56 protein-coding genes, 1 tRNA gene and 3 pseudogenes are annotated in these 57,384 nt (G+C 51.8%); 28 read left to right on the top strand and 32 right to left on the bottom strand.

The features are described from left to right. Positions 1-595 precede the first annotated feature (595 nt). Both BMY01_RS15095 and BMY01_RS15090 read left to right on the top strand, forming a co-directional pair. The gene (locus BMY01_RS15095) at positions 596-1,357 is read left to right on the top strand and encodes a Kazal-type serine protease inhibitor domain protein (protein WP_074748950.1); all 762 of its coding nucleotides are present in this window, start codon (positions 596-598) and stop codon (positions 1,355-1,357) included. Between the two features lie 106 nt (positions 1,358-1,463). Beyond that, positions 1,464-1,697 carry a hypothetical protein gene (locus BMY01_RS15090; RefSeq protein WP_139176944.1) on the top strand — a complete coding sequence of 78 codons (234 nt, stop codon included), beginning with the start codon at positions 1,464-1,466 and terminating at the stop codon, positions 1,695-1,697. Positions 1,698-1,751: 54 nt separating this feature from the next. Here BMY01_RS15090 and BMY01_RS15085 read toward each other — a convergent pair whose 3' ends face one another. The 3 genes from BMY01_RS15085 to BMY01_RS17895 form a co-directional block, all read right to left on the bottom strand. Further along, on the bottom strand, positions 1,752-2,036 hold the full coding sequence (locus BMY01_RS15085; protein WP_074748948.1) for an HU family DNA-binding protein: 285 nt from the start codon (positions 2,034-2,036) through the stop codon (positions 1,752-1,754). A 56-nt stretch (positions 2,037-2,092) separates the two neighbouring features. Then, positions 2,093-2,788 carry a hypothetical protein gene (locus BMY01_RS15080; protein WP_139176943.1) on the bottom strand — a complete coding sequence of 232 codons (696 nt, stop codon included), beginning with the start codon at positions 2,786-2,788 and terminating at the stop codon, positions 2,093-2,095. Between the two features lie 642 nt (positions 2,789-3,430). Beyond that, complete coding sequence (locus BMY01_RS17895; RefSeq protein ID WP_175463287.1) at positions 3,431-3,682, bottom strand: hypothetical protein; 252 nt, start codon at positions 3,680-3,682, stop codon at positions 3,431-3,433. Between the two features lie 562 nt (positions 3,683-4,244). Between BMY01_RS17895 and BMY01_RS15070 the strand changes: the two genes are divergently transcribed. From BMY01_RS15070 to BMY01_RS15050, 5 genes are all read left to right on the top strand, one after another. Continuing rightward, on the top strand, positions 4,245-5,156 hold the full coding sequence (locus tag BMY01_RS15070) for an ion transporter (protein WP_074748945.1): 912 nt from the start codon (positions 4,245-4,247) through the stop codon (positions 5,154-5,156). Between the two features lie 283 nt (positions 5,157-5,439). Then, positions 5,440-5,513, top strand: a tRNA-Gly gene (locus tag BMY01_RS15065). 13 nt (positions 5,514-5,526) lie between these two features. Next, the gene (locus tag BMY01_RS15060; protein WP_074748944.1) at positions 5,527-7,047 is read left to right on the top strand and encodes an AsmA family protein; all 1,521 of its coding nucleotides are present in this window, start codon (positions 5,527-5,529) and stop codon (positions 7,045-7,047) included. Then, a complete protein-coding gene (gene mutY / locus BMY01_RS15055; RefSeq protein WP_074748943.1) occupies positions 7,047-8,198 on the top strand; it encodes an A/G-specific adenine glycosylase in 1,152 nt (383 codons plus the stop codon). The genes BMY01_RS15060 and mutY overlap by 1 nt, the downstream gene beginning before the upstream one ends. A gap of 23 nt (positions 8,199-8,221) precedes the next feature. Next, positions 8,222-8,875, top strand: a complete 654-nt coding sequence (locus BMY01_RS15050; protein WP_074748942.1) for a 5-formyltetrahydrofolate cyclo-ligase — start codon at positions 8,222-8,224, stop codon at positions 8,873-8,875. Between the two features lie 31 nt (positions 8,876-8,906). On the opposite strand, the gene BMY01_RS15045 is transcribed toward BMY01_RS15050, so the two are convergent. The 12 genes from BMY01_RS15045 to BMY01_RS14990 all read right to left on the bottom strand — a co-directional run bounded on the left by BMY01_RS15045 (position 8,907) and on the right by BMY01_RS14990 (position 19,719). After that, entirely contained in the window at positions 8,907-9,482 is a 576-nt protein-coding gene (locus BMY01_RS15045; RefSeq protein WP_254772778.1) for a flavin prenyltransferase UbiX, read from the bottom strand. Positions 9,483-9,626: 144 nt separating this feature from the next. After that, positions 9,627-10,466 carry an RNase adapter RapZ gene (gene rapZ / locus BMY01_RS15040; RefSeq protein WP_074748940.1) on the bottom strand — a complete coding sequence of 280 codons (840 nt, stop codon included), beginning with the start codon at positions 10,464-10,466 and terminating at the stop codon, positions 9,627-9,629. 87 nt (positions 10,467-10,553) lie between these two features. After that, complete coding sequence (gene hprK, locus BMY01_RS15035) at positions 10,554-11,498, bottom strand: HPr(Ser) kinase/phosphatase (protein ID WP_074748958.1); 945 nt, start codon at positions 11,496-11,498, stop codon at positions 10,554-10,556. 174 nt (positions 11,499-11,672) lie between these two features. Next, a complete protein-coding gene (hpf, locus tag BMY01_RS15030) occupies positions 11,673-11,975 on the bottom strand; it encodes a ribosome hibernation-promoting factor, HPF/YfiA family (RefSeq protein ID WP_074748939.1) in 303 nt (100 codons plus the stop codon). Between the two features lie 27 nt (positions 11,976-12,002). Then, positions 12,003-13,469, bottom strand: a complete 1,467-nt coding sequence (locus BMY01_RS15025) for an RNA polymerase factor sigma-54 (protein ID WP_074748938.1) — start codon at positions 13,467-13,469, stop codon at positions 12,003-12,005. A 50-nt stretch (positions 13,470-13,519) separates the two neighbouring features. Then, positions 13,520-14,326 (bottom strand): LPS export ABC transporter ATP-binding protein, encoded by an 807-nt coding sequence (lptB, locus tag BMY01_RS15020; RefSeq protein ID WP_254772776.1) that lies wholly within the window; start codon positions 14,324-14,326, stop codon positions 13,520-13,522. A gap of 12 nt (positions 14,327-14,338) precedes the next feature. Next, a complete protein-coding gene (lptA, locus tag BMY01_RS15015) occupies positions 14,339-14,875 on the bottom strand; it encodes a lipopolysaccharide transport periplasmic protein LptA (RefSeq protein ID WP_074748937.1) in 537 nt (178 codons plus the stop codon). 19 nt (positions 14,876-14,894) lie between these two features. After that, positions 14,895-15,467, bottom strand: coding sequence for an LPS export ABC transporter periplasmic protein LptC (gene lptC / locus BMY01_RS15010; protein ID WP_074748936.1), 573 nt, complete (start codon positions 15,465-15,467; stop codon positions 14,895-14,897). Further along, positions 15,464-15,988 (bottom strand): KdsC family phosphatase, encoded by a 525-nt coding sequence (locus BMY01_RS15005; protein WP_074748935.1) that lies wholly within the window; start codon positions 15,986-15,988, stop codon positions 15,464-15,466. The genes lptC and BMY01_RS15005 overlap by 4 nt, the downstream gene beginning before the upstream one ends. A 226-nt stretch (positions 15,989-16,214) precedes the next feature. After that, complete coding sequence (gene ispH, locus BMY01_RS15000; RefSeq protein ID WP_074748956.1) at positions 16,215-17,159, bottom strand: 4-hydroxy-3-methylbut-2-enyl diphosphate reductase; 945 nt, start codon at positions 17,157-17,159, stop codon at positions 16,215-16,217. Between the two features lie 285 nt (positions 17,160-17,444). Then, on the bottom strand, positions 17,445-18,443 hold the full coding sequence (locus BMY01_RS14995) for a cobalamin-binding protein (protein WP_254772775.1): 999 nt from the start codon (positions 18,441-18,443) through the stop codon (positions 17,445-17,447). A gap of 121 nt (positions 18,444-18,564) precedes the next feature. Beyond that, positions 18,565-19,719 (bottom strand): 3-deoxy-7-phosphoheptulonate synthase, encoded by a 1,155-nt coding sequence (locus BMY01_RS14990; protein ID WP_074748934.1) that lies wholly within the window; start codon positions 19,717-19,719, stop codon positions 18,565-18,567. Positions 19,720-20,038: 319 nt separating this feature from the next. On the opposite strand from BMY01_RS14990, the gene miaA reads away from it, so the two are divergent. The 7 genes from miaA to BMY01_RS14955 all read left to right on the top strand — a co-directional run bounded on the left by miaA (position 20,039) and on the right by BMY01_RS14955 (position 30,219). Next, positions 20,039-20,962: a tRNA (adenosine(37)-N6)-dimethylallyltransferase MiaA gene (gene miaA / locus BMY01_RS14985; RefSeq protein ID WP_217638685.1), complete on the top strand. Its 924-nt coding sequence runs from the start codon at positions 20,039-20,041 to the stop codon at positions 20,960-20,962. Positions 20,963-21,021: 59 nt separating this feature from the next. Next, positions 21,022-21,378, top strand: a complete 357-nt coding sequence (locus tag BMY01_RS14980) for a BON domain-containing protein (RefSeq protein WP_074748932.1) — start codon at positions 21,022-21,024, stop codon at positions 21,376-21,378. A gap of 65 nt (positions 21,379-21,443) precedes the next feature. Further along, positions 21,444-23,804: an acyl-CoA dehydrogenase gene (locus tag BMY01_RS14975; protein ID WP_074748931.1), complete on the top strand. Its 2,361-nt coding sequence runs from the start codon at positions 21,444-21,446 to the stop codon at positions 23,802-23,804. Continuing rightward, positions 23,801-25,792 (top strand): AMP-dependent synthetase/ligase, encoded by a 1,992-nt coding sequence (locus BMY01_RS14970; RefSeq protein WP_217638684.1) that lies wholly within the window; start codon positions 23,801-23,803, stop codon positions 25,790-25,792. The genes BMY01_RS14975 and BMY01_RS14970 overlap by 4 nt, the downstream gene beginning before the upstream one ends. A gap of 63 nt (positions 25,793-25,855) precedes the next feature. Further along, on the top strand, positions 25,856-26,275 hold the full coding sequence (locus BMY01_RS14965) for an acyl-CoA thioesterase (protein WP_074748930.1): 420 nt from the start codon (positions 25,856-25,858) through the stop codon (positions 26,273-26,275). 27 nt (positions 26,276-26,302) lie between these two features. After that, positions 26,303-28,855 carry a 3-hydroxyacyl-CoA dehydrogenase/enoyl-CoA hydratase family protein gene (locus BMY01_RS14960; protein ID WP_074748929.1) on the top strand — a complete coding sequence of 851 codons (2,553 nt, stop codon included), beginning with the start codon at positions 26,303-26,305 and terminating at the stop codon, positions 28,853-28,855. Between the two features lie 161 nt (positions 28,856-29,016). Continuing rightward, positions 29,017-30,219: an acetyl-CoA C-acyltransferase gene (locus BMY01_RS14955; RefSeq protein WP_074748928.1), complete on the top strand. Its 1,203-nt coding sequence runs from the start codon at positions 29,017-29,019 to the stop codon at positions 30,217-30,219. Positions 30,220-30,309: 90 nt separating this feature from the next. Here BMY01_RS14955 and BMY01_RS14950 read toward each other — a convergent pair whose 3' ends face one another. Then, positions 30,310-30,498 (bottom strand): DUF3460 family protein, encoded by a 189-nt coding sequence (locus BMY01_RS14950; RefSeq protein WP_074748927.1) that lies wholly within the window; start codon positions 30,496-30,498, stop codon positions 30,310-30,312. 999 nt (positions 30,499-31,497) lie between these two features. Between BMY01_RS14950 and BMY01_RS14940 the strand changes: the two genes are divergently transcribed. Continuing rightward, positions 31,498-31,752, top strand: coding sequence for a type II toxin-antitoxin system Phd/YefM family antitoxin (locus tag BMY01_RS14940; protein WP_074748925.1), 255 nt, complete (start codon positions 31,498-31,500; stop codon positions 31,750-31,752). Then, positions 31,749-32,162 carry a type II toxin-antitoxin system VapC family toxin gene (locus tag BMY01_RS14935; RefSeq protein ID WP_074748924.1) on the top strand — a complete coding sequence of 138 codons (414 nt, stop codon included), beginning with the start codon at positions 31,749-31,751 and terminating at the stop codon, positions 32,160-32,162. Before BMY01_RS14940 ends, BMY01_RS14935 begins: the two co-directional genes overlap by 4 nt. Positions 32,163-32,534: 372 nt before the next feature. Here BMY01_RS14935 and BMY01_RS14930 read toward each other — a convergent pair whose 3' ends face one another. The 9 genes and pseudogenes from BMY01_RS14930 to BMY01_RS14890 form a co-directional block, all read right to left on the bottom strand. Next, positions 32,535-33,116, bottom strand: coding sequence for a hypothetical protein (locus BMY01_RS14930; RefSeq protein WP_074748923.1), 582 nt, complete (start codon positions 33,114-33,116; stop codon positions 32,535-32,537). A gap of 2 nt (positions 33,117-33,118) precedes the next feature. Then, on the bottom strand, positions 33,119-33,583 hold the full coding sequence (gene traD, locus BMY01_RS14925; protein WP_074748922.1) for a conjugal transfer protein TraD: 465 nt from the start codon (positions 33,581-33,583) through the stop codon (positions 33,119-33,121). 267 nt (positions 33,584-33,850) lie between these two features. Next, complete coding sequence (locus tag BMY01_RS14920; protein ID WP_074748921.1) at positions 33,851-34,351, bottom strand: SRPBCC family protein; 501 nt, start codon at positions 34,349-34,351, stop codon at positions 33,851-33,853. 201 nt (positions 34,352-34,552) lie between these two features. Further along, entirely contained in the window at positions 34,553-35,791 is a 1,239-nt protein-coding gene (locus BMY01_RS14915) for a GAF domain-containing sensor histidine kinase (RefSeq protein WP_074748920.1), read from the bottom strand. A gap of 468 nt (positions 35,792-36,259) precedes the next feature. Further along, a pseudogene (locus BMY01_RS14910) lies at positions 36,260-36,467 on the bottom strand (cold-shock protein). A 170-nt stretch (positions 36,468-36,637) separates the two neighbouring features. Next, positions 36,638-37,297 carry a PAQR family membrane homeostasis protein TrhA gene (gene trhA / locus BMY01_RS14905; RefSeq protein WP_074748919.1) on the bottom strand — a complete coding sequence of 220 codons (660 nt, stop codon included), beginning with the start codon at positions 37,295-37,297 and terminating at the stop codon, positions 36,638-36,640. Between the two features lie 654 nt (positions 37,298-37,951). Beyond that, positions 37,952-39,118, bottom strand: a complete 1,167-nt coding sequence (locus BMY01_RS14900) for a saccharopine dehydrogenase family protein (RefSeq protein ID WP_074748918.1) — start codon at positions 39,116-39,118, stop codon at positions 37,952-37,954. 235 nt (positions 39,119-39,353) lie between these two features. After that, positions 39,354-39,830, bottom strand: a complete 477-nt coding sequence (locus tag BMY01_RS14895; protein ID WP_074748917.1) for an Hsp20/alpha crystallin family protein — start codon at positions 39,828-39,830, stop codon at positions 39,354-39,356. Positions 39,831-40,009: 179 nt separating this feature from the next. Next, positions 40,010-40,588, bottom strand: coding sequence for an HdeD family acid-resistance protein (locus tag BMY01_RS14890; protein ID WP_074748916.1), 579 nt, complete (start codon positions 40,586-40,588; stop codon positions 40,010-40,012). 507 nt (positions 40,589-41,095) lie between these two features. Here BMY01_RS14890 and BMY01_RS14885 point away from each other — a divergent pair. The 5 genes from BMY01_RS14885 to BMY01_RS14865 all read left to right on the top strand — a co-directional run bounded on the left by BMY01_RS14885 (position 41,096) and on the right by BMY01_RS14865 (position 44,947). Beyond that, positions 41,096-41,611 (top strand): DUF1269 domain-containing protein, encoded by a 516-nt coding sequence (locus BMY01_RS14885; RefSeq protein ID WP_074748915.1) that lies wholly within the window; start codon positions 41,096-41,098, stop codon positions 41,609-41,611. A gap of 175 nt (positions 41,612-41,786) precedes the next feature. Further along, the gene (locus BMY01_RS14880; RefSeq protein ID WP_074748914.1) at positions 41,787-42,299 is read left to right on the top strand and encodes an Hsp20/alpha crystallin family protein; all 513 of its coding nucleotides are present in this window, start codon (positions 41,787-41,789) and stop codon (positions 42,297-42,299) included. A gap of 166 nt (positions 42,300-42,465) precedes the next feature. After that, positions 42,466-42,939, top strand: coding sequence for a YbhB/YbcL family Raf kinase inhibitor-like protein (locus tag BMY01_RS14875; RefSeq protein WP_074748913.1), 474 nt, complete (start codon positions 42,466-42,468; stop codon positions 42,937-42,939). A gap of 408 nt (positions 42,940-43,347) precedes the next feature. Continuing rightward, complete coding sequence (locus BMY01_RS14870; RefSeq protein WP_074748912.1) at positions 43,348-43,761, top strand: response regulator; 414 nt, start codon at positions 43,348-43,350, stop codon at positions 43,759-43,761. Positions 43,762-43,801: 40 nt separating this feature from the next. Beyond that, entirely contained in the window at positions 43,802-44,947 is a 1,146-nt protein-coding gene (locus BMY01_RS14865; protein ID WP_074748911.1) for a sensor histidine kinase, read from the top strand. A gap of 235 nt (positions 44,948-45,182) precedes the next feature. Here BMY01_RS14865 and BMY01_RS14855 read toward each other — a convergent pair whose 3' ends face one another. Next, positions 45,183-45,281: a S26 family signal peptidase gene (locus tag BMY01_RS14855; protein ID WP_074748953.1), complete on the bottom strand. Its 99-nt coding sequence runs from the start codon at positions 45,279-45,281 to the stop codon at positions 45,183-45,185. A 308-nt stretch (positions 45,282-45,589) separates the two neighbouring features. Between BMY01_RS14855 and BMY01_RS14850 the strand changes: the two genes are divergently transcribed. Together BMY01_RS14850 and BMY01_RS14845 are read left to right on the top strand one after the other, a co-directional pair. Further along, positions 45,590-45,829, top strand: a complete 240-nt coding sequence (locus BMY01_RS14850; protein ID WP_074748909.1) for a ribbon-helix-helix domain-containing protein — start codon at positions 45,590-45,592, stop codon at positions 45,827-45,829. Next, positions 45,829-46,242 (top strand): putative toxin-antitoxin system toxin component, PIN family, encoded by a 414-nt coding sequence (locus BMY01_RS14845; RefSeq protein WP_074748908.1) that lies wholly within the window; start codon positions 45,829-45,831, stop codon positions 46,240-46,242. Before BMY01_RS14850 ends, BMY01_RS14845 begins: the two co-directional genes overlap by 1 nt. 581 nt (positions 46,243-46,823) lie before the next feature. Here BMY01_RS14845 and traF read toward each other — a convergent pair. From traF to BMY01_RS14820, 5 genes and pseudogenes are all read right to left on the bottom strand, one after another. Further along, a complete protein-coding gene (gene traF, locus BMY01_RS14840; RefSeq protein ID WP_254772773.1) occupies positions 46,824-47,354 on the bottom strand; it encodes a conjugative transfer signal peptidase TraF in 531 nt (176 codons plus the stop codon). A 19-nt stretch (positions 47,355-47,373) separates the two neighbouring features. Next, entirely contained in the window at positions 47,374-47,889 is a 516-nt protein-coding gene (locus tag BMY01_RS14835; RefSeq protein WP_439331411.1) for a type IV secretory system conjugative DNA transfer family protein, read from the bottom strand. 379 nt (positions 47,890-48,268) lie between these two features. Continuing rightward, positions 48,269-50,188, bottom strand: coding sequence for a S9 family peptidase (locus tag BMY01_RS14830; RefSeq protein ID WP_074748907.1), 1,920 nt, complete (start codon positions 50,186-50,188; stop codon positions 48,269-48,271). A gap of 726 nt (positions 50,189-50,914) precedes the next feature. Then, positions 50,915-51,161 (bottom strand): annotated as a pseudogene (locus BMY01_RS14825) (transposase); the annotation flags it as partial. Positions 51,162-51,208: 47 nt separating this feature from the next. Next, entirely contained in the window at positions 51,209-51,940 is a 732-nt protein-coding gene (locus BMY01_RS14820) for a hypothetical protein (RefSeq protein ID WP_139176941.1), read from the bottom strand. 595 nt (positions 51,941-52,535) lie between these two features. Between BMY01_RS14820 and BMY01_RS14815 the strand changes: the two genes are divergently transcribed. The 5 genes and pseudogenes from BMY01_RS14815 to BMY01_RS14795 all read left to right on the top strand — a co-directional run bounded on the left by BMY01_RS14815 (position 52,536) and on the right by BMY01_RS14795 (position 56,991). Then, positions 52,536-53,051, top strand: coding sequence for a hypothetical protein (locus BMY01_RS14815; protein ID WP_074748905.1), 516 nt, complete (start codon positions 52,536-52,538; stop codon positions 53,049-53,051). A 463-nt stretch (positions 53,052-53,514) separates the two neighbouring features. Then, positions 53,515-54,492, top strand: a complete 978-nt coding sequence (locus tag BMY01_RS14810) for a cupin-like domain-containing protein (RefSeq protein ID WP_074748904.1) — start codon at positions 53,515-53,517, stop codon at positions 54,490-54,492. A 50-nt stretch (positions 54,493-54,542) separates the two neighbouring features. Continuing rightward, on the top strand, positions 54,543-54,983 hold the full coding sequence (locus BMY01_RS14805) for a cupin domain-containing protein (protein WP_074748903.1): 441 nt from the start codon (positions 54,543-54,545) through the stop codon (positions 54,981-54,983). A 1,015-nt stretch (positions 54,984-55,998) separates the two neighbouring features. Then, positions 55,999-56,330: pseudogene (locus BMY01_RS14800) on the top strand (integrase catalytic domain-containing protein); the annotation flags it as partial. Positions 56,331-56,538: 208 nt separating this feature from the next. Continuing rightward, a complete protein-coding gene (locus BMY01_RS14795; RefSeq protein ID WP_074748901.1) occupies positions 56,539-56,991 on the top strand; it encodes an Hsp20/alpha crystallin family protein in 453 nt (150 codons plus the stop codon). Between the two features lie 123 nt (positions 56,992-57,114). On the opposite strand, the gene BMY01_RS18150 is transcribed toward BMY01_RS14795, so the two are convergent. Further along, positions 57,115-57,384, bottom strand: a 270-nt coding sequence (locus BMY01_RS18150) for a DUF3072 domain-containing protein (protein WP_217638683.1), incomplete at its 5' end; no start/stop codon positions are given.

Here is a 57,384-nt window from a genome sequence, read left to right as displayed (position 1 = left end):
GGATCTGCAATAAAGAGACGACGATATAAAACCGACGGGACATTGCCCTGCTTGACTCAGGCAGTAATAACCTCCCGCCTTGGCATACAAGAACACCAACCTTCTGTTGTGGAACAGAAGCACTCAAGCCACGCAGTCTGGAAGTGAAAATCGGCAACCGAAATTTCCGGTCTACGCGCAGACATCCGGATTTCGCCCCTTAGCTGTGCTAACTGCACTCCATCTGTGATTTGCTCCACAGCTCCAAATACACGGCAGTATCTGCCTGACCCATATAAAGCAACCTCCGCAGTAAATCCGGGCATGCTCATGTCGACCGCCTCCATGATGTGGATGGGAATTTTCGGGGATATGATAACTGAATGACTACATCGATCCGTGCGTTGGCGAACTAAGGCGATGCTTTCCAGGGGCAGAAGGCTAATCGCTTGACTATGAAGGAAACGCTGCTATGACTAAATTGAGCGGTTTGCTCCTGTTTGCCCCGAGTGCGATCAACGAATCTCTATGAAGTCATCTAACTCTCTCTATGACGAAAACATTTCATGGATCGCCGCGATGATTGTATCAAGCCCAACAAAAAGGAGGCTTTATCATGACACAGTTGCGGATGATCAGCGTCTTGACCGTGTTGATGGGATTAGGTGGTTTGTTTATGAGCCCCCTGTCCCAGGCAGAGCAGGTTAAACATGCAAAGACGATCAAGACTGAATATCAGTATTCGGCGAAAGTAGTGTGCTCGCTGCTGCGCCCGCACCAGGACGGGACGCTGGCACAAGGGACTTATCGTACAGCTGTCAACATCCATAACCCGACTGGCAAAAGAATCAGTGTTGCCGCCAAGGTTGCGCTGGCGAGACAGTTTGGCTCGGAATCGGGAGGGTTCGATGTGGCGCCATTCAAGGAGGTTGAGCTTCAGCCTGACGGAGCGGTGGGAATAAATTTCTTTGACATCGCGGGCTATTTTTGTCCAATCGATGGCGTATGCGTTGATTTTGCGTTCCTGGAGGGCTTCCTGGTTGTGAAAAGCCCAGTGCCTCTGGACGTCGTCGGAGTTTATACCGCTCGTCATACAGATGGAGATGTCGAATCGATTGATGTTGAAGCGATAGAAGCGCGCCAGGTCCGCGAAACGGTCAAAATTGGTACCGCAGAGCCGACCAGGGCGGGGGGAGGCAAACGGGTCGAATATCCCCGCAAGGGAAGCTCTGCTTACGGGGGAAAAGAACCCAGGCAAATGTGCGGCGGTATTGCCGAATTTCCCTGCCCTGAAGGCAAGAAGTGTGTGGATGATCCGTCGGACGATTGTGACCCGGCAAGGGGCGGGGCTGACTGCAGCGGCATTTGCGTGAAGTAAATGCCTGAAATGGCACTCTGTGACTTGCTATTGTTTAGCCGACTGTACATCTGTTGATAATGCCGGGAATGCTCCCGCGTTCCTGGCCATGGATCGAGCAAACATCATGAACTGGGATAACGAGAACTGGCGTTCACTCTGGACGCTTGAAATGATTTCCCGAGTCGCCGTGCATCAATCCGGTATCACGGCTAGAGTAGCGCCCTCACCAGATGACCCAAGGAAAGACGGTATCTTGCTTGAAAATATGGGTAATGTGGATTGGTCACGCTGGGATCTGGACGAACTTGTCGACGAAGTAATGGCGCTCTGGTTGGAAGGAAATTTTGAGCGCGTTTGAATGCGATAGGTTTTTCGCGCGCGTGAAATATCCTATCAGCTGCTTTGTCGGTTTTTATTTACCGCTGCCGCTCACAGCGGCCTTTAGCGTTGCCCCCGGCTTGAATGCGGCAACCTTCGATGCGGCTATCTTCAATTCTTCCCCGGTTTTGGGATTACGCCCTGTACGCTCGCCCCGGTCGCGCACTTCAAAAGTGCCAAAACCAGGGAGTGTTATAGGCTCTCCTTTTTGTAGCGTTTCCGAGATTGTCTCAAGCAGGGCCCGGACGCAGCGTTCGGCCTCGGCCTTGCTCGACCCGGTTTTTGCGGCGACTGCCTGGATGAGTTCATTTTTGTTCATGGTTTGATTCTCCGTTTTTTTATGTTGTTACGCTTATGTGCGAAGCGAAGAAGAGGTTAGTCTCTATCGAAAGCTCTCATGGTTCTTAAGGGTGTTTTCTTTATTTCATTGGAGCGTTTGGTCCAGTCGCTGACGGTTTTCCTGGCCGTGTCAGAATCAATAACGTTCTCCAGGGATATCTCAGGAAAACTATAAAGATTCTTCGCGGTTTCTATCGAAAATAGCCAGCTTGCCTGGTTGTCGAACCCAAGACAGCCCTGAATTGTTACTGCCCTTATCTTTGCAGTTTCTGCGAGAGACCTGATGATGGGCCGAATGATGATGGGAAAGATGTCCAGGCAAGCTGATAACCTGTCATAACTGAATCTCTTGTTATTGTCAGAGTAAATCAGGTGGAATCCACATTTTAGCTCTGCATCGTTGCCGGAGGTAATAGCAAGGTGAATGCCGCGAATGCCTTTTCCGTAACGAACGCGAAGGGGGTCCTTTATGAAATCCTCGGCGAGCCTTTTTAAAAATCGCCTTATCCATTCATATAAGTCTTCAGTTATCAGTTCGGCAGGTTTTCCCTCAACTTCGGCAATGCCACTCGCGCACCCAACCTTTACTATTCCGAGCAATGAAGCAAATTGTTGTGGATCAAGAACAATCCGGATAACTTCATGAGCACTGTCGGCTTGTGTTTCTGAAGAATCTCGCTCCAGTTTAATTGCGACTCCAGCAATGGGGAAGTCCTGCCTGGATTTCTCCAATAAACGTTCAAGCGACGTATTGTCGTAATAGATATTAGCCGAAGCCATGATGGGATGGGATAAACAGAAAGTCTATCGCGATTCCCATCATGTAGGCGCAGAGAAGCCAATAAAAAAACGATATGGGAGTCCAATGCGAGGGGAACAAGAGGGTGCAAGCTCTCCTGTTGTATCACTCGCTTTCGAATTGAGAGGGAATGTCGCGGGCACTACGCAATACGCGCCTTAGAGCAATGCAATCCGTAACCAGTTCGTAAAACAGTATGTAACGCCGATAGGAAAGCTACGAAGTCAGGCATGAGTTCATCACGGGCACGTCCCATCATGGGTTGGGCTGCAAGCAGTTGACCCTGCTGGTCCGTTTGTCACCGTACGGACTTTTCATAGTAACAGGATCATGATTTCGCTTGCTTTTTGCTTATCCAATTTAAAGGAGGCTCCGCGATGACCCATACTACCGATCCCAAAATGCAATCATGCATCGATACTTGTAATCGATGCCATCAAACGTGCCTGCACGAAGCGATGACCCATTGTCTGGAGTCGGGCGGCAAACACGTTTCCCCAGACCATATGCGGCTTATGTGGAACTGTGCCGAGATCTGTCAGACCTCGGCCAATTTCATGCTGAGCAACTCCACTTTAAGCAGCCAGCTCTGCGGAGTCTGCGCCGAAGCCTGCGAAGCCTGTGCCAGGAGTTGCGAACAGGTAGGTGACATGGAAGAGTGTGCCAGAGTCTGCCGCGAGTGTGCCGAGAGCTGCCGCCAGATGGCTGGCTCCTACGCTAACCAAGGCACTGGGGCGCAGGAGCGTGTTCCCGCAGATGATTTGTAGCAAGCCCGCTTTCTTCTTTCCTCGGAGGATGCCCCTCTTTAGCGCAAGACTCTGCATCATCTGCTGCGACTACTCATGACGTAAGGATCGCCAGTGCTGATCCGCTGGCGATGTCCCTGTACATTAATCCTGATGTACGGAAAGAGGAGCGCATCCTGATTCCGTTTTATCCCACAGATGCCAAATCCCCGAACCAACGGTCGTGTAGGAGATAGATGCATAATAAAAATAATCAAAAATGTCACCGGTTGTGATACCGGCGATTCGACCAAACCCCATCTCATGCTCCACAAACAGGTAGGCAACGGTAAAAACCGACACCTCCAGAAATGTGCGATTAATAGTCCCATCACTACCCGCAATACGGCAATGCGTTTATGGACATACTGCCAATGTGAGGCCAAGAAAACGTAGTGCTTCATAATGGAGCATTACACAGATCGCCATGATCATTCCGGATATGCCCCAAAATCACGAGGTGGTCAGCATGTTCATTTATGGGTCACTCGTATGCCTAAATTTTTTATTGTTCATGAAGGGGGCATTGGACAAAGAGAAATTGAAGTGGCAGATGCTAGGACCAGTAACAGCTTGAATACCTTTTACTCTTTAAGACTTATTTATGAAAAAACAGGAACAGGAAAACGTTGTGCCACGGCCGATCTCAAGAAGCGACGTTGCCACGTATTTCGGGAAACCGGAGTCCGGCTTTCGTGACCGTCTCTTCGTAATTATCTTCGAAGCCGAGACTCGCGCTGGGCGATGGTTCGATTTTTCGCTCATTGCTGCCATCTTGTTAAGTGTGGTCGTGGTGATGCTCGATAGCGTTTCCGAGATTAACTACCGATATGGTGGAATCCTGAATGCTCTGGAGTGGTTTTTCACTGTTGCGTTTACGATCGAATACATAGCTCGACTGTGGTGCGTAAAACATCCCCTGCGATATGCCAGGAGTTTTTTTGGGATAGTGGATCTTCTTGCAATCCTTCCAACATATGCTGCCTTTTTCATACCGGAACTGCATGCGTTAGTCGATCTTCGCCTACTGCGATTGCTGCGAATGTTTCGCCTTCTGAAGCTTACCGCGTACGTGGAGGAGTATTCGGTGCTGGGCAGCGCAATCATAGCGAGCAGGCGCAAAATCCTGATTTTCCTGTCTGTGGTAGCGATCGTGGTGATTTTGAATGGCACCCTGCTGTATGTAATAGAAGGAGGTCCGAATTCTCCGTTTAGCAGTATTCCGACATCGGTCTATTTCGCTATTACAGCGGTCACAACCGTTGGGTTTGGCGATATTACCCCTCAAACTGATCTGGGACGCGCCATTACGTCAATCACCATGCTGGTCGGGTGGAGTATCCTTGCTGTCCCAACTGGAATTATCACTTCGGAAATGACTGCTCAACGGTTCGCGATGAAACGCCCGCCAAATACTCGGACCTGCCCTGAGTGCCTAACAACAGGACTGGAAGAGAACGCAAGATTTTGCCAGAATTGTGGAGCGAAACTTCCCATATTTGAACGGGATCAATAGAGGTTAGCGTGCTAGCGATTGTAGTCAGAGGGGTTCAGCATCATGATGAAGCGGTTTAACTGTCTTACATAGTGTGCTTTCCGTACCCCGAACTTCGCCCGGATAAACGGCGTGATGGGCGATTGGGGCTGTATGTGAAGAGGACGCAAAAGACTAACGAGGCTGCCAAGGCAGCCAACGACCAGGAAAAGTCAGTGCGTACCCGAATGAAGAACCTGGTTTCGAATAAGGAAACGGCCACTGCCATTTATGGCTTAGTTTCCGTATAATCCGCAGCTATGCGGCGGGTGTAGCTCAATGGCAGAGCAGAAGCTTCCCAAGCTTACGACGAGGGTTCGATTCCCTTCACCCGCTCCATTTCTCCCCGCCTATGAACCGCTACCCCCACTGTACCAGATGGGCTTTCTTCCTGTTTGCCGGCTTAACGATTCTGCTGCTGGGCAGCATCATTTATATTGTTGTCATTTTTGATCCCAATGCATACAAGCCAGAGATCATCCGGCTCGTGAAAGAGAAAAAGGAGCGGCTACTGAGGCTCGATGGTCCCATTGCGCTTGCGTTCTTTCCCAGTCCTGGCTTGAAACTCACCGGACTTTCCCTTAGTGAACATAACAGTGACGAAGAATTCGCGACCATAGAGAAGGCTCACGTTTCTCTTGAAATCCTGCCATTGCTTCGAAAGGAACTGGTGCTGGACGAAATCAATATCACAGGGCTGAAAGCCAATCTGATCCGTTTTTCCGATGGCAGCACGAACATCGATGATCTGATCAGGAGCGAGGAGCAACGGGAACGCTTCCGATTCGATATAGGGCGGGTACATATGGAAAAAACCCTGCTCGCCTTCCGCGATGAAGGCAGCGATACGCATTTGGTATTCAGAAACGTTGGATTGGAAGCTGACCGGGCGGACCAACGAGCGGATTCCGGAGATGATGCAATTCGCAGCAAAGTGGAATTGGCATTTAACATAGCTCATCCTGAGCGTGCTGAAGTTGATATAACAACCCGTGTACGTTTTCACCTGACTTTGAACGCAGAAAGGCAGTATTTAGCACTCAATGGGATGAAACTCGCTGCCGAGGCGCAGCTTCCGGGTACAGCCCGATTGCTCATCCAGTCGAGCGGAAATTTTTCTGCCAGCTTTTTGGAAGAAGGAGGGGAATTTGGTGCCGAGGAATTCATCTTCGATGCTGGAATAAGAAACGTTGACAGCAGTTTTAATATTGGAGTGAATGCCATTCATCTAGGCTTGAAGGGACAGAAAGTGACCGCGGATAAAGTTTTGGGAGTGGCACAAATTAACAGGTCCCATAGTCTGACCCGCGGAAAGTTTTCTCTTTCGTCGATACAGGGCACCCTGGCGGAGTTCCGGAGTGAGGGGTTCTCGGCCGATCTGGAATCAGAAAGCGAAGGCCGAGTTATAAAGGCCCATTTTTCCTCGCCACTTGGCGGCAATATCCAGGCGCTTTGGCTGAGGCTGCCAGAACTGAAAGCAGAAATCGAGGCGAATAGTGCAAGTCTCCCCGCGAATGGCATTCAAGGAAGCTTCTTCGGCAGCGCCTCCCTTGACGGCTTGGCCGGCAATGCGTGGACAAAGCTGAACGGAACCTTGGCAGACAGTAATATCACGGCGATATTTTCGGCAAGCGGCTTCATTCCGCCGCACCTCGCTTTTGAAGCGGATATCGATGAACTGAATCTGGACCGTTTTTCGGCGCGACAGCAAGATGGGCAGCAGCGACAAAAAGCCAGCCACCCGGAGCGCTCATTCGAATTAAACGTGCTGGATGATCTGGAGGGCTTGAACGTGGAAGGGTCGATTCGGGTAGGCGTATTGAAGGCGGGCGACTTCACGGCATCGAAGGTCAGAGTGGACATACGACCTTGATGAGCGCGGGAGGAGATATTTCGGATTCTATTGCGAATTCTTTCGCCACCAGACTCATCCGCTGGCAGCGCGAGCATGGCCGCCACCATCTGCCTTGGCAGAACACGCGTGACGCCTATCCCATCTGGCTCTCTGAAATCATGCTGCAGCAAACGCAGGTGGGAACAGTTATTCCCTATTACCGGCGATTTCTGCAATGCTTCCCCGACATACAAAGTCTTGCCTCCGCATCGCTGGATGAGGTAATGGTACAGTGGAGCGGATTGGGCTACTACTCACGTGCGAGGAACCTGCATAAAGCGGCGCAGCGGATTGTGGGAGAGCATGGCGGAATTTTTCCCGAGGAGGTTGACATCATTCGTCAGCTTCCGGGAATCGGCCGCTCCACCGCTGCGGCAATTGCGGTATTTGCATTCGGAAAGCGAGCCGCGATCCTCGACGGCAATGTGAAACGCATTCTTTCGCGTTGCTTCGGAATCGAGGGTTACCCGGGCGAAAAGCAGGTGGAAGCGCAGTTGTGGCAAAAAGCGGAAGCATTGCTGCCAAAGAGAGATGAGAGCCCGATCGAACGCGATATTGAGGCCTATACCCAGGCGCTGATGGACCTGGGTGCAACTATCTGCACCCGCGCCCGCCCCAGGTGTGTCTCATGCCCGCTTCGCTTGGAGTGTATTGCGTTCAGGGATAACCGAGCCGGTAGCCTGCCCACCCCTCGGCCGAGGAAGATATTGCCGGAAAGGGAAGTGGTGCTGCTGCTGATGGTGGTACAGGGCAAGATTCTGTTGGAAAAACGGCCGAGCGCGGGGATCTGGGGTACGCTGTGGAGCTTGCCAGAGGTGGGGATGAATGAGAATGTGATTGAATACTGCCTGCGGTTCGGGATAAATGTGCGCCCAATCTCACAGATGGAAGCGCTCACTCACACCTTTACCCACTTCAGATTGCGGATTTATCCGCTCATCCTGCAGGTCATTTCCCCCCCGCCGGACGACTTGGCACCAGAGGCCTTATCGCAGCCCGGGAATCCCTGTGTATGGATGAGGGCGGAGGATACGCTGAAAGCTGCCATTCCCTCCCCCGTGAGGAAAGTACTTCTACAATATGCATCTCAAACAGAGCCGCTTGAAATTCTGGCTATGGCAGATAACTGACCGAGTATATATTCGAAAGAGTGATGAATAACTGGAAGGACTGGAGAAGGCACCAGCGCGCGGAACTGATGGCGGCCAGGGAATGCATAGGCGAAGCCGACCATCGTCGCTGGAGCGCTGCCATTACCGAGCTGCTGAAACAAGGCTTTCTCGCGCTACGGACAAGTACTGTCGGGTTTTGCTGGCCTCATCGAGGCGAATATGATCCCCGTCCGCTCATGTTTTTTTTCCAGACCCGGGGCGCCACGCTTGCGCTCCCCGAGGTAGTGAATAAACATGAGCCACTTCGTTTCCGCAAGTGGTGGCAGGAAGCGCCCATGAAAATAGGCGCTTATGATATTCCGGTACCTGACAATACCGATCTGGTAACAGTGGATGCTTTGATCATTCCCATGATCGGCTTCGACAAACTTGGCTTTCGCTTGGGGTACGGCAGCGGTTATTTCGATCGTACGCTAGCCGTCATGAAGCCGCGTCCGCTCGCTATCGGTGTTGCGTTCGAAATTCTCCGCCTGGAAAATTTGCATCCCCACGCACACGATATTCCCATGGATTTCGTTGTCACCGAGGCGGGAATTTATCATGCAACCCACAGGGGATTGAAATCCGTTTCTGCTGGCCAATGCGCCGATATTCTCACCGCAAGGACAGGAGAAATCAAGGAGACCCAAGGATAGTTCAGCGGCACGAGAACGCGCCAAGCCGAATTCAATCCGCAGTACCTTCTTCTCCCCAGCGCGGCATGAGCGTATGGGCGACTCCCACATGATCGAGGATACGCGCCACTACAAAATCCACCATGTCGTGAATGTCCCGGGGGTGATGATAGAAGCCGGGATTGGGCGGAAGGATTATTGCGCCGCTACGCGCAAGCTTCAGCATATTTTCGAGGTGAATGGCGGAAAATGGGGTCTCCCGGGGTACGAGGATGAGCTTCCGGTTTTCCTTCAGCATTACGTCCGCTGAACGTTCAATCAGCTTTTGACTCATTCCTGCGGCAATTGCAGCAAGCGTACCCATGGTGCAGGGGCAAACCACCATTGCGTCAGCCGGGTTGGAGCCGGAGGCAACCGGAGCCAACCAATCCTCCCGTCCGAACACGCGTAACTGGTCCTGTTCAGTACTGAAACGCCGACGCAACAGCTCCTCGGCTTCCCTGGCGCGAGAAGGCAATACCAGTTGCATTTCCTGGTGAGCCACGATCTGCGCTGCCTGGGAATACATCAGGTAGACGCGAGTGCCGGCTGCGAGCAACAGTTCCAGCAAACGCATGCCATAGGGCATGCCGGACGCGCCGGTAAAAGCAAGCGTGACAGTTTTCGATGTACTGGCGCGGGAATTCAATGTCTGGAAATGGATAAGTAATCGGCGACCGGGGAGGTCCTGTTCGCCGACAGGGCTGCAATGTCGCAGGGGGCGAATAGCGTTTTATGCATTCAATTCCCGATGCCGTACCAGAACCTGATTGTTTTCCGTAAAATAACGCGCCAACCGCTCCACGAAATAAACGGAACGGTGCCGCCCTCCTGTGCAGCCGATCGCTACCGTGAGGTAATTGCGGTTATCGCGGATGAAACAGGGCAACCAGTCATCGACGAATCGGCGAATATCCTCGAACATGCGATTCACGCTGCTGTTTGCATCCATGTATTCGATCACGGCGCCATCCTTTCCCGTCAAAGGTCGCAGAAGGGCCTCATAGTGGGGATTGGGAAGGCAGCGAACATCGAACACCATATCGGAGTCCAGCGGGATGCCGTGCTTGAAGCCAAAAGATTGGAACAGCAACGTCAGGCGCCCGGGTTCCAGCCCGATGAAATCTCTTATCCAGGCTCGCAGCGAGCTCGCGCTCAAGTCACTGGTATCGATGCGGTTCGCCAGATCATGAATTTCACGCAGCATCTCGCGTTCCATCTCTATGCATTCCGGCAGGGTGGATTGATTGTCACTGAGTGGATGACGGCGGCGAGTTTCGGAAAAACGCTTCAACAGCGTATCCGTCTTGGTGTCGAGAAACAACAGGTGGATATCCATTTTCTGCCGCCTCAAGTCGGCCAACCGCTGTGGTAGGAGATGCAAGGTTTCGCGGCTTCTGGCGTCAATGCTGACGGCGACGCGCTCGTGACCGGATTGCTTCAAATAAACCGTCACCTCCAGCAGCAGGTTGGCCGGAAGGTTGTCAACGCAATAGTAGCCGTTATCTTCCAGAACGGTAAGCGCAATGCTCTTGCCGGAGCCTGACAGGCCGCTGATGACGATCAACTGCATAGATTCAAATCGTACCGGATGAGAATATCCGTGAGCGGAAAGGCAGGGAAGGACGAGAAGGTTTTAACTCTGTTTTCGCCCACGTGTTTATGTTTGCCCGTTCTCGAGTTCCTGTTGATGGCGCGCGAAAAATTCCTGACCGCTGTCTATGCCGCGCAACTGCAAAACATAGTTCCGTACCGCCGCTTCTACCAGAACAGCGAGGTTTCGGCCGGCGGCAACTGGAATGATGACTTTCCGGATGTTGACATCCAGGATATTCTCAGTGACATCATTGATTGGCAGCCGTTCCATTGCGTTGAGATCGGTGCTGCTGGGTTTCTGCAAGTGAACGATGAGTTTCATGTTTTTTTTGCGCCGTACCGCCGTTTCGCCAAAAATCGTTCGAATGTTCAGCATTCCCAGTCCCCGTACTTCGAGAAAATCGCGCAGCATGGGTGGGCAGCGCCCTTCGAGCATTTCCGGCGCAATACGATAGAGCTCCACCACATCATCCGCCACCAATCCATGTCCGCGACTCACCAGTTCCAGCGCCAATTCGCTCTTGCCGACACTGCTCTCGCCGGTAATCATTACGCCGAGGCCAAGAACGTCGAGCAATACACCATGCCTGCTGCAGGAAGGAGCAAGGACTCGCCCGAGATAGGGACGTAATATCCAGAGAATCTCGAGACTGGAGTAGGGTGTACAGAAGAGAGGGGTACGGGTGGAATCCGCCAGGGACCTTATGGAATCGGGAACACATGTGCCCGCCGTAACAATGATGCATAGCATGTCGCTTTCGGCAAGCCTGCGCATATGTTGTTCGAGGGAAGCAGGATCGAGCGCGTTGAGATATTCGGCCTCGGTTTCGCTCAGTACCTGAATCCAGTTGGGATGGATGAAATTGAGGTGTCCGATCATCCCCTGCGTCGAACGCGCGATCGCTTCATTATCGAGACTCCTGTCGCCTCCATCCCGTCCCGCTTCCCAGGTGAGATCCAGTTTCTGGCGTTTTTCCTCGAAAAGCTGTCTGGCGTCGATTCCGACCATCTGGTTGAGTACCTCCCGATTATCAGGATTGGGAAAAATCATGAGCTTCTTCCCGGGAGTTCCGGAACAAGTTCACGGTTTCGGAGCGAAAAGCGGTGTTGAGTCCGTTGATGCAGAACTCTTTATCGTTGCTACACCTGATCGTTGATTCAGATTGCCCTGATCCGCAATTCCTTAAACGGCATCCGTGCGTTGGCTTTCATTTTTCTCCTTGCGGCGGACCAATTGACGATCGAGTTTATCAACGAGATTATCTATGGAAGCATACATATCGGTGCTGCCTGCCTCGACAAAAATATCATTGCCAGGCACCCGGGCCAGCGCCTCCGCCTTGTGCTCCAGTTTTTCCACGGAAAGGGTCACTGTGATATCCACAATCTGGTCGAAACGTTGAGTGATCCGGCTCAATTTGGAAACAACATAATCGCGCAATGGAGGGGTGATTTCGACTTGCCGACCTGTGACATGGGTGTTCATTTGTGGCTCCTATGAAATGAACTGGGGTTAAAACGATTTCCGAAGATTGACGGAAGGAATTTGCAAGGACTCCCGATATTTTGCCACGGTACGGCGAGCAACCATGATACCCTGCTGCCCCAGGACCTCCGAGATCTGATTATCGCTGAGCGGCTTCCTCGAGTTTTCTGCGCTGATCATTTGCTTGATCAACGCGCGAATGGCGGTGGCGGAGCAGGCACCGCCACTATCCGTTGATACGTGGCTGCCAAAAAAATACTTCAATTCGAAAATACCGCGCGGCGTACGCATGAATTTCTGCGTGGTAACCCGCGAAATGGTGGATTCATGCAGATTCAACACATCGGCGATTTCCCGCAATACCATCGGACGCATCGCAACTGCTCCATGCTCGAAAAACTGCTGCTGGCGTTCCACAATGGCTGCCGAGGCCTTGAGGATGGTGTTGAAACGCTGTTGTACGTTCTTTACCAGCCATTTTGCTTCGTGCAATTGGCTGATCAGCCGACGGGTAGAGTCATCATTGCATCCTTTCAGGATCTCGGCATAGAGCCGGTTGATCCTGAGACGCGGCATTGCTTCCGGGTTAAGGCTGGCTACCCAGGAACCGCCGACTTTGGTCACAATGACGTCAGGTACGATGTAGCAGGCAACTGCGGAGCTGAAGGCCGTGGCCGGTCTCGGATTCAACCGCGTTATCATCTGCTGGACGGAACGAAGACAGTCGTCGTTGCAGTGCAGCACCCGCTTGATGGCGCTGAAGTCTCGGGATGCCAGACTTTCAAGATGATTGTTCACTAGCGCCAATGCCTGCTGCAGGTAGGGCGTATCGGGGGGCAGCGCCTGCAGTTGCATGACGAGGCATTCTCTCAAGTTGCGCGCACCGATGCCGGGGGGATCCAGGTGCTGCAAATGTTCGAGGGCAATGTGCAGGTCGTCGATATCTATTGATAGCTCGGCGGGCAACAGATCGACCAATTCTTCCAGGTCCTGGACGAGATAGCCATCATCATCCAGGCTGTCGATCAGTAATCCGGTGATCTTTCTATCGCGTTGGGAGATCTGGCTCAGGCTGAGCTGCGAGTTGAGGTGGTCGCGCAGATTCGGAGGTTCCACCGCTTGCTGCGGAATATCACGTTCGTCCTCATCGTCCCGGTTGTGTCGAAAAACGCTGTCATCCGGAAGCCACTCCCGCTCGTCGAGCGGCTGCTTCACATCGGTTTCTGCTTCGACGGAGAGAATAGGGATGCTTTCCTCGGCAACCTCCAGCTCATTTGGCAACGGTGCGGCCAACTCCTCCGGTATGACGTTATGATAATCCGTACTGTCGTTGCCGATGCTGTCATCAAGTTCCAGAAGGGGATTCTCCTGCACGATGCGCTCTATCTCCTGGTTCAACTCTATCGTGGAGAGTTGCAATAACCGGATGGACTGCTGCAATTGCGGCGTGAGCGCCAGATGTTGCGACAGCTTGACTTGAAGAGTTGGTTTCATATTGGAAAAACAGCGATAAAGCCGGTTTCAGGTAAAGCGAAGCTTTATTTTCAAAGGCGGAAATGTTCTCCTAGATAGACTTTTCTCACATTTTCATTATAAATGATTTCGTCTGGACTGCCGCTCGCAAGCACCCTGCCGTCGCTTATGATGTAGGCATGGTCGCAGATTCCTAATGTTTCCCGGACATTATGGTCGGTGATCAGCACACCGATGCCCCGCTCCTTCAGAAAGCGGATAATTTTCTGAATGTCCAGCACGGCAATGGGATCCACTCCGGCAAACGGCTCATCCAGCAAGATGAAATGTGGCCCTGTCGCCAGCGCCCGGGCAATTTCAACACGCCGCCGTTCCCCGCCGGACAAACTGATGGCCGCACTGTTGCGTATATGACTGATATGCAAATCATGCAGCAAATTGTCGAGATGCTGCTGCATCTCGTCAGCCCCATGGTTTTTCAATTCCAGTACAGCGCGAATATTGTCGGCTACCGAGAGTCGCCTGAAAATCGAAGCCTCTTGCGGTAGATAGCTCAAACCAAGGCGTGCGCGCTCATGCATGGGCATCTGGCTGAGGTCAAGCTCATCGAGGACGATGCTGCCCCCATCCAGCGGTACAAGGCCCACCATCATGTAAAAACAGGTGGTCTTGCCTGCGCCATTGGGCCCCAGCAAGCCAACGACTTCTCCGCTTTTAACCGAAAGGGAAACATCATGCACCACCGTGCGCGACTTGTAGCTTTTTTTCAGATTTTCCGCTCTGAATTCACTTCTCTTTCCTGAGAAAACCAGGGAAGCTTCAGGGGCCTGGGAAGCATGATTGGCGTGACCGCGGGCTGAAGAGAGGGGAAGTTCCATAATGGTGTTCGTTTATGAATTGTCTGCCTCGGGTTTGGGCTCCTTCTTTTTGGGCTGTATCACGGCTCTCACCCTGCCCTCGGAATGGGTTTGGGTGCTCGTTCCACCCTCGCTATTTACCTGGAAGAATTCGTTGACCGCATCATAGGAAATATAGTCCCCATGAACTTCATCCTTTCCGCGTCTCAACCTTGCTTTCTTGAAAAGCTGAACCTTGTCGGCCTTGCCATCGTATTCCATACGCTCGCTCCAGCCCTCCACGTATTCATCCTTGCCATCGCGTTTCTGGCGAAAACTGGCAAGATTGCCGAATGCAGTGGCGTATTGAAAACCGTTGGCGTCTTCCTTCACTGTCATCTTATCCGCGCGAATAATCAGTGTTCCCTGTGTCAGTACGACATTGCCGATAAAGGTAGCCAGCTTGTTGGCATCCTGCACGGTGGCGCGGTCGGCCTCCAGATGCACAGGCTTCTCGCTGTCGGCCCGCTCGGCCAGAACCGGCGCGCTGAAGAGCATTACAACGAGAAAAGCGGCAGACAGGGGTTTCATGGGAGCCGTGAAAGAGAACCTAGCGTTTCTTGTCATGCACGACCTTTACTTGCGACAACAACTGGGTATTGCCGGTACGATTGTTCATTTCCATTCCAATCGCTCTGATAGTGGCGTTCGTTTCAGTTATCTCTACGGGCTTGTCCGTTCGTGCAATGTCCTGGTCGGGAATGAGATGCAGCAGACTGGTTGTCAAGATTGTCTCACCGCGGCCTTTACCCGCGTTTCGGACGATCACCACATTGCCACTCAAATAAATGTCTTCGCCCTCGGCAGACATCTTCGCATGATCCGCCTGCAGTTGTACTGAAGGTTTACCGGGTTCGATAGTAATTAAGCGTGGTTGTTCCAACTCAGCCGAATCATCGTCGGGATAATGCACCATTTTTTTTCCGAGAAGCATTTTGTATCCCGCGTCGTTCTCATCCGTGCGAATGGCAGAAAAATCTTCCAAAACATAATCGGGCGCCCGTACCGATATACTCTCCGGCGCAAGCAAAGGTGTGTGCCCGTCCTGGTTCAGCAGGATTAGCAATGATGCAAACAGGGCTACTATAACGAAAAGGAACCCGAAGCGAAGGCGACCAATCATGTGAGATAAGTCGCAAGATGCGCGTCCAACGTGTCCTGTGCCTGCATTATCATTTCGCAGATCTCGCGCGCCGCACCTCGCCCTCCTTCCAGACGGGTGATATAGTGCGCGTGCTTTTTCACGAGGGCAGGCGCGGCAGGCACAGAGATGGCAAGACCGCAGCGCAGCAGGATCGGCAGATCGATTAGATCATCTCCCACGTATGCACAGACGGATGCATCCAGCTGCTGGTCCTCGAGCAAGGCCTCGAACGCGGGAAGCTTGTTTTTTGCGCCTTGATAGACGAGAGTAACGCCCCAGTCCTTTGCCTTCAAATCCACGCAGCGGGACTGACGGCCAGTGATAAGCGCCACCTTGATTCCCGTGGCCTTGAGCATTTTCAGGCCGTGGCCATCCTGGCTATTGAACGCCTTGATCTCCTCACCTCCGTCCGTGAGATAGAGGCTCCCATCCGTGAGCACGCCATCCACATCGAAGATAACCATCGTGATCTTTCTTGCCTTTTCGTATATGTGTTGCATTTTGCTATTGGCTGAAACAGTCGGATCGAATGAACTTGTAAAAACTCTGGAACAACCTGCATGCGTATGAATGCCGAAACTCGGTGAGAACGTAGGAGATGAATGAATGCCGCAGCTACCCGCTGTGTCGCTGTGAGGTTGCCGCGTCAGCCCGAGCGGGCACTGATGGACGGAAGCAAGGAGTTTCCGATCTAAGAGAGTAAAACTATCCGATGAAAAGCCGGGATCAGTTTCTTGGCAATGGGAACACCACTGACTCGACCACTCCTCTCAACTCTTCCACCACCACTTCCCTTTCCGCTTGCTCTGACACGATTTGTCTGAGTCGCGAGATGACTTCCTGTACAAGTACTTCCGGCGCCGATGCCCCCGCAGTAATACCGATCCGCATTTTGCCTTTCAGCCAGGCTTCCTGCAATTGTTCCGCCCGGTCCAGCATGTACGCGTCCACGCCGGCATTTCTCGCGACTTCACACAGGCGGTTTGAGTTGGAGCTATTGGGCGAGCCCACCACAATCACGAGATCGCACTGCTTGACCATCGTTTTTACCGCATCCTGCCGGTTCTGGGTGGCGTAGCAGATATCATCCTTTTTGGGACCGAGGATGTTGGGAAAACGACCTTTCAGGGCCTGGATCACACGATTGGCATCGTCCACGGATAAGGTGGTCTGGGTCACGTAAGCCAAGTGAGCCGGATCCTGCACCTGCAGTTTCTCGACATCCTCTTCTGTTTCCACCAGATACATGGAAGGACCATCTCCCTCGGCCTGGCCCATGGTCCCTTCCACCTCCGGATGTCCCGCATGGCCGATCATGATGATTTCTCTTCCCTGGTCACGCATCCTTGCCACTTCGATGTGAACTTTGGTCACGAGCGGACACGTGGCATCGAATACCTTGAATTGTCCCGCCTCGGCTTCGCGTCGCACCGCATGGGAAACTCCGTGAGCACTGAAGATCAGAATGCTGCCGGCTGGGACTTCATCGAGATTCTCGACAAATACTGCTCCCTTTTTTTCCAGATCCTCCACTACGAAACGGTTATGCACCACTTCGTGGCGCACGTAGATCGGCGCGCCATGCACACTCAGTGCACGCTCGACAATTTCGATTGCCCGGTCCACGCCTGCACAGAAACCGCGAGGGTTTGCAAGCAATACCTTGATCATTTCGCCGTTTTCCATTAAATACACCTCATTCAAGCACAAATACCGTTGGCGGTACGGTTAGCATTCGACATATACCCTCAAATTTAATCCTCTGGATAACCTCTGTATGCCTGCGAGTGCCAGCCATTCTACAAATCGTGAGGCATTCAATGCAGGGCGGGGAAGGCAAAAGCATTAACGCTTATTTTACCATTCATCTGTTTTCTCAAGAGAAATTCTTATCCTCCTGATTGACAAATCCGCTTCCGAGGGCCTGCCGGTGCATGTTCACGGGGGAGCACGAAATCAGGGATCAGGCAGGCGAGCGGTTTTCCGGCGGGAACGAACGCGTTCCAGCTGTTCGCAAACCAGACGGGTCCCCTGCAACACGCGCGTCGTCTGGCGTTGGATCAGATCGGGGTGCACGAAAAATACATTGTTATTCCTCACCGCGTTGAGCGGCGAAAACTGCCGGAGGAAAGCCTTGACTTCAGCCGGCGCGCTTTCGTCCTGCTCCAATGAGACACTGCTGATGATGGCATCCGGATCCACCTCGAGCAGGTTTTCCCCGGATACCATTGGTGTCAGGGAAGATGCCAGCGCAAACACGTTCGTGCCGCCGCATACACGGATGACATCGCTGATGAGGTGCTGGTTGTTTACCGTCATCAGCGGCTGATGCCAGATCAACTGGAATACGCTGATCCTGGGCCGGTTGCTGTAGCTGCTCTCGATCCCCTGCAATTCCTCCTCATAGGCTTTCGCTGCCCGTTGCGCTGGCCCTGATGTGCCCGCCAGCGTGCCGATAGTTCGCAGCAGGCGCGGCACATCAGCCAGCGTGACTGCTTCTGTCGCAAAAACAGTCAGGCCAAGCCTTTCCATCTTCTCGATATCGGCTCTGGCGTTGCCACTGCGCCAGGCCAGCAGCAGATCGGGCTGTAGTGCGACAATTCTCTCAAGATCCAGACTGAATGAGTCCCCTATGTCGGGAATGGATTTTGCGGTATCCGGATAATTGCTGTGCCTGCTGACTCCAACCAGTTTTTTCCCAGCTCCAGCAGCAAATATCAATTCAGTGATATTGGGCGAAAGTGAAATGATGCGCATTGCAGCGTGAGTCATACGAACACTGCGACCGTCATCGTCCGTCATTGTCTCCGGAAAACCCGATAGAGATGTTCCGGTGGGAGTAGCAAAACCCGGGGAGGATGCCGATCGAATTACGCCGCCAGCATTACCGGAATCCATGAAAGCCGATGTAAACAATGCGAACAGCAGCATCAGGACCTGGCGTATCACGGTCACGCTGCCCCCCTCCCGGTATGTTTATGGAGAAGAACTGGAAAGAATGAGGAAAGGGAAGCTGAGGCAGCCGGCAGCGCGGTGTGCCTGGAGTGTCTATTCGAAAAGAAGTTCAGACTGGCATTCAGGCGCTTTGTACCGAGGAGGACAGCGCTGGTTCGGCATCCTCCTGATAACGCTGGGCAAGGGCAACACGCTGCTCGTAAGCTTTCCGAGCAATGGCCACGTCTTCCAAGAAAAGCGGCAATTCCCTCATCAACAACGCCTGAGGTCCATCCACCAGCGCTTTCCCCGGCGCAGGGTGAAAATCCACCAGTATCATATTGGCGCCGGCGATGACGCCTTGCGCAGTTGCATGCATGATATCGAGTATGCCATCCGGGGACGCGGCTCTCATTCCGACAGAATGCGACGGATCAATGCAGACTGGCATGCGTGTCAGCCGTTTGACCACTGGCACATGGGCAAAATCGACAAAATTGCGATGCGGATCTCCCATGTTGGTTTTCATGCCGCGCAGACCGAAAACGACTTTGCGGTTACCCTCGGATGCCAGATATTCCGCAGCGTTGAGAGATTCATCCAGGGTAATACCAAAACCACGCTTAAGCAGCACCGGAAAATCCTGCTGGCGTCCCACTATTTTCAGCAACTCGAAATTCTGGGTGTTGCGCGTGCCGATCTGCAGCATGACCCCGGTGGCATTGCCCGTGCGATAAAGCGCATCACAGATTTCCTCGAGATGGGATTCGTGGGTGATTTCCATGGCTATCACCCGGATGCCGTATTTTCCGGCCAGTTCGAATACGTAGGGTAAACAGGCCTTGCCGTGGCCCTGAAACGAGTAGGGGCTGGTACGGGGCTTGTAGGCTCCCATACGGGTGCACACTTGTCCGTGGTCCCGCAGCGCCTGCATCATCAGTTCGACGTGCTCGAGCGTATCCACTGCGCACAGTCCGGCAAAAACGTTCAGCGTATCCTGACCGAAACGCACTCCGTTATAATCGAAATAGGTAGGCCGGTGATCATCCTTGTGTCGGCCAAGAACACGATACTCCTCCGAGATCCGGACAACCTGCTCTACACATGGCAGGTTTTGCATATCCTCGACCAGCAGCGCCTTCGTGTTCCCGATCAGATACACTTCGGTGAGCGTCTGCTCGCTGCCGACCTCGGTGCGCACCCGAGTGGATATTCCCGGCATATTGGCAAGATACGCCAGTAACTGTTTGTAGTCGGGACTTTCAGGTCCGGTATCCGGGCTAAGTACAAGAATCATAAAATAGAATTGGTTTGGGCAAACGCGGCGGGCTTGGGCGCCCAGTCAAGGAACGGATTCTAACCGAAAAAACCAATGCTTGTCATTCAATCGAATATCGCGTTTAATCCCTTGAATAAAACAGATTTCAATCCCGGACCACTCGCAACGCAAACCGGAAACCATCCGAAGCGCCTTGGCGAAAATATAGAGGTTGATCCACGACATAGGCAATTACCATAGGCATAGCCTTTTCCCGGCTACCGTGACTGAACAGGGCAGAAGAATCCGGAATGAAAAAAAAGCGGACTATTCCCCCTATCCGTCTGCCATTTTTCTGATGGGGCCGACGGCAAGCGGGAAAAGCAGGCTCGCGCTGCATATCGCACGTTATCTTCCGGTGGAGATCATCAGCGTGGATTCGGCGCAGGTCTATCGCCACATGAATATCGGCACTGCGAAACCAGGCGTGGAAGCGCTGGCGGCCACGCCTCATCATCTCATCGATCTGATCGATCCGCATGAGCATTATTCTGCTGCCCGGTTCCGCACTGACTCACTGCGTACCATGCGTCAGATTACGGATCGGGGCAATATTCCGCTTCTGGCAGGCGGCACGATGCTCTATTTCAAGACGCTCCTCGAGGGGCTTTCGGAACTTCCTTCCGCGAACAGCGAGTTGCGCGCTGCGATTGAAGCCAAAGCCCAAAAAAACGGCTGGCCCGCGATGCACCAGGAGTTGTTCCGGCTGGACTCCGTCAGCGCGGAACGCATCAAACCAACCGACAGCCAGCGCATACAGCGCGCCCTGGAGGTGTTCTATCTCACCGGCAAACCCATGTCGGAAACACTGAGCAAGCCGAGAAATGTTTCACTACCCTACGAGGTGGTCAAGATTGCGCTCGTTCCCGGCAACCGTCAGGCACTGCACCAGCGCATCGCAGACCGCTTCGAGCAGATGCTGAAGCATGGATTAATTGATGAGGTGCGGGCAATCCGTGATAAATTCTATCTCAGTGACGAAAACCCTTCGATGCGGTGCGTGGGTTACCGGCAGGTATGGATGCATCTGGAAAACGCAACCGACGCATTGCGAATGCGGGAAATGGCGTTGGCCGCAACCCGGCAATTGGCGAAACGCCAACTCACCTGGCTTCGTTCCATGAAAGAAATCAGAGAATTCGACTGCCTGCAAGAAAATCTGCCTGAACAGGTGAAAACGTACCTCCTCAACACTGGATTGAAGTTTACAGAGGTTTCATAATCGGTAATTATTTGATCAGCGCGAGATTGGCATTTTTTACTCTGACCAGGAAAAATAAAATGATCGATAGATATAAACCTGTAGTTTTAGCCGTCGCCTTCGCAGGCGCCCTCTCCCTGGCGAGTTGCGGAAAAGAAGAGAAGGTGCATGAATCATGGAAGACGCCGGAACCCCAGGCGGTTGTGGATGATAGCACGCTCAACAGTTCGATACAGGGCGCCTTGAAGGCGGATCCGGATGTCCGGCATCTCGACGTCCGGGTGGAAGCGCATAATGGAACGGTAATGCTGAGCGGTTTTGCGGATAACCAGGCTCAACTGGATCGTGTCAACATGCTCACGTGGATGGTTGAAGGAGTGAAGAAAGTGGATAACAAGATGAATGTCCGCGGCGCCCCCGCTCCGGCTGACGGCTGAGAAGTCGCACCCGTATAGAGAGCCGGTTTTTTACAGGTGTCACAAACCTACCCAGGAAAATTACCTTGATCTCATCTCTGCTTCTGACGCTGATTTTAGTTGCCAGTGTCATCATTTTCGTACCGCAGGTGCGCCGCATCCTCATTTCCAGCCGCCTGCTGAAAATCTTCCGTAAGATTCTGCCCCATATCTCGCAAACCGAGCAGGAAGCGCTGGATGCCGGCACAGTATGGTGGGAGGCAGAGCTGTTCAGCGGCAGACCGGACTGGAGCAAGCTGCTGGCATTCCCCAAGCCCAAGCTGCAGGCGGAAGAAAAAGCCTTTCTGGAGGGCCCTGTGGAAGAACTGTGCGCCATGCTGGATGAATGGCAGATCACGCGGGAATTGCATGATCTGCCGCCCCACGTATGGCAGTTCATCAAGGACAAGGGGTTTTTTGGCATGATTATTCCCAGAGAGTACGGGGGGCTGGGCTTTTCCGCATTCGCGCACTCCGAGGTCATCATGAAAATCAGTTCACGCAGCGGCACCGCTGCAGTGACTGTAATGGTGCCCAATTCGCTGGGCCCCTCTGAATTGCTGCTGCAATATGGCACGGAAGAGCAGAAGAGCTACTATCTTCCGCGGTTGGCGAAGGGATTGGAGGTGCCATGTTTCGGGCTCACCGGACCTGAAGCAGGTTCGGATGCAAGCGCCATTCCCGATTCGGCCATCATATGTTATGGCACGTTCAACGGTAATGAGAAGGTGCTGGGCATGCGCGTAACCTGGGAGAAGCGCTACATCACGCTTGGCCCGGTCGCGACCCTCCTCGGACTTGCATTCAAGCTCCATGATCCGGATGGACTTCTGGGCGGCCAGAAGGATCTTGGCATCACCCTGGCACTGATTCCCACTGATACGCCGGGTGTTGAGATCGGCCGCCGCCATTTTCCGCTCGATGCCGCCTTTCAGAACGGACCCAATTCGGGAAAAGACGTTTTCATCCCCATGGAGTATGTGATCGGAGGACTCGAAGGGGTAGGACGGGGCTGGCGCATGCTGATGAACTGTCTGGCCGCGGGCCGCTCCATCTCCCTGCCCGCCACCAGCACTGGCGGAGCCAAGCTGGCCACACGCGCAACGGGCGCTTACAGTAGAGTGCGTGTGCAGTTCAAGCAGCCTATCGGATTTTTTGAGGGTGTTGAAGAAGCGCTTGCACGCATCGGGGGTCATACGTACATGATGGATGCGGCGCGAATGATGACTGCGGGGGCAGTGGATCTCGGGCAAAAGCCTTCCGTGATCTCCGCCATCGTCAAATACCATCTCACTGAGCGGGGACGCGAGGTGATCAATGATGCAATGGATGTGCATGGAGGCAAAGGCATCTGCCTGGGGCCCGGCAACTACCTGGGGCGTAGCTATCAGCAGATTCCTGTCAGCATCACTGTGGAAGGGGCCAACATCCTTACGCGAAACATGATCATTTTCGGCCAGGGCGCGATACGCTGCCATCCGTACCTGCTGAAGGAAATCCGCGCCGCCGGAGACTCCGACACGAAGCGGGGGCTGGTGGAATTCGACAAGGCTCTGGCCGGGCATTTTGTCTTTACGGTCGGCAATGGCTTGCGATCGCTCATGCACGGGCTTACCGGCGGCAGGTTTGCGAAGGCGCCGCTCAACACAGATTCGGAAGTACAGGGTTACTACAGCCAGCTGACGTGTTGCTCGGCCTCTTTCGCCTTTCTCGCCGATATCTCCCTTCTGGTTCTGGGCGGATCGCTCAAACGCAGGGAGCGTTTGTCTGCGCGCCTGGGCGATATTCTAAGCCTTCTCTATTTATGCTCCGCTGTGCTGAAACGCTTTAATGACGATCGTCGACCCCCTTCTGACTTGCCGCTGCTGCATTGGTCCATGCAGGATGCGTTGTATCGCGTGCAACAGGCATTCGATGGGGTACTGGATAATTTTCCCGCTACCGGATTTACGCGACGCGTACTGCGATTCATGGTGTTTCCGCTGGGCAAACCGTTCTCTCCGCCCCCGGACGAACTGGAACACAAAATTGCAACATTGATGCTGGCGCCCAGCGAAGCACGTGATCGCCTCACTGCCGGTATTTACATCCCCACAGCCAAAGACGAGCCGCTGAATGTTCTGGAACAGGCATTGCAGCATGCAGTGTCCTGTGAGGCAACGGAAGCCAAGCTGCGTACGGCGATAAAGAGCGGGCAGATTCCCGCGCAGGAAGAAGAGAGCATCGCGGCTGCCCTCAAGCAAAGAGTCATTACGTCCACGGAACTGGAAATATTGAAAAAAATGGGAGCCTTGCGGCGCCGCGTGATCATGGTGGATGATTTTCCTTCTGACTTTGGCTCCAGATCGGACAAGGCAACTGAGGCTGCTTCGCAATCAACGGATGAGCAACGCATGAGCACTATATGAACAATGCCTCCGCCAGCCGGCAGCAGGTTCGATCGGCGTTATCTCCGGCAACAACGCCAAGCGAAGCGGAAACCCCTACAACACCTGGAAGACAGGACATGGCGGGCATCATTCCGGTGGAAACTGCGGGAACTCTGGATGGATTGTTCCGCGAGCGGGTACGCCGCACGCCCGGAGCGATAGCCTATCGGGATTATGACCGCTCGAGCGGCAAGTGGCGTGACCTTACCTGGTCGCGAATGGATGAGCGCATTGCACATTGGGTGATTGCGCTATCGAAGGAAAAGCTCAAACCGGGTGACCGCGTCGGGATAATGTTAAGAAATTGTCCGGAATGGGTAATGTTCGAACAGGCTGCGCTGAGGCTTGGGCTGGTGGTAGTGCCGCTTTATCCCACTGATCGCCCGGATAATGCGGCCTATATCCTTCAGGATGCAGGCGTCAAGATACTTCTGCTGGAGGAATTGGGGCAGTGGCTCGCTTTCTCCGAAGTGCGTGACCAGATGGCGGGGCTTGTGCGCGTCATCATTATCCAGGGCAGCGTCAGGCAGGGTCATAGAGGGAACGAGCTCGTACTTGCGCTGCATGACTGGCTGCCAGAGTGGTTCCCCGGCGAGAGACCGACCGAGTCGTTGCCAAGCGTGGAACCCGTCTATCAGCTTCCTGCGGAGCCGGAGCATCAAGCTTCCGAAGAAGCCGCGCTAAGCCGTGTCCTCGCTCGTGATCCGCACCAACTGGCTACCATCATTTATACATCGGGCACATCCGGGCGCCCCAAGGGCGTGATGCTCAGTCATCATAATATACTGACGAATGCGCATGGCTGCCTGCAGGTCGTACCGATCGAAGAAAGCGATGTGCTACTCTCCTTTTTACCGCTGTCCCACACGTTTGAGCGAACTGCCGGTTACTATGTGCCGATGATGCGGGGTTCGACAGTGGCGTATGCGCGCTCGATTCCCCAGCTGCAGGAGGATCTGCTGATCATCCGGCCGACCATCCTCGTTTCGGTGCCCCGAATCTATGAGCGCATATATGCCGGCATTCGCGCCAAGCTGGCGGAGGGTCCCTTGCTGAGCCGCAGGCTGTTCGATCTTGCAGTCGAGATCGGGTATAACCGGTTCGAGTATCAGCAGGGGCGCGCCGAGAAGCATTTTTCCCATGCGCTGTGGCCGTTGCTGGAAATACTGGTGGCAAAGAAGGTGATGAGCAAACTGGGAGGGCGGCTGCGCGCAGCAATGAGTGGCGGAGCCGCATTATCGAGCGAGGTTTCCCGCGTATTTATCGGCTTGGGCCTACCCATCCTCCAGGGCTACGGTATGACGGAAAGCAGCCCGGTCGTTTGCTGCAATACGATCGAGGACAATGTTCCATCGAGTGTCGGACGGCCTATTCCAGGGGTGGAGGTGAAGCTCGGCGAGCAGAATGCCTTGCTTATTCGCGGACCTAACGTCATGCTCGGTTACTGGAACAATGAGGAGGCCACGCGAGCGGTAATGATCCCGGACGGGTGGCTCAATTCGGGCGATATCGCGGAAATTGATGAGTCCGGGCATATCACCATTACTGGTCGGGTAAAGGAAATCATTGTCATGTCGACCGGGGAAAAAATTCCGCCTGCCAACATGGAAGCAGCGATTCTGCGCGATCCGTTATTTGAACAGGTCATGGTGGTTGGCGAGGGACGTCCTCATTTAGCTGTGCTGGCAGTTCTCAATTCCGGAAATTGGGAAAGCATGGCAGACGAATACCATCTCGATCGGAACTGGCGCCGTCTAGGAGGCGATCCGAAGTTCGAAGAAATCCTGCTGGAACGCATCGCTTATCAGATCAAAGGATTTCCAGGTTATGCCAAGATATATCGCGTTGCCGTAGTGGCCGAGCCGTGGACAGTCGAGAACCAGATGTTGACCCCGACGTTGAAACTGCGGCGTACTTATGTGCTGAACCATTACAAAAGCGAGGTGGACAGGCTCTACACGAAGTAATGAGCAGATCATTGCCTGTCATGCCAAAATTCACGGTAGAGTGAGCAGTTGAAATCATGAAAAATGACAGACAGTGACACTGAATCTCAGGTATCGCTGCCTGAGGATTCTGACCCGGTGCTGCGGCTGGTGCCGATGCCTACGGATACGAATTATGCGGGAGACGTATTCGGGGGCTGGATCATGGCGCAAGTGGATATTGCCGGTAGCCTTCCCGCCATCCGCCGGGCTCGTGGTCGCGTCGTAACCGTGGCCGTGAATTCCTTCGTATTCAAGCAACCGGTATTCGTCGGCGATGTCGTAAGCTTCTATGCCAATATCGTCCGGATTGGGCGGACTTCCATTACGGTGGATGTGGTCGTGTATGCGCAGCGCGGATTACGGCAGGGCGACAAGGAAATATGCTATCGAGTGACGGAAGCGGTGCTAACCTATGTTGCGGTCGATGAGCATCGCAAGCCGCGCGTGGTTCCTCCCGAGTGATGTGGACATATCGTATTGGAGGTAAAAGTGAATAATTCTGGATTCACCGTGCGCAAGGCCGCCGTTCTCGGCGCAGGAGTCATGGGAGCGCAGATTGCAGCGCATCTGATCAATGCGAACGTTGAAACTCTCTTATTCGAGCTTTCCGCCGGAGAGGATCCCAATGCGAATGTAGTCAAGGCAATCGAAAATCTTAAAAAGCAGGACCCCCGACCGCTGTCAAGCACAGCCAGAGCAACATTCATACAGCCTGCGAACTACGACCAGAACCTTGAACTGCTCGGGGAGTGCGATCTCGTAATCGAAGCGATTGCGGAGCGCATGGATCTGAAAACGGGACTGTATGCAAAAATAGCGCCGCATCTCGGGGAACGCACAATTTTTGCCAGCAACACATCGGGACTGTCCATCAATCAACTGGCACAGGTGTTCCCGGAAACACTGCGCCACCGTTTCTGCGGTATCCATTTTTTCAATCCGCCGCGCTACATGCACCTGGTGGAATTGATACCCTGTACAACCAGTGATAGCACCATGCTCGACGACCTGGAAGCCTTCCTGGTTACTTACCTGGGCAAGGGTGTCGTCCGCGCGAAAGATACGCCCAATTTTATTGCCAACCGGATTGGTGTATTTTCCATGCTCGCCACCATGCATCACGCAAGCGAGTTCGGACTTGGATTCGACGTGGTGGATGCTTTGACCGGTTCCCTCATTGGGCGCCCGAAAAGTGCGACTTTCCGTACTGCCGACCTGGTGGGACTGGATATTCTTGCCCACGTGATCAATACCATGCGCGAAATGCTGCCGGGTGATCCCTGGCACGAATACTATGCAGTGCCACCCTGGTTGCAAGCCCTGATAGACAAAGGCGCGCTCGGTCAGAAGACGAAGCGCGGGGTATACCAGAAAACAGGCAAGGACATTCACGTCCTGGATATTGCACGAAACGAATATGTGCTCTCGGCGGGCAAGGCGGACCCCGATATAGCGGAACTGCTCAAAGACAAAAGCCCTGCCGGCAAACTGGGAGCCCTACGCGCCAGTCCTCATCCGCAAGCCCAGTTCCTGTGGGCGGTGTTTCGCGATCTGTTTCATTACTGCGCGGTGCATCTCGAGGAAATAGCGGACAATGCCCGTGACCTCGATTTTGCCATACGCTGGGGCTTCGGCTGGACGCAGGGTCCGTTTGAAACCTGGCAGGCCGCCGGATGGGGCGAGATCAGCGGATGGATCAGCGAAGACATCGCCGCTGGAAAGAGTATGAGCAGTGTGTCGCTGCCCGAGTGGGTACACGAATTGGGGCAAAGCTCGGGGCAGGCAGTCAACCCGGACATACAGGGAGTACACAGGAAGCCAGGCTCTTACGCGCCTTCCAGCAAGAGTTTTCGGCTACGCTCCTCGCTACCGGTATACCGGCGGCAACTGTTTCCCGACCGGCTGCTGAGCGAAGAACCCCGGTATGGCCAGACCGTATTTGAAACCCGGGCGGTGCGGATGTGGAGCATGCCGGAAAAGGCTGAAGCAGGTGGTCGCATGGAAAAGGGCGACGACGGCATTGCCATACTCAGCTTCAAGAGCAAGATGCACACTATCGGTAGTGACGTGCTGGATGGGATTCAACAGGCGATAGACGAAGCTGAACGTAACTGGCGTGCCCTGATAATCTGGCAGACCGAGCCTCCCTTTTCTGCTGGTGCCAACCTGAAGAAGGCAACCGAGCGCCTCAAGAACGAAGAGCCTCCTTCAGCCCTCAACGTATTGGCGAAGAAATTCAAGAAAACAGCGCAATCCGCCGTACTCAAAGCCGCGCGCAAGCTCAATCTTGCGGATGCGCTGATGGCGGGCAAGCTGGCGGAAGTGGAAGCAATGATTGCGCAATTCCAGCAGACTTCACAGGCATTGCGCTATTCGATGATTCCAACGATTGCGGCGGTGGATGGGCTTGCGCTGGGAGGCGGTTGTGAATTCATCATGCATTGTGATCGTGCGGTCGCTACCTTAGAGAGTTATATCGGACTGGTGGAAGCCGGCGTGGGATTGCTGCCAGCGGGAGGAGGCTGCAAGGAGTTGGCGCTACGCGCAGCGCAGAAGGCGAAAGACGGCGATCCTTTTCCCGTGCTGAAAAATTACTTTCAAAGCGTGGCCACGGCCCAAGTGTCGAAAAGTGCGGAGGAAGCCAAAGAGCTGGGATATCTGCAGCGTGCCGATGAAATCGTGATGAACCGGTTTGAACTGCTTTATGTTGCCAAGGCGCTAGCGGTGGCAATGGCGGAGGCGGGCTATCGCCCTCCGCTGAGAGCGCGCCGTATCCCCGTTGCCGGCGCAACCGGCATCGCGAACATCAAAGGCATGCTGGTTAACATGCACGAAGGTAGCTTTATCTCGGATCATGACTTTCTGATCGGCACCAAGATTGCCTCTGTGATGTGCGGCGGAGAACTCACACCCGGAAGCCTGGTCGATGAGGAATGGTTCCTGGAACTCGAACGGGATGCGTTTATCGAACTGCTGGCAACCGAAAAGACCCAGGCGCGCATCGAGCATACCTTGAAAACGGGAAAACCCCTCAGGAACTGAGGAAAGCCGGCAACTTAACGACTTACAGCTGATCAGAAAGAACAAACGCAGATAAGAACGAAAAAGGCAACGAGAGCAGTTTTCAGTAGTACGACAGGGAAGCCGAGGACGGTCAAAGCCATCATCGTTTTTATTGTGAATCAGCGTAAAGGAAATTTATCATGACAACGAAGCAAACCAGCGATGCTTACATTGTATCTGTCGTCCGCACACCGGTAGGCAAGGCGCCGCGCGGAATGTTCAAGACCGTGCGCCCCGACGACATGCTCGCCCACGTATTGAAGACTGCCGTCAATCAGTGCGAAGGTCTCGACCCTGCTGCCATCGAGGATGTGATAGCAGGTTGCGCCATGCCGGAGGCGGAGCAGGGATTGAATGTCGCACGCATCTCGCTTCTGCTGGCGGGGTTGCCGAACAGCGTGCCCGGAATGACAGTGAACCGTTTCTGCGCATCGGGATTGCAGACCGTGGCGCTTGCCGCCGACCGTATCCGGCTGGGAGAGGCCGATGTGATCATAGCGGCCGGCACCGAGAGCATGAGCATGGTACCGATGTCAGGCAACAAGCCGGCTTTGGACCCGGCTATATTCCTGCGCGATGAAAACGTGGCGATCGCCTATGGCATGGGTATTACCGGGGAAAAAGTCGCGCAGCGGTGGCAGGTCAGCCGTGAGGCTCAGGACGAGTTTGCGACGACGAGCCACACAAGGGCGCTGAGAGCAATCGAGACGGGGGAGTTCGAGCAGGAAATTGCCCCCTATACTGTAGTGGAAAAGCGACCCGATATTGCTTCCCATGAAATACGCGATGTGACAGTGGTTCGGGATACCGATGAAGGCCCCCGACCGGGCACGAACCCGGAAGTTCTTTCCAAGCTCAAGCCGGTGTTTGCAGCCCATGGTACGGTGACAGCGGGTAACAGTTCGCAGATGTCCGATGGCGCAGGTGCGGTGGTGCTGGCAAGCGAAGGCGCGTTGAAGCGGTTCAACCTGACCCCGATAGGCCGCTTTCTCGGCTATTCGGTAGCGGGCGTGCCGCCGGAAATCATGGGCATCGGTCCAGTGAAGGCAATACCGAAGGCGCTAAAGCAGGTGGGCCTAAAACAGGACGATCTCGACTGGATCGAGCTGAACGAGGCTTTTGCCGCACAAAGCCTTGCAGTCATCAATGATCTCGGATTAGACCGGCAGAAGGTTAATCCACTCGGGGGAGCCATTGCGCTCGGCCATCCGCTGGGCGCCACCGGCGCCATTCGCGTTGCGACGCTGCTGCATGGCTTGCGCCGGCACCATCAGAAGTATGGCATGGTGACCATGTGCGTGGGTACCGGAATGGGTGCAGCAGGGGTGTTTGAAGCCATGTAACGTGTTTCAACCGCTTTCGGTCGCTTCCGTCACACTGGAAATCCGGACGGGGGAGTGCCCGGAAAAGCTTCCAGGCTCCCAGGGGGATGTCTATTTTCCGAAATAGACGTAAGCCTTTTGCGGCACCGCGGATTCCTTGAAACGCCGGCACTCTTCCGGGTCCAGCTTTTTGTCCCACCAGATTGCGCGCGCCTCCCGCTGGTCCTCCGGCAATTTCGGATTTTTCTCGAACAGTTCACGCATGAACCGGGTGTGATCGGATTCGTAAAATTTCGCCATGATCCTTCCTTACCTTTTCCTTCCATTCTCCAGTTACAACTGCCTGAAAACTTTACCACAAATCCCGCCGCTTCGCATCAGGGAAGACCTATGTGAGACGGATAAAAGGCGATGATAAATGATAGGACCGATATTACAGCTACGCCTACCTTTCGACACTATCTTGAACGCCGGTAATACGGAGAGCCGTAATTCAGTAAATAAGAAATGGCGCAAAGCCGCAATAAAAAAGGCCGCATAAGCAGCCTTGTTCACTGCGTATCGCTTCTTTCGATTGGCGTACCGTTTCGCCTATTAGGCTCTGTGCGGGAATATGTAACTCCTGATACGCTCCCCGGTCTGCCGGAGGTAGGCGCAGCCGGGGCTGTCGGGAACCCCATTAGTTCTTCACTCATACAAATCCATCTTAGGAGCAAGTAAGCGAGTATCTAGCTGATCATGGGGACAATCTTTTTTCAACACGTGAACAATTAATGCCTTGCGGACAGAGAGCGAAAATTCCTGCTCTCAATCCAGCTCTCATCACAGTTTCCAGTGACCGCAATACAGGCGCACTCTGGGAGGAACTGCAAGCTGGGCCTCCCGATTTTTTCCCCTATATCCCCTTTCTATACACACCATTGTCATATAGGCGCATATCCACGCCAAGCCGGTTCCAGCTGTCAACCCGGGCGCTTGCGCACAGCCAACAGTTTCCTAGCACACTCGACGATCCGCTCGCGATTGAATTCAGTCAGCCGTCCGGCCCCAATCTCATTCAAGGCCTGGTCGATATCCGCCTTGAGGGCTGCCAACTCCTCCTACCGGAGCTCGCGCCTGGTCTATCATACTTTTGGGCGGCATCCGGGCGGGAATTTACCCATGATAAAATATGTTATCATGGGTAAAAATAGCGAGAGGGGAGAGGCAGTTTTCTTGGAAACACGATAAATCATTTTATTGATCGAACCATTCACCCATGATAAGCTGGATATATAGTCTAGCTTATATGGAGATCAAATGCGCGAAGTTGGCGCCTTCGAGGCAAAGAACAAACTAGGGACGTTGCTCGATTGGGTGGAGAACGGTGAAGAGGTGATTATCACCCGCCATGGCAAAGCTGTGGCGCGGTTAATTCCGAATACTCCTCTTCATGATTCCAGTAAGGCGATGGCAGCTGCCAAGCGCATCCGTAGCCGAGCAGTTGCCCTAAAGCACGGTGGCGCTTTTGACTGGCAGGAATGGAAAGTCTATCGTGATGAAGGCCGTACGTGAGCTTGATACTTGACAGTTCAGTCACCTTGGCATGGCTCTACAGTGACGAGTTGACCCCTGCCGCCCAAAAAGTTTTCGATCAGGTTGTCGTTGCCGGTGCACGAGTGCCATCGCTCTGGCGCTTGGAAGTAGCCAACAGTCTGCAAGGAGGAGTCAGGCGAGGACGCATCAGTAAAGAGTTCCGAGATGCGGCCCTGACAGATTTGGGGCTGTTGGATATCGTGATCGATTCGGATACAGACACCTTTGCTTGGTCAAGCACACTGCGTTTGGCCGAGCGGTGCGGTCTCACCCTCTATGATGCCGCCTATCTCGAACTGGCCCAGCGCCTCGAACTTCCTTTGGCCACACTGGATCAGGAGCTGCGTGCCGCGGGGGACGTGCTCGGCCTTACCCTGCTCGGCCAGTGAGTGGATATATATCCATTCATAGGTAACGATATGCCTGATGCGTGGGTACGAAAGAAAGCGAGTCGCAAAGGTAACAGGTCATGCCGACCTGAAGGGTCAAATTCCGAAATAACCACTGCCGATGACACTACCCAGCTGATCCTGGTACAGCCAAATCTTGTTGGCAGTGGTCATTCCTTTATACCCCCACTAGTGGTTCATCCACAAATGACAAGAGCTGCTAACAGCGACCTTGTCATTTGAAACTCTAGTAGTCGAGTCATGCTCCCTGGTTAATGTCCTGCTCATTGTTACGCCATGTCGCTTCGTCAGCCATCCATTGCATGGCTCTATCATGCTGCAGGACAGTTCCACCCCTCTTCGTCATACTCGTTACTTAGACCTCTTGAGTTCGGCTATTCCAGTTAAGAATTGTGTACCTGGATAATGAGCAGTTTCTTTGCGAAATTTGTCTACAAGGTCCTTCTCCATAACTTGTACGCCATTCGCACCACGAAACCTTGGCTTGAACGCTCGTGGGTATTTCAACCTTATTAGGGTAGTAACAAGGTCGAGCGCTTCAACGGACTCAGTATCTTCATAGAGAATGGAATCGGCAGCTTCAGGATCATAGTAAATGTCTGACATTGGTCTTTTCTTTCCCGTTGATCTCAATCCACGAGGTGATGTATCAGACCATTTTAAGGTGGCAAGGAGTTTCAACTTGTAATCACCCTTACCCCGCTGTCCCCCATATCTTTTTGGAATGATGAACACCCAAATATAATCAGGAGGACGGCCTTCCAGCTTTTGAAGTTGCTCCCGGCTGGAAACGAATAGGCCCAACATATCTTCTTTGACATTGTCCTCAAATTCTTTCCAGTAGTAAAAAACGTCCAATATTGTTTCTCCTTTTTGAGCTCGCACATCAGGCTGTGAAAAAAACTTGCCTCCCACAATTCTCTTGCGCAGCATTCTTATTTTGTTTTCTCACCAAGCAATGCATCTCCCGCACGCTTCCATTCCCGTCTTCTAGGATCCTCTGCCGGCACGTTTGCCAGTCCCAGCAGGGCACCCAGTAGCTCCCCTCGATCGAATACCGGAGCACGGGTCTCGGAATCCACGAGACCTGCCAGAATCAGCAACTCGGCAGCATTGTGCAGCTCCTGGTCACGCTCTCTTGAGGCCGCCTCTCTATTGATCGCTTCCAAAATACGTGCTGCTTCCTCGTCCCTTGCTGCAAGGTGGGCGGCTTCCGCCTTTGCCTTTTGGGCCCGCTCGGCCGCGGCCTCCGCTTTAATTAACGCGGTAAGGATGCGCGAGTCCGCCTCGGTGCGCTTGAGCTTGTCTGCCAATAAGAGGAGCCGCCGTTGTTGTTCACTTGGTGCTTGGAGGCTACGCAGATACGCCAGTCTCACGGTAAGCCATTTGTCGTGCAACATGAACACCTCCTGGTTCATTGATTGACGGCCCGTTCTAGCTGCTTCGAGAGAGGTGAAAGTAAGCTGGAGACCGTAAATCCTCAACTTGGGGTAGTGCGATCGGATATCCAGCTCAGCAAGTTAGCGAGGACATAATAAGTGTCCGATGCCAAGTATCCGATCGATGGATTTAAAGTCAGCGCACAGGTTCGTCTGCTTTGCGACTTGCTGCCGAGTTATCCTCTCGTCCGATGTTTGAGTAGTCGTATAACTCTCTGTACTGCTATGTCAGTTGGCAGTGTCAGCGTCAATCTCGATCAGGTTTTTTATATTACGTACCGTTCGCTCAGCTCCATGCTGAACCGCGATGCGTATTAGTCGTTCGAAGGGTCGCATAAATATCTTCATCTCCAACAACTCGAAGGTAAATATCAGTTTGACTAGACCTTCTCTACCTTCATCCTGTATCTCGTACATACAGTGAAAAGGCTCAGAAATACCTGCAAAAGCCAGGGATCGGTTGGGCTCATAAAGCGTAATTCTGAATTTGGATTCAGAGCGGTGTCCACCATCAATACGCACTTGCCTTGCAGTAACTCCTGGTCCCATTGGCTGATCTCCGATTTGCTTGAGCTCTTTAACTTCGGGAGACCATTTTGGATAATTCTCGAAGAAATCATCGCCCAGGTACCGAAATACCTGCTCAGCAGAACCTTTCATAAGAATACTTGCTTTGGAAGCTACGGGTTGGACTGGTCTCGAATCAAATATGGATAGCAAACTGAACATATGGGTATACTCTTTGAAAGGGTGATTCCTTGAGCGAAAGGTAACCCAGGGACTTGGAAATCAGCCTTTGACCTTGATCCTGTCGCGGGCACACAGTGAAGGTTAATAAAACCTATTCGTTTATTCAAACCATGATAATTTCATAAAACTACTCAAGTTACCGGAACATCCTCCTATAATCTGTTCGTTGCCCCACTATTACTATTTTTGATTCAAGGGCGGCTTGGTTGAGGAGAGATCAACCCAGAATGTACTGCCAGCTGAAACAACACTTTCCACGCCGATTTCTCCTCCCATAAGCTCAACCAGTTTCTTAGTAACGACCAACCCGATGCCAGTGCCTTCCTCAGAGCCAGTCTCCCGGCCAAGGCGATTGAATGGCTGAAACAATTTATCGAGCTGATCTCGGCTCAATCCAAAACCAGTGTCATGAATGCTGATGCGAGTCGCTCCAGAGGTATTTTGAGAATATTCCACTGTTACATCACCCCCCTCCCGGTTATATTTAATCGCATTGGTGAGAAGATTGATTAAAACCTGCTTTAGCTTGGTTTCGTCAGCCAGTACATACATGGGAAGCTCATCTTCATACCGGGGAAAATTCAATCTGATGTTCTTCTTCTGTGCCTGGGATCTAATCATCGTTTGGCACTCTTCTAGTATGGCGAACAACGATAGGGGCGTTTGCGACAGGGATAATTTCCCCGATTCGATCGCTGCAGAATGAAGGAGCTGATTAACCAGACTTAGTAGGTACCATCCCGATTCAAGAATATGTTCAATATTTGCCTTTTGGGATGGTGTTGGAGGTGGAGTATCTATTTCCATAAGTTGAGCAAATCCGAGTATGGTGTTTAGCGGCGTTCGTAATTCGTGACTCATACTGGAAATAACTTCTGATTGCTCCAAGCTGGTTTTTCTCGCTGCATCTTTGTTACGGATTATCTGGGTCAGTATACGGCTCAAGTTTAGGCTTGATTCCAACCGATCCATAATAAGGCATGCCAAATGCTGCAAGCTGTCAAATTCTTTCTCATTCAATACCCGAGGCTTTCGATCGATAATCCATAACGCTCCTAGATTAAAACCTGCGGCGGTAATCAAGGGGGCTCCCGCATAAAACTCCATACCTTTTACCTCGGCCGCAAGCGTTTTTGTAAGCAGGCTCGTATCAACCGCCGTATTAGCAACAATATAGGGGGCATCACGTAGCATGGTGGTTGCCGCACATTCAGGGGCAAACCTAATTTCGACGGTTTCAAGACCACAAGCGGATACAATCCGGATATGATCGCTATCGACAATACCGATTACTGCAACCGGAACGTCAAACAGGCATACTGCCAGGGTGGTAATTCGATCTAGAGTTCGGTCGGGAGCAGGTAGCAATATCTCGTATTGCTTCAAGAGGAGGGTTCGCTCTGTTTCATTCGCTGGCATATATCAACCGGTTAATTTTTGGTATCCGTCACTTTATAACGGAACAGACAGAGCGCGGGAACGATTGGGAGCAATTGCTCAGCCTCTGAAATAAGGCTTTTTCTATCGGCAGAATCTAATCTGATGGTCTAATTTGGAACATAGCACGCCTGCTGCCAAGGAGAGTTTACTGAGAAGCTTCAGAAGATGTTCCACTGCCGTTGAGTCTCGTTTTATTCGGTTCGGTTCGCTTGACTGGAACCTAAACGGAACGTCATATCTATATTTTTAGTGGGATGCGCGGCAGAAGAAAGCGGATGGCATGGTCTATGACGCACCATGCCCAAACTCATTCCAGACGAAGTGCTGCAGTAGGATAACGGTATGGAACTCGGGGGGATAAAGAATCTTCACGCGGCTCCCCCCGCTTGGAACTGTCAGTTCTCAAACCAAACTTCACATGAGAAATTTGGTTTGCTTTTACTGATTTTAGTCGGGCTTGATATTCGATGCCTGTAAACCTTTGGGACCGGTTGTCACATCGAAAGTAACACGCTGGGCCTCTTGCAATGTTTTGAAGCCTTCACCCAATTGAAGAGAAGTGGGCAAACAAATCTTTTCCACCTTGATCGGGGGTAATAAAGCCAAAACCTTTTGAGTCATTGAACCATTTTACAACACCTGTTTCTGTTGCCATGTCATTTCTCCTTAATAAGATTCCACTCACAGTGATCTGTAGGCGGTCAGCCACTGAATATCAAGGGAAAGAGTCAACCAGAGGTATCGTTTACAGCTTGAATCCAAAGACCTACTGCAGGATACGCGCTATTTGAAGAACGTCAAACTTTATTTTGCACAACCGCGCCCTCAGGCAGCGTACCAGAGCACGGCGAAGTAATGGCATGTTGTTCCTGCGATCACAAAGAGGTGCCAAACCAGGTGGCCATACCTCAACCGGGAATCGAGAGCGAAAAAAACTACTCCGAGTGTGTAAGACACGCCCCCCGCAGTCAACCAGAGCAACCCTTGTATGGGCATTTTAGCCACCAATGGATCAGCCGCAATCACAACAAGCCACCCCATGAGCAGATAGAGGATGGTTGATAGAATGGGTAAAGAGGCTTTATAGAATACCTTGAGCATTATACCGGCCACCGCAAGACCCCAAATTCCCACGAGAAGGGCACGTCCCCATACTCCATCAAGGACTCTAAGCGTGAATGGCGTGTATGTGCCCGCGATAAGAACAAAAATGGCAGAATGCTCGACAACTTTAAGCACGCGCTTGGCCTTGCCTATCGGCAACGCGTGGTAGATGGTCGAGGCAAGATAAAGAAATATGACAGTCGCGGAGAAGAGACTCGTGCCTACAAGGAATCTGGTGTCGCCGGAGCGGGCAGCATGAGTGATGAGAAATGGAGTCCCTACGAGTGCAGCGACCAAGGCTATACCATGGCTAATGCTGTTTGCAATTTCTTCCGCTTGCGACTGCTCACGCTTTAGCGGCAATTGATTGAAGTACGGCATGGGACTTGAGCTAATCTTGGCGCCTCTCTAACAATCAACCTGGAACGTTCGACTATCTGCCGGTCGGACCTTGTTCCCATACGGAAAGGCGAAAGGATTAATTAAGTATAAGCTTAATGCGCTCATCGAAGATCTCGTTGAACCCAAATATTCAAGCTTTGTCGCCTTGTTTATAACGCGCTAACTTTCTTTTTATCTATGTTAGGCCCTATTCTTGAGCTTACATATGAAGAAGCTCATGTGGGTTGCACTACAGTTCACCAACATTTCGGCCGAGCGTGCGGTAAAAACAGTTGGCCGAGATATCGCGAACAGTTCAGCGAGATCGCTCAATCAGCCATCAATCTTTTTGGGAACACCCCACGTGGGCGGGGAGGACAGCAATAAATAAATTGTTAAGGAGCGCAACTGCAAGCCGGAAATTTCGACCACAGGCTGTATGAAGTGACTTTAATGAAGAGGCATCGTCCCGGTTTCATCCGGCATAAATCAGCTCACCTGACGGTCCCGATAGCGTTTATCGTCACCAAACTGCATGCTGATCTGTTCGAGTAGCTACAACGGCCTACCTTCGGCCTTGCCCTGAGTATAGGGATTTTCTTGAAAACGGCGACAGGGATAGTAGTGATGGGTATAAGTATCGCTTACATGGAATTATTCAGCCATCTCCTCAACTTCACCGCTATTCTCTTCACGAAGCTTGCGCATTCCACCGTCGCCAGCCGTGCCGGCTCTTTTCAAACGACCGCTTTTTGGGGGCTCGGGTTGGAAAACGCAACCGAATTGATTTGCAAGAAGATCCGGGAGATGGCAGTCCTCCTGCCGAACGAACCCCGATTGCGGAAGTTTTCCGGCGACGAACAGATCGACCATGGCGCAAACACCGGCTGAAGTGCATGTCTGGATCGCGCTGTGGCGCTCGTCCCCGTAGATCTTTACAGAGAAAGTCTTCTGCCGGAGCCGACCCCCTTGGTGGCCGATAGCGCTGACAAACATAATGACCACGTCCTGGTCCGTTTCCGGGATTGAATGCTCAAAGATCCGGTGCAGCGTCTCTCGGTCTTCGCGCAAGCGTAAATCATGCAACAGCAACTGGATGATGTCGCGATGGCCCGGATAGCGCACAGTCTTGTAGTTGAGATTCTCGACCCGGCCCTCCAACGATTCGGAAAGGGTGCCCAGGCCACCAGAGGTATTGAAAGCTTCGTAGTCGATGCCATCGAATGAGAAAATCTCCAAGCCTTCCAGCGGCAGCAGCTCAACTTCCCGGCCTCCCTGTAACGCTTCACAGGGGTTGCAATATTCGTTGATCAGTCCGTGAGTCGACCACGTGAGGTTGTATTTCAGCGCGTTCGTAGGAAAGAGCGGCAAGGCTCCGACGCGCAATTGAACGCTGATCGTCTTGTCGAAACCAACCGCCATGTGATGGCCTATGATGTTTATGGCTCCCGGTGCTACACCGCATTGCGGCACGAAGACGGTCTTGGCGCCGTGGGCCAATTCGGCGATGTGTCTTGTCACGCCAACATCCTCGGTTAAGTCAAAGTAGTGTACGCCGCAGACCTTGGCGGCTTCGGCAATTGAGACGTTGAGAAAGAACGGGCAGGCGCTAATCACAATTTCTCTGCCCGAGAGCGCGCCATGCAGCGCTTTCACATCTTTAACATCGAGCTGCATGAAATCCACGCCCGACAGATGAAGTCGAGCCAGCCGATCTACGTCATGGTCGGCCAGTGTGATGTGGTAATTTCCCGTGCCTACCAATTCTTCGGCAATGACGGTGCCTATATGTCCAGCACCTATGATGATTACACTTTTCATTCTTTTCTATCACAAGCGCAAATTAGTCGTCAGCCCTATTTTCTTTGAAGGATTGGATTCTCAGTTACTCGATGAAAGAGGTCCATCGCAGAGCCCGGCAAAGTAATGGCATGTAGTGCCTGCTATCACAAAGAGATTCATGGTAGATGAAATAAGATGCAGTACAAATGCAAAATCCCAGTGCTGACCGCCCTTTGGGCGAGACGCCGGCCTGCGATGAATACTGCTTTGAATGCTATTTAATCTCGATCCGCTTGGAGGTTGCCCCCTCCTTCTTGGGCAACGTCAGCTCCAGGGTGCCATTCTCATGCTTGGCTTCGGCCCGGGTTTCGTCAACTTCACTCCCCAGAGTGAAGCTCCGGTAGGCCGATCCCTGCTGGCATTCCCGGCAAATCACCCTTTCACCTTCTTTTTCTTCTCTCTCCTGCTTTGTTTCGCAACTGATCGTGACGCGGTTGCCCTCCACCTGCACTTTGACGTCTTCTTTCTTCACGCCGGGGATTTCCGCACGGACCTTATAGGCGTCGTTGGTTTCCGTAAGATCCATCCTGATCTGCGGGGCGCTTTCCATATCCATGGAGAATGGCCGCATCCCGAAATTCGAGAATGGTCTCATGCCGAAATCTCTGAACCATTCATCGATATTGAAGAAAGGGTCATAACGCGTGACGTCACCAGAAAGAGGGGAACGACGAACAATGTTGTTTGACATAGCTTTTCTCCTTTAAATCAAGTGTAAGTGAATGTAAACAGTCCCTGCTTTTACCTCCCTCTACCTCGACCTCAAAGGCATGTAACCGTCCTCTGGGTTTCTATTTTTAGAGATTCGCATCCGACACTTTCCTGCCTGAACCTGCAGAGGGTGTGCCAAAGTCCTGGTCTCGCTTTTAGTCACGTGGTCCCGTGGCGTAGTCCATGAGACCACTCCTCGTGCCTGTCCCCCCATTTTTTTGCTCGCCATGCGAGTGTCAGCAACAGCAGCCCGGAAATGATCGCGTACATGGCGATCAACCAGACCAGGGCAAGTGCACCTGCGCCCGGGAAGAAAAACACAAATACACCAAACGCGATGGAAATAAGGCCATTGAGGATCAGGAGCGCTTCGCCGCGAATAATCTTGCGCAGGCGCACCGCCATGACGACATCAACGATGCCGCCGGCAAATGCTGTCGCGCCAATCACAAGTACCAGGGCCACAGCAGTCAAATTGGGAAGCAAGATCGCTATCGCGCCCGCTCCAATCCCTACCAATCCCCAAAGGAGCATCAGCCACCAATCACTATAAGTTTTCCGGTTTTGAACTGCCGCTACCGCGGATGTCACGCCTCGGATGAGCGCAAAGGCGGCAAACATTACCAACAACCACAGGAGCGTTATGCCGGGCCAGAATGCTGCAAGAATACCGAATACAACCGATACGACTCCACACAACGCCAGGGAGCGCCAGGTTTTTGAAAGCAATTCATTCATAGAGTCACCTCTCTTTTCAATGATGTATTAGTGAAAGGAGAAGGAACCTGAGGCGGGAAAGGACTGCGCTGGTTGTTGCAGATCTCCTGCAATCCTTATGACCCAGGTTCACAGTTGTGCGCATGATGATCGAAATGAAACTGTTTTTTCGTGCGCTTCCCAACATATGACAAATAAATAGGAAGATGGCGCTAGGCGTAGATGCGCGCAGACTAGTAGTGGGTGCGGGCTTGCCTCTCGCCGTATTTGCTTCGAGAATTTTGCTGATATTAGTGATCGACCTTCGCGATCTGAGGGTGTGGGGAATTGCGAGCTGGGAAGTAAACGGATTTGTCATGAGTCAATAGATGCCTACCCACTCGTGAGTGTGTCAACGAACGGACGGCAGAAGCTCGGCCACTATAATTAATAGGCTTCAGACAACGCGCTGGCTTTCCCCGCTGGCTTTCAAAGCGGTCCTGCTGCTTTCCGTACGTAGTGAAGAACGAATTTCAAGGAGGAAAAAAGATGTCCGAACTTGTTGTAGTGGGATTTAAAGATACCGAAGAAGCCGATCGTGTCCTGTTAAGGCTTAGCAAGTTAAAAAAGGAATATTTGATCGATCTCGAGGATGCAGTAGTGGTGGTGCGAGACGAGACAGGCAAGGTTTATCTTAAGCAAAGCATCGATCTCATCTCAACCCGGGCGACTTCCGGTTTCGTTTCCGGAAGTTTACTTGGCACCTTCGTCGGAGCGCTGTTCCTCAATCCACTTTTGGGATTCGTCACGGGTAGCGTACTTGGGGTTGCTTCCGGCGCCCTGGCAGGTTCCCTGAGTGATTACGGCATCAATGACGATTTCATCAAGTCGATTGCTGAAACCATACCCCACAACTCATCGGCGCTTTTCATTCTCGTGCGCAAGGCGCAACCGGAAAAGGTTCTGGCTGAACTTGCAGGCGTGCAAGGCAAGGTAATCCATACTTCACTTTCTCCCGACCAGGAGAAAAGATTGCAGGAAGCCTTAAGCGGCTCAAGCGTCTGAATCCGGAGGGTACCTTAAAAACGAATGTACCACCTCTGGCGGCTTGGAAGATATAGCCAGCCCCGCAAACATAAAGCCAGAGTTCAAGCATGGGGAAGCTGGTGCCTGCGTACCGTGTGTGAGTATTGTCTAGTTTCTCTAATATTGTGATTTTAAATGAGTGAGGAGAATGATCATGATGGATTCTTTAAAGGACGCTGGAAAAAATATCAGCCGGGGACTCAGCAGGACATGGGATCAAATCACCGAGGGCTGGCGCGATCTGGTTCATCACAGCAGCAATGCGCTTACGCACTTCGTGCGTCGCAAGGATGAAGAAAACAAGGAGCAAGGATCAGGGACCGGCCTCCCTGCTTTTCGCAGCTGGAGTCTTCTTGCCGGAGACACGGAAGAAACCGACAAGGAAATCGTGGTACGAATCGAGGCGCCGGGGATGGATAAAAAAGACTGGCAAATCACGGTGGATGGTCGCATGCTTTATTTGAAAGGTGAAAAGCGTTTCGAGAGATCCTCAAGCCATAGCACTTACCACGTGATGGAGAGGGCATACGGGATTTTCGAGCGTGCGATTCCGTTGCCACGTGAGGTGGATGCGGACAATGCGCAAGCGGATTATACGAATGGTGTTTTGACTGTTCGCCTGCCAAAGCGAGGGGGAGAACAAGGACGGCTTATTTCCATATCGTGAAATAAGCTTCGATAAGTGACGCAAGGATCCGTTCCGCGTTCACAACCATTTGGCTCAAGGTGGGGAAAGGATTCGCCTGCTTAATGACTCTAGCTGTTGTGATGCCTTTAACGGCAACTGCCGGAGCGGAAAGAACACAGACGCGTGAGCACGAAGAGAAATCGCCATGTCCATGACGATCATCTCTTCATCTTTTCCGAAAGGGGGGATGATACCCCGCCGACATACCTGCCAAGGGCATGATACCTCGCCAGAACTCTTTTGGGAGGAGGTGCCGGACAGCGCGAAGAGCTTGGTATTGATCGTGGATGACCCGGATGCGCCTGATCCCGCCGCCCCAAAGAGAACCTGGGTGCATTGGGTGTTGTACAATATCCCTGCCACGGCCCTCGGATTGCCCGAGGGTGTTGCAACGGCAGACCTTCCGCCGGGAACACTAGAGGGACTGAATGACTGGGAGCGCACCGGGTACGGGGGGCCATGTCCTCCCATCGGCAGGCACCGCTATTTCCATAAACTCTATGCATTGGATACAATGTTGCCGGATCTCGGGCAGCCCACCAAAGCGAGGCTGGGGGAGGCGATGCAAGGTCACGTGATTGCCTCTGCCGAACTGATCGGGCTGTATCAGAAGCAGTAAGGGTTCCAGTAAAATCCAGACGTTTCTCAAAGCTGATTTAATACCAACTACTTTTTGCGATCCCCGATTCAAAAGTATGGCGGGAACACATCATCCCTGTACAAGACGACCTCCTCATCACTGCTGAACACTCATTCATCGCCAACGATCCTGCGGAACTCGTTGAGCGCGGTATTGACACTCTGGGCACTGACAGTTTTTGCCTCAAAGGAACAGCTTGCCGAAATCCCAGGATGAGGCATTGAATATCCCCTACTATCACAACAGCACCGTGAACTCCTGCTCGAAGATGGCTGGCAGCTCTCCCCTAGCCGCAAGTTACAGTCCTCGCCAAGAAATTGGCCATTTTCACTTTCTTGCTGCTGAAAACCGCAGCAATCTCTTAATCCCCAAATATAGGAACCCCCCATGAAGGTCACCCATAAACCTATTCTCCTGGTTGAAGACGACCAGGTCTTCACTATGGCAGTCACCCGCGCCTTCAGGGAGCTTCAAGTTCCCAATCAGATTGTGTATCGGGAAAACGGCGAGGAAGCATTAAATTTTCTGGGGGACGAGAACGGCGACAGGCCTTGCATCATTCTCCTGGACTTGGACATGCCCATCATGAACGGTATCGAATTCCTGCAAGCAGTTAAAAAGGACGAGAGGCTGAGACCCATTCCCGTAGTGGTGATGACCACATCGGATGACCAACAGGACAAGGTAAACAGCTTCGATTTGGGCGTAGCGGGATATATGCCAAAGCCGCTCGGCTACGGCCAGTTCGTGCAAGTCATGCGCTCCATTGACACCTATTGGACCATTAGCGAGATGCCGTAATCTAATCGCCCAGGGGAATCTACAAATAAGAGCAATCACTATGACTCTGGCAACCGACCAGAATATCAACCCAGAGGGGCTTTCCCCAAATGCCAGAAGGATGCTGGAGCTTCGGGATGAGGTGCTTGCGGAATGGATGAAACGGGTTCGAGAGTCCATCAAGGAAGCTAAACAGCTAGCCAACCCGATCCTGATCAATACCTTCCCTTCCCTGTATGACAACATCGCAGAAGCGATCACGCCTGGTTACCCCAGGACCACAGGAAATGAAAGCAACACTGTAGCTATTGAGCACGGGGGTGAGCGCGCCAGGCTGACGAACTACAACGTCCATTCGGTTATCTCGGAGTATCAGATACTGCGATGGACGATCTTTGATGTTTTGAAGGCGAATGGTGTCCGGCTTAACGATGAGGAAATTTACCGGATCAACGCCTCCATTGACGGCTCGATACGCGAGGCGGTAACTGCCTTCGCCCTTGCGCAACTAGCGCTGCGGGAAAGATTCGTTGCCGCCCTGACGCACGACCTGAGAAATCCATTATCAAATGCAAAACTTGCTGCCCAATTGATTGAACATTCTTCAGATCTGGACAGGATAAAGGAGTTTACAAGGCAAATTGTTGCAAGCCTCGACCGCATGGACGGAATGATCCAGGATTTGCTCGATGCCGCCCGATTCCAGAGTGGAAAACGGTTACAGCTTCGTCTCGAGGAATTCGACATGCAGGAGCTCGCGAAGGAAGTGTGCGAGCAATTCACCTTCGCGCATGGACCGCGTTTTCAACTCATTGCCCGCTCTGCCAGAGTCTGGTGGGATCGGGAGGCCATCAAAAGGGCGATGGAGAATCTTATGGGTAATGCGCTCAAATATGGCGCTCCCGACACTTCTGTAAGGATCAAAATTGATCCGGTACATGAGCGCGTAATGGTGACCGTGCATAACGAAGGAGAGCCCATTCCTCCGGAACAAATGGAAAGCCTGTTCCAGGTATTCCAAAGAGCAGCCGCTGGGAAGGAAGGCTGGGGCATAGGCTTGCCGTACGTGCGCAGTGTTGCGGAAAGCCATGGGGGAAGCGTTGAAGTCGATAGCGCAGCACCTCGCGGGACAACTTTCATGATAGACCTCCCAGGGGACGCAAGGCCCTATCAGGATGCCCCAACCCTCGAGGAAAAACCGGATTGATACTACATTAGCTCATGGTTTATCCTCTGTATGAATCTTGCGCAGATTGAATATTTGATGCTACTCGCCCTTTGGGTCCTGCTGCTTTCTTGCCAAACCTGCAATCGTTTCGACCAGCGCCGAAAGCTGCACGGGTTTGCAAAAATACCTCTGAAAACCTGCATTGATTGCTTTGGCTACCGCTTCTTCCCTGCTCCAGAGTTCTTCATCACATTTTTTAAAATTGCCAGGGAACTCAGAAGGTGAACAAAGGCTTGATCATCCCCCTCACCTGCCCGGCATCCACCGGCCCGAAATAGCGCCCATCGAGGGATGTGACCCTCACGTTCGACATGAGCAGCAATTCTGGCCTGCCAAGCTAATAGTGATTGAACCAATAGCGCGGCATCCTCCTTCCTGTCGTGTCGGTTGCCAGCGGCTTGCTTAAGGGCAATAGATTGCCACTGATTCTCAGGCCCTCACCGTCGAAACAATCTGTCATTACCGCTAGCATGCACCCCCTTCATCATTACGAGCGGTTACAACTAGCGGGACCGGGGATTTTGGCTCCCTGGAGTTGATTGAATGTTTAAATATTGCGTACGAGATAAAGCGGATTTAGACTTAAACACCTAGACGTATAAACACATATTAGGAGTACGCATGAATACTGCTCGCTGGAATCTCGCTGTCTCTGCCGATGTTGATAAATCCCTTCGAATGTTTCTGGCCAGCCAGGGTGGGGGCAAAAAGGGGGATCTGTCGCGCTTCGTTGAAGAGGCAGTACGAGCACACATCCTGGAGTTGTCAGCCGAACAGGCCAAGACTGCCAATGCAAACGTGAGCGAAGCGGATATGGCCTTGATGGTTGATGAAGCCCTGCAATGGGCACGTAAGCCCTGATGCGGGTGGTGCTGGATACAAATATTCTGTTTAGTGCCTTGATCTCACCACATGGAAAGCCGGATGTAATCTATCGCGCGTGGCGATCCGCGCGCTTCGAGATCGTAACGTCCCGATTGCAGCTGGATGAAATTCGCCGGGCCAGCAGATATCCCAAATTTCGGGCTGTTTTACAACCCGCCAAGGTGGGTACGATGGTCAATAATCTGCAGCGCGCCGTGATATTGGAGGAGCTACCCGTTACGATTGAAGCAGATGATCCTGACGATGCCTTTCTACTGGCTATGTCCTGGGCAGGCAATGCGGACTATCTGGTGACCGGTGATCGCCGCGCCGGCCTGCTGCAACGCGGGTATATCGAACGAACCCGGATTGTTACCCCAGCCATGTTTTGCGCCGAGGTGCTGCGGTGATGACTTTCTGACTTCGCTCCTCGTAACCCATTCAGGTTTCCAGGTCTAATCCCCGATGTAATTCAGCTTGGTTTTTTCAATCCGAAAAAAATCAATTCAGCCCTTCCGGCAGAATGACAGCAAATCGTGTCTTTTTCTTTTTACGGAAAGTTAACGTCGTTTTCACAATATTTTTACCTCACGAGGTGCAGCATTAGTTGACACTTTAGTAAGGAAGGATAATGGACGGAAGCATAGAATTCAGAGAACACGGGGCTGATCTATGGAACGAGGAGCTGCAACGGTCTTGTGACATTCTAAATAACTTTCTGGAAACCCTGCCTAAAGAAGATCGAGAAGAGCTTATTGCGTTGCTAGAAACCATTCATCAGACTTAAACGCGCCTATCTATTTGCGCCTGCTCTTCATTACGTTCAACTTTCTCTGCTGAGCTTCTTGGTGACCTTACCGGGAGCCTGACGGACGACTCGCTCTATTGCAGGTAGTTTCAATGCCCGCCCGGGATTCGGGAATGCGCACAGGTCATCCACCGTTTGGGAGCATCGGCCATCCCATTTCATTGCCTAAAATTGCGAAGGAACTCAGAAAGTGACCAAAGGCTTGATCACCTCCCTCACCTGCCCCGCGTCCACCGGTCCGAAATAGCGGCCGTCGAATGACGTCCCGCTCACGTCCGACATGAGCAGCAGTTCGGATTCTTTCAAAGTGTAACTATCTGTCGAATAGCGTGGCATGATCCTGCCCGCCTTATCCTTTGTCAGCGGGGTGCTGACCTGCAACACCTCGCCATTGACACTCATACCCGCATCCGTTGACGTCACGACATCGCCTGCCATTGCAAGCACCCGCTTCATCATGTACCCGTAGTTGCCCGGACAGAAACCCGCGCTTATGTATCCGCGCTCGCGCGCTTCATCGAACAGCGCGTCTGCGGCGGACAGAAAATTACATACTCGCCCTTCCTCACCGGCACATCCGTCAGCCGGTAAATCCCGACAGGAATGCTCCTGGTCGTATTGACCCGCAGACCTGCGGCAAAGCAAACTAGGCACACAATCAGGAAACCGAGTACCGCCCCGATCACTGCGCGCGTAATCCCACGAGAAAGCCATGACACTGCTAAGGTAAAACTCACAGCCGATCGCTCGCCATAGGTGCTGGCACTTCCGCCCTCTTCTGGAAGATGGCATCCTGGAAGTAGAGTGGTTGCCTTCCATAGATCGCCGGGAATCCTGCAACGTAAATGATCATATCGCCCGCCCGCTCGATCACATCCTGACCATCTTTCACTCCCTTGACGGGTCCTGGCATGCGCAGGCACTCATCCACCGTCAGCAAGGAGCGTTGCACATCCTGCAGGGTACGCGAAGTATGCTTGTCCCCCTTCGTCACCTGCTCTTTGACGATCGTGGTCTGTCCCGTGAGCTTGGAGAGGTGTTCAGCCGTCTCCACCCGATTGGGAGGGAAGGCATTCTGGATGTGGCAGTTGGAGGTGATGGACTCGTTCTGTCCGTAGCCGGTCCTGGAGGATTTGAGCTGGTTGATGTCCTGGCAGATGAGGTAGCACTTGATGCCGTAGCGTGCGAGAAAAGCGAGCGATTCCTGCAGGATTTCGAGCTTTCCCAGGCTCGGGAATTCGTCCAGCACGTCCATTCTCCTCTCGAAAAACGAACTTTACTAGATTCCAAATGGCACGTTTTAGGGGGAGCACATCACTTTAGACCGGTACTGATTCCGGGGTAGGGTCACAACGTCAACAGACCCTAGAATGCCCATGGCCCTACTATCGGGGCACATCAAATCTATCCTGATTGGAACAGTTGGAACGCCGATCGATGCATGAGCCAGGCTCAGGAATTGTTTGGATGGGAAAGGAGCTGGTTTGGAGATAATCTGCGCAAAAAGCACTCGAAAATGATAGAGGATGGCGTACGTTGCTCAAGCCGCGTCTAACTCCAGATACGCTCACTAGCTCATGATTTCCATGCTAGGTAAGCTTAGGATCTGCGCTTAGCTATGCCAGCGCCTAAAATTGAAGTCCGGATCGCACTAGCAGTGTCGCGTAAAAGTACAGTTCAGCATCCAGTGATCGTCTGATGTTGGAGGCTTGGCGGAATCCATGTTGCTCGCCATGAAACAAAAAGTAACCTACGGGAAGTCCTTTTGAACGTATTCGACTAACCATCATTTCCGCTTGATTTGGAGGAACTATTTTATCTTCGTCACCTTGAAAAAAAATCACTGGCACTGATAATCGCTCAGTAAAATTGATAGGGGAACGAGCCTTGTATTTCTCTATTTCCTCGGGATATTTGCCAACCAGCCAATCCAAATAATGGGATTCAAACTTATGCGTGTCCCGAACCAAAGCTTCTAAATCCCCAACCCCATAGTAGCTGGCACCTATTTTGAAAAAGTCATTAAATATGAGCGCACACAAGGTAGTGTATCCCCCAGCACTCCCCCCAGTGATCGCGGTACGTGCTTCGTCACCTCGTTTGGTTTTACAAAGGAAGCGCGCTGCATTTGTGCAGTCCTCAAGGTCCACGATCCCCCAGGTCTGATAAAGACGATTGCGGAACTCTCGGCCATAACCCGTACTCCCCCCGTAGTCAACATCAACAACCGCGTATCCTCGACTCGTCCAATATTGAATTCTTAGGTCAAGCGTACTGGATGCTGCAGCAGTAGGTCCACCATGGCTTTTTACAATGAGCGGCGGTAACTCATCTACGCTAGCCGTGAAGTCCGGATTGTATGGCGCGTAATACCATCCATACGCATTTCGGTTGCCAGTTGGAAACTCGATAAGTGTCGGAATCGAAATGTAGGCATGAATAGAGGAATCTTCTATGACCTCCGTTGACCGCCGGAGAATCTCGATGGTAGCTGGTGGTTTTATTCCGATCTTGACGACCGATGAAGGCTTGTCCGGAGCACCCGCCCTGACAACTATGTAATTCGCATTTACACGTACGCTAGCCGCCTCCGTATAAGGGAAACTGATGGGTGTTACATCCCCTGTTTCCTCGTTAATAATCTCAAGATGCGTGCGGCCATTCGCAATATAACTAACCACTACCCTGCTGTCTGAGGCGAATCCATATGTCGCCATACCGAAGGACCATTGCGCTTGACCGAATTCAGCCTTTTTGGGCATAACCGCTTCGATTGAATCGTTCTTAACTCGATATAAGTTCCACCAGCCACTTCGGTCCGAAATGAAATATAACGTCCCATTCAACGACCATTCTGGTTGAAAAATCGACTCATCTATAGAGCCAGCGATCTTCCGCGGCGAAGTAATTTCGCCTGAGTCAGTCACATTTGCCGTCCACAATTCCGAACTCGTCCATGGCATATTGGGATGGTTCCACGTCAGCCACGCAAGCCTCTTTCCATCGGAGCTAAGCCGTGGGTTGGAATAAAAATCGTTGCCTGAAATTAGGATCTGATCGTCACTTAGACCGTCTACGGCGACGGCAACAATAGTGTTGACCACTACCCCATCTGCTTGGCTATGATCTTCGCGTACTGTGATAATTCTGCCGCGACTCTCATCAATAATGCCGTCGGCATACCGACATTGAGGCGCACTCCCAATGGCGAAAGGAGGTCCCCCCGGATTCTGACGGTATAATTTTTGATCCGAATCGTTACTGAAATATACCGTACCATTTTTAACTAAAACAGCACCTCCACCGTACTCATGAACCCGTGTTCGTGTGCTAAATGACTCCGGCACAACCTCGCGCGTAGTCCCATCGGCTAAACGTTTTACTAAAACGAAGCGTCCCGCTTCTTTTGGACGGCTTTCGATCCAATAAACGTCATCATTATCCAAGAGAACATCGACGAGAGTAACCGCCTCGGCGACAATTAAATCGGAGGTAATTGGCGACTTCCAAAACCCATACGGAGACACTGACTTGGTTGCTTGGTTCATTTCAATCCTTGATCTCTTAATTTATGGTTGGAGCCCTATGACATTGGAACATTGTACTCAGTATTACTATAAATAAGATTCAAGTGTTTTTATTGTGATCATAATTTTTTATTTATATATTAAGCACCTTAACCCCTAACTGCAGTACCCCCGGAGTAGCCAAGAAATGGTATCCCTGCTAACTTTTGCTGCTCGAGCTTTAACGAAGACAAGGTGTGAGCGAGCAAGGCCGATCTCTCACTAGATCTAGCTCTAATGAGAGGTCAATAATCCCCCAAAAAGCCTATCACTAAATACGTTTTTGATTTTTGATCGATGCCCTATCACATCACTTTTAAACTGTGTGAGAGCAAATTGATCATGGGCTAACTGCGACGATATGGAATCGAGACCCAATGTCGATGCCTGCGGCAAACTCATGAACAATGGGTAGCCCTACGGGATTGGGCTTCGTTCTATTTCCTGACATGATCCCTCCTAAAGAGTAAGGACGCAGGACGGGGACTCGGATTAAATCAATTTCCTAAACGGGGTCATCGAAGATGCCACCACAGATGGGTCCGCAGCTTCCCCTGGGCCAGGTTTTTTGACGGGGTCGATGCCCCAAGAAGCTGACGGCCACTGTCCTCGCGTTATAGCAGTGTACCCGCCTGATGTTTCTATCCATAAGGGGCGCTGCGAGCCGTGGGAGCCGTGGGAGCCGTGGGAGCCGTGGGAGCCGTGGGAGCCGTTTTTTAGAATGTCGCGCTCCCGCTGACACGCTTCAGTTCCGCTTTCAGACGACGAATTTCTTCTGCCTGACCCCGGAGGTCGCTGTCTTCACTCCCTGGCAGACTGTAGCGTTGAGCCATGCGTACAAACTATGCTGGGAAACACCAATCCTGCTGGCCACCTCCGCCACTGGGTGCCTCCTCTCGGTGATCTGCTTCACCGTCTCAATCTTGAATTCTTCGGGATAACGCTTGCTGCTCATGACTCCTCCTTCATGCCTTAGTTTAAAGCTTCGGAGTGTCTACAGGTTCAGGGGGGATTCAGCTGCTTCTCGCTCTCGTACCTCTGACGCCCCGCCGCGTGTATAGCTTCGGCCTCGCTAAGCTTCGCAGGACATTCATTAACTGTGGCGACGCCGCCCATTCGAAGCAAGGTCATCTCGCTGTCTTGCTTTTTCCAATCAACAAAATCACCTGGAAGGGAGCGGTACCAAAAGCTGAAATGGGACACAACACTCTCTCCATCTTCTCTTTGCTTGTAGGGTCCATAAACGCAAGTTATTCGGTTGTATCGATGATTGCTAATTCCTTCCGTTGTTGCTTGGCGCACGAGCGGTTGTAGTTTGGGGCCAAGCATGGCTACGTCGATGAAGTCAACCGTTTGTTTTGAAAGTGGTGCTTCGTCTCCAGAGAGCTTTTTCGGTTCGTTTTGCTGTTCTTGTGTAGGTGATGGCGGCGGAGTGTAAACATCTGGCCAAACTTGAGCTCGACAAGTCATTGCCTGATAAGAAGCAGTACTAGCAGCTTCCCCCATGTTTTTTTTAGTTATCCATTTAATCAAATCAGCTGAGTCAAATTCAAGAGTACACCTGCAGAATCGACTACAGCTTGACTCAGAACGCTTCGAGTCCTCTTCCCTGCACCCCTTAATGCAGCCACTAAGGCCGAGTAAACCTCCTAAAATCCCTCTCTCTGCCAGAGAGGGGGGTGACGGAAATAATATTAAGAGGCCTAGACCGATGATGAAGAATTTAATTTTCATCAGGAAACGTCCATAAGGAGGATTGTTTATTTATTTTTTTAAAAATAGTACTTTTTAGACGGAAATATGACTCCTTTTGATTCTTATGTTGCAAAATGGAGAGGTTTTGCTACGTTTTCTCAAGAGCAAAAATGTGTGCATGACGTTGCCGTTCATACGGGAAACACTCGTAATCTGTTCCATTAACCAAACTTTCTTCTAATATTACTCAAATCACTATTACTACTTTCAGTAATGATCAACGTCTCGATAACGCCATCTTACCGAACCAAAGCGGTGGCTACCTACACCCCCGATTTACAGCAGTTTAAGGACTTAATCGTTTTTCGAGAGGAGAACGGACATGAAGAAGCGATTTCCGGATGAGCAAATTATTGGATTTCTGAAGTTTAATGGAGTTAGAGCTTAATGGCGGAACAGATAATCTAGAACGTCTCTTGATAAAGGGGGTGTCATATGGAGCAGCCTTGCTGAAGCCATTCCAGGCTTTGAAATGGCTAACAAGGTAAATCAGCCGATGCCAAAAAGCGGCGCAGCTGATTTGCGACGTTAGGGGAGGAAACAAGGATGACAGAGCAAGAATTAGAAGTAGTAAATGGTAGTTTCCGGACTAACTCCCCTAGTTATTCTGATTTTGGGGATATTAATTAATAGGACTCTAGAGAGAAATAAAGTTGCTCTATCTAAGGAGCAAGAATGGCAAAATTGGTGGGCCAAAAAACTCTTAGGAATTTCTCATGATTTCAATGTTGCAGTTTCTGAATGTTTAGCAAACATTTTCGCGCTTGGGCAGATAGCCCATGAAAAGCTCCCAGGCTGGGAAGTTGAGCACGAGCAAAAGGAGATTTCTTTGAGGGATAAGATCCGACTGATTCAGTTTCTAGATTGGGAAATGCAAAATTACTTACAGTTTGCTCCCACGAAAGGTAAAGAGGTTAAGGCCAAGCAGGAAGAGCTAATTAGGTTGGTTGCTAGCTTATTACGAACAAGGCAGTCTAACTTCGAAGAAATTAAATCAGTTCAGTTTGAGTTTAATGAGTTACTAAGGTTGGCTCATGCTGAGATTTTACAGATTTCCCCTAACAAAGCATTGCAGCGGACAAGCCGCTGAAGGCACACGCATTCCTCTAATCCGCATTTCTAATCATGTTGCTCTTGATCGAGGCAGTTATCGTCTCGCCTGCCTGCGCGACCAGGAAAAGGCTACATTGGGGGGAGTCAACCAAAAGGTTGTCGTGGACGATCCATCAAAATTGCCATCGACCACCATCATGCCTCCAGCTACAATGTTATCTGTGACGATGGCTTTTCGAACATCCGAGACCAGAAAATACGGCTCTGTTGCAAAAAATAAGAAGCCAGGTACACCATTGTGTTTTTCAGAACAGATCCTCAAATGTCAGATTTTAAGTGGCGTCATTTTCGTGGGGAGATGATTCTGGGTTGTGTCCGATGGTATTGTAAATAAGCAGCCTATCTTTATGCCAATCTCATATGTCTTCCTGTACACCAAGATCTTAAACGACAGGAGCTTGACATGATGGTCGGTATGTTGAATGGCAATTGGAGCAGCGATGAATGAAATTGAACGATTAGCACTGGAAAAGGTGGCTCCGTGCGATTCTTCTGCACTCGCCGCACTAGCCACAGTTATTGAAGGCGAGATTCCGAGGATGAATTTCAATTCCTCCTGGGAATTTGAGCAGCATCTCAGAGGTTCCAAAACCCCGGTCATACTCACTAATAAAATGATCGAATGGCCCGCAATGAAACTGTGGAATTTGGAGTACTTCAGAGAAACATATGGCAATGTATCACTGCCGGCATCCATTAATCTTCCAGATAAAGGGGCGGTCTATGACCAGGCTAACCAGAATCACCACCAGATGATGAAGCTGGAGGATATTGTCGATCTCATCAAACAACCAAATGCCAAGCCCTGCTATACGCATCAGCGACCAATCAGTTTTTTTCCAAGTGCTGAAAGAGATGTAAACTTTGAGGAGATTGTCCCGCCCCATCCCAGACATAGACCGTCCATAAATCTATGGATAGGATCAAAGGGTACTCGATCTGGTCTTCATTTCGATCGGCGAGATAACTTACTTGGACAAATTCAAGGCCAAAAATGGGTTTTATGTTGCCCCCCCGAAGAGCGTAGCAAGCTAAACCAGTTTCGGCGCAATATCGACAAGAGCAAAATAGATGTCGAGAACATGGACCTCAATAAACAGCCGCAATTGAAGAAAGTGCGGATGTGGCACGCGATATTGCAACCTGGCGAATTATTGTTCATACCACGGATGTGGTGGCACTTCGTCCGCTCGTTGGACCCATCTATTTCCATAAACTTTTGGTTTGGCCCAACGGCCCCCTGGAATGAGCAAATTCCCGCAATACTTTCCGCCGGCCCATTGTCGTTATTGGTCTTAACCCGTGATTTCATCTGGAACGGGATTCTGGGGAGACCACATAAAACCTATCTCCATACAGGACGTCCATCAGGTGCTTATTATTACGACAAGATAATTGGGTGGCGATTAAAGCGTTAGGAAAAGGCTGAACATCTTTTCAGGTTTCCATCAATATCGGATGGGTGCCCATGACAAATACATTGGGAGAGATAATATTTCAATCCATCCCACGGGTCTCCTTCCAAACGCCAGAGGAACTGGGAATACATCTTGCGGGTGCGAGAAGTCCGCTGATTGCCGTTGGCTTACTCAATTCATGGAAGGCACTTGAGGAATGGACGCCCAGCTATTTTGCTGACCGTTACGGCGCCCTCGAGGTGACTGCAACTGTCAATTTGCCGAAAACTGGCTCACCTTACGCCCTGCGTGCTACAGATCACGGGCGAAAAATGAAACTCGCTGAGTTTGTCGAACTCATGGCAAGTACCTCAAAAGCTTGCTACATTCATCAGATGTCGATTACCAAACTTCCGAAACTTATACGAGATGTTCAGTTTGAGGCTATGCTGCCTGCTAATAATGTCAGGGTGGAGTCTATGACCTTCATTAGTGAGTGTCAACTAATATAATTTATAATTCTAAATTGACACAAAATGACAGGAAAAGTGTCAGGCAGATTTGTCAGGATGGGGTGTACCGTAAGTACATACATAAGAGTGCAGGCGCACCAGCCAGATGTGATCGTCTGCGACCTTAACATGCCACAGGTGAATGACTACCAGTTCATTAAAGCCGCGCGCAATTTGCCGGCGGACAAAGGCGGAAACGCCCTACCATTGCGCTCTCTGTCCTAGGCAAGGACGAAGCGCAGACCAAAGCGATCAAGGCAGGTTTCCAGGAATACCTTGGCAAGCCTGTGCGGCTCTTTACACTGATTAGAACGGTCGCAGGCGCGGCAGGACGTCAACATCAGGATAACGACCAGCAAGGAACTGAGTGTGCCCCGCCTTTAATCACTGCCAGTCATCCAATCCACCTTGAAAGCGTTGGGTCTAGTTCATCCACGAAAGATTGTCATTCGACATACGCCATTGCAGGTGCCATGCTCGAAGCAAGAAGCAATCACGGCAAATCTACCTAAGGTATCCGATCAGCGCGGTCCCTCAACTGCGGCGATCCCCGAGGCTACGGCGGTCCTCGGGGCTACGGCGATCTCCGGGACTTCGGCGATCCCTTAGGCCACTGCGGGAAATTCTGCGTGCAACCCACGCAACAAGGGCAGTAAAGACAAGTTTTCGTATCAATTCATCCTCCTATTATTGGTCGGGGATATTGTGCTTTCAGCAGGAAATGGTAGGGGAATAGCCCCTAATACGCGAACGGCTGCTTTTTAAAGCATAGAGTAGAGGAGAACTGAATTCTATCCATAAAAAACGTTCGTTTTTAGGATAGGTAGTGGGAAATGGGCATCGATTCTAGTACCTATCTACATGCTTTTATAATAGATAAAAATCACTCATTCGTATCCGATGTCGGCACCCTGGGCGGAGCGACGAGCATAGCGTCAGCGGTAAACGATTCCGGACAGCTCGTAGGAGCTTCGCAGGCCGGATCTTTCTTTGTCCAAGGCACGCTTTCATCACTAAAGGGGTTGTAGCAGTTGAGCGTGAGCAACTGGCATTGCCAAGCCAGTCAATAGATTTCATCTGTGATGTGCTGGAAAATGGGAGACGCATCAAGGCATTGACCATCGTTGATGACTTCACTAAGGAATCCATTGATCTGGTATCTGAACATGACATTTCAGGACAATATGTTGTGCGTGTACTGGAGCGAGCTTCAAAGTTTCGCGGGTTGCCCCATGGCAATTTTGCACTGATCAGGAACCGGAGTCACGGGCAAGGCGCTGGATCAGTAGGCTTAAGCATGGCGTCCAGCTCAAACTGATTGAGGCAGGTACATCAGCATCAAACTCTATGTGTCCCGGCGAACGGAAGATGCAACCGGTGTGGGAGATCCTTCAAAACGATTCAGAAGGATAGCGTGGCTGAGTTCTCCTTATGCCGTGCGAATCTCTAAAAATAGAAACCGATAGGCAAGCTTCATTGTCTTTAGGTCGAGGTAGAGGGAGGTAAAAGCAGAGACTATTTACATTCACTTACACTTGAATTAAAGGAGCAAGCCATGGCAAACAACATTGTTCGTCGTTCCCCTCTTTCTGGCGACATCATGCGTTATGACCCTTTCTTTAATATTGATGAATGGTTCAGAAATTTCGGGATGCGGCCATTCTCGATGGATATGGAAAGCGCCCCGCAGATCAGGATGGATCTTACGGAAACAGATAACGCCTATAATGTTCGTGCGGAAATCCCTGGGGTAAAAAAAGAAGACGTCAAAGTACAGATGGAGGGCAACCGCGTCACGATCAGTTGCGAGACAAAGCAGGAAAGAGAAGAGAAGGAAGGTGAAAGGGTAATCTTTCGCGAATGTCAGCAGGGATCGGCCTCCCGGAGCTTCACGCTGGGGAGCGAAGTGGACGAAACCAGGGCCGAGGCTAAATATGAGAATGGCACCCTGGAACTAACGTTGCCCAAGAAGGAGGGAAAGACCACCAAACGGATCGAGATTAAATAGCATTACCAGCAGGTATTCGTCCCACGCTGGCCGTCTCACCCTAGGGGCGGTCAGTCCTGTGCATTTGTACTGTACTCTAGATCGACATACTCAAATGGAAGTGTTCGACTTTGGTTGGAATCGTCACTTGGGCCGTGCTCGAAACCCGATAGTCTTGGCGGCTTGATACGAGAGCTGAAGCTCATCGATTTTCTTTGCCGCCTCCGCTTTGGATAGATTTTCATCCATTTCTTCGCCAGCCTCTTCGCTTAACGTACTTAGATAAGATTTTTGCGCACCGGTCATCGGTTCATCACCGGCAGGTTCGTGACGAACTTGTGGGGAAGTTTGGCGGGCTAACCGCTTACACCCGCACACCTGCCAGCGGATTGTGGCAGGAGAAGGATGGCGCCA

It is taken from the genome of Nitrosospira multiformis (genome assembly GCF_900110185.1).
Classification (GTDB): Bacteria; Pseudomonadota; Gammaproteobacteria; order Burkholderiales; family Nitrosomonadaceae; genus Nitrosospira; species Nitrosospira multiformis_A.
Note: the sequence above shows the minus strand (reverse complement) of the source record. Positions and strands in the feature narration are given on the sequence as shown.

Excerpts from the sequence above, each read along its gene's own strand:
- BMY01_RS14970 (WP_217638684.1), top strand. The coding sequence starts at position 23,801 with ATGAACAATGCCTCCGCCAGCCGGCAGCAGGTTCGATCGGCGTTATCT.
- BMY01_RS14870 (WP_074748912.1), top strand. The coding sequence starts at position 43,348 with ATGAAGGTCACCCATAAACCTATTCTCCTGGTTGAAGACGACCAGGTC.
- BMY01_RS15090 (WP_139176944.1), top strand. The coding sequence starts at position 1,464 with ATGAACTGGGATAACGAGAACTGGCGTTCACTCTGGACGCTTGAAATG.
- BMY01_RS15060 (WP_074748944.1), top strand. The coding sequence starts at position 5,527 with ATGAACCGCTACCCCCACTGTACCAGATGGGCTTTCTTCCTGTTTGCC.
- BMY01_RS14965 (WP_074748930.1), top strand. The coding sequence starts at position 25,856 with ATGACAGACAGTGACACTGAATCTCAGGTATCGCTGCCTGAGGATTCT.
- BMY01_RS15085 (WP_074748948.1), bottom strand. The coding sequence starts at position 2,036 with ATGAACAAAAATGAACTCATCCAGGCAGTCGCCGCAAAAACCGGGTCG.
- BMY01_RS14920 (WP_074748921.1), bottom strand. The coding sequence starts at position 34,351 with ATGTTCAGTTTGCTATCCATATTTGATTCGAGACCAGTCCAACCCGTA.
- BMY01_RS14940 (WP_074748925.1), top strand. The coding sequence starts at position 31,498 with ATGCGCGAAGTTGGCGCCTTCGAGGCAAAGAACAAACTAGGGACGTTG.
- hprK (WP_074748958.1), bottom strand. The coding sequence starts at position 11,498 with ATGGTCGGAATCGACGCCAGACAGCTTTTCGAGGAAAAACGCCAGAAA.
- BMY01_RS14885 (WP_074748915.1), top strand. The coding sequence starts at position 41,096 with ATGTCCGAACTTGTTGTAGTGGGATTTAAAGATACCGAAGAAGCCGAT.
- lptA (WP_074748937.1), bottom strand. The coding sequence starts at position 14,875 with ATGAAACCCCTGTCTGCCGCTTTTCTCGTTGTAATGCTCTTCAGCGCG.
- BMY01_RS14865 (WP_074748911.1), top strand. The coding sequence starts at position 43,802 with ATGACTCTGGCAACCGACCAGAATATCAACCCAGAGGGGCTTTCCCCA.
- BMY01_RS17895 (WP_175463287.1), bottom strand. The coding sequence starts at position 3,682 with ATGATGCAGAGTCTTGCGCTAAAGAGGGGCATCCTCCGAGGAAAGAAG.
- BMY01_RS14895 (WP_074748917.1), bottom strand. The coding sequence starts at position 39,830 with ATGTCAAACAACATTGTTCGTCGTTCCCCTCTTTCTGGTGACGTCACG.
- BMY01_RS14875 (WP_074748913.1), top strand. The coding sequence starts at position 42,466 with ATGTCCATGACGATCATCTCTTCATCTTTTCCGAAAGGGGGGATGATA.
- BMY01_RS14900 (WP_074748918.1), bottom strand. The coding sequence starts at position 39,118 with ATGAAAAGTGTAATCATCATAGGTGCTGGACATATAGGCACCGTCATT.
- lptB (WP_254772776.1), bottom strand. The coding sequence starts at position 14,326 with ATGGAACTTCCCCTCTCTTCAGCCCGCGGTCACGCCAATCATGCTTCC.
- hpf (WP_074748939.1), bottom strand. The coding sequence starts at position 11,975 with ATGAACACCCATGTCACAGGTCGGCAAGTCGAAATCACCCCTCCATTG.
- BMY01_RS14950 (WP_074748927.1), bottom strand. The coding sequence starts at position 30,498 with ATGGCGAAATTTTACGAATCCGATCACACCCGGTTCATGCGTGAACTG.
- lptC (WP_074748936.1), bottom strand. The coding sequence starts at position 15,467 with ATGATTGGTCGCCTTCGCTTCGGGTTCCTTTTCGTTATAGTAGCCCTG.
- BMY01_RS14810 (WP_074748904.1), top strand. The coding sequence starts at position 53,515 with ATGAATGAAATTGAACGATTAGCACTGGAAAAGGTGGCTCCGTGCGAT.
- BMY01_RS14815 (WP_074748905.1), top strand. The coding sequence starts at position 52,536 with ATGGTAGTTTCCGGACTAACTCCCCTAGTTATTCTGATTTTGGGGATA.
- ispH (WP_074748956.1), bottom strand. The coding sequence starts at position 17,159 with ATGATCAAGGTATTGCTTGCAAACCCTCGCGGTTTCTGTGCAGGCGTG.
- BMY01_RS14980 (WP_074748932.1), top strand. The coding sequence starts at position 21,022 with ATGATCGATAGATATAAACCTGTAGTTTTAGCCGTCGCCTTCGCAGGC.
- BMY01_RS14930 (WP_074748923.1), bottom strand. The coding sequence starts at position 33,116 with ATGCTGCGCAAGAGAATTGTGGGAGGCAAGTTTTTTTCACAGCCTGAT.
- trhA (WP_074748919.1), bottom strand. The coding sequence starts at position 37,297 with ATGCCGTACTTCAATCAATTGCCGCTAAAGCGTGAGCAGTCGCAAGCG.
- BMY01_RS14990 (WP_074748934.1), bottom strand. The coding sequence starts at position 19,719 with ATGATTCTTGTACTTAGCCCGGATACCGGACCTGAAAGTCCCGACTAC.
- BMY01_RS14890 (WP_074748916.1), bottom strand. The coding sequence starts at position 40,588 with ATGAATGAATTGCTTTCAAAAACCTGGCGCTCCCTGGCGTTGTGTGGA.
- miaA (WP_217638685.1), top strand. The coding sequence starts at position 20,039 with ATGGGGCCGACGGCAAGCGGGAAAAGCAGGCTCGCGCTGCATATCGCA.
- rapZ (WP_074748940.1), bottom strand. The coding sequence starts at position 10,466 with ATGCAGTTGATCGTCATCAGCGGCCTGTCAGGCTCCGGCAAGAGCATT.
- mutY (WP_074748943.1), top strand. The coding sequence starts at position 7,047 with ATGAGCGCGGGAGGAGATATTTCGGATTCTATTGCGAATTCTTTCGCC.
- traF (WP_254772773.1), bottom strand. The coding sequence starts at position 47,354 with ATGGCTTTCTCGTGGGATTACGCGCGCAGTGATCGGGGCGGTACTCGG.
- BMY01_RS15095 (WP_074748950.1), top strand. The coding sequence starts at position 596 with ATGACACAGTTGCGGATGATCAGCGTCTTGACCGTGTTGATGGGATTA.
- BMY01_RS14820 (WP_139176941.1), bottom strand. The coding sequence starts at position 51,940 with ATGAAAATTAAATTCTTCATCATCGGTCTAGGCCTCTTAATATTATTT.
- BMY01_RS14855 (WP_074748953.1), bottom strand. The coding sequence starts at position 45,281 with ATGTCGAACGTGAGGGTCACATCCCTCGATGGGCGCTATTTCGGGCCG.
- BMY01_RS14955 (WP_074748928.1), top strand. The coding sequence starts at position 29,017 with ATGACAACGAAGCAAACCAGCGATGCTTACATTGTATCTGTCGTCCGC.
- BMY01_RS15050 (WP_074748942.1), top strand. The coding sequence starts at position 8,222 with ATGAATAACTGGAAGGACTGGAGAAGGCACCAGCGCGCGGAACTGATG.
- BMY01_RS14915 (WP_074748920.1), bottom strand. The coding sequence starts at position 35,791 with ATGCCAGCGAATGAAACAGAGCGAACCCTCCTCTTGAAGCAATACGAG.
- BMY01_RS14845 (WP_074748908.1), top strand. The coding sequence starts at position 45,829 with ATGCGGGTGGTGCTGGATACAAATATTCTGTTTAGTGCCTTGATCTCA.
- BMY01_RS14795 (WP_074748901.1), top strand. The coding sequence starts at position 56,539 with ATGGCAAACAACATTGTTCGTCGTTCCCCTCTTTCTGGCGACATCATG.
- BMY01_RS15025 (WP_074748938.1), bottom strand. The coding sequence starts at position 13,469 with ATGAAACCAACTCTTCAAGTCAAGCTGTCGCAACATCTGGCGCTCACG.
- BMY01_RS14830 (WP_074748907.1), bottom strand. The coding sequence starts at position 50,188 with ATGAACCAAGCAACCAAGTCAGTGTCTCCGTATGGGTTTTGGAAGTCG.
- BMY01_RS15005 (WP_074748935.1), bottom strand. The coding sequence starts at position 15,988 with ATGCAACACATATACGAAAAGGCAAGAAAGATCACGATGGTTATCTTC.
- BMY01_RS14880 (WP_074748914.1), top strand. The coding sequence starts at position 41,787 with ATGATGGATTCTTTAAAGGACGCTGGAAAAAATATCAGCCGGGGACTC.
- BMY01_RS14805 (WP_074748903.1), top strand. The coding sequence starts at position 54,543 with ATGACAAATACATTGGGAGAGATAATATTTCAATCCATCCCACGGGTC.
- BMY01_RS15070 (WP_074748945.1), top strand. The coding sequence starts at position 4,245 with ATGAAAAAACAGGAACAGGAAAACGTTGTGCCACGGCCGATCTCAAGA.
- traD (WP_074748922.1), bottom strand. The coding sequence starts at position 33,583 with ATGTTGCACGACAAATGGCTTACCGTGAGACTGGCGTATCTGCGTAGC.
- BMY01_RS14850 (WP_074748909.1), top strand. The coding sequence starts at position 45,590 with ATGAATACTGCTCGCTGGAATCTCGCTGTCTCTGCCGATGTTGATAAA.
- BMY01_RS15045 (WP_254772778.1), bottom strand. The coding sequence starts at position 9,482 with ATGCCCTATGGCATGCGTTTGCTGGAACTGTTGCTCGCAGCCGGCACT.